This window comes from Clostridium sp. LS3, assembly GCF_055330225.1.
This window is the reverse complement of sequence record NZ_CM143921.1, coordinates 1,617,301-1,674,971: the sequence shown is the minus strand read 5'-3', so window position 1 is coordinate 1,674,971 and position 57,671 is coordinate 1,617,301. Positions and strand designations below refer to the sequence as shown.

The following is a 57,671-nucleotide window of genomic DNA, read 5'->3' as shown; positions in this document are numbered from 1 at the left end:
ATGCATATGGTATACATTTATCTGTTCTTGTGAAACAAAAGGAAAATCCCAGCCAATTATTTCAGGTTTCTCAATACCACAAAAAATAGCCCAATCGTATATATGTTTTTTTGCATCATCTTCTGGTTCACCACTAATTACTACATATTTGACATATTGGAATGAAGGCACCATTTTTACACGAATATTTGTATAAGCTTCGTTGTCCGAATTCATATTTCCCAGTACCATCTCATCTAAAGAACAAGAAAAAAGTTTGCAAAGTGTAATAGCCTTTTCCATTTCTGGAAAAGCAGAATCAATCTCCCATTTTGATATTGTTTGTCTAGATACATTCATTTTTTCAGCCAATTCATCTTGCGTCATTCTTTCATGCATTTTTCTAAGAAACTGTAAATTTTGTCCAAAACTCATTTTATTATCCTCCTATTTAATTGATATCTAAAGTGTAACTGATTAAAAATGAGAAGTACACCAACTTACATTTTATCTTTTTTAAGTATGTGCAACTTTAAGTTGCACGCTATAAACACTGCATATACAGATGAGTTTCTATAATCTATTATATAAATTCTATTTTCCAATCTACTCTACATATTGGAATTTATATAACTATATATTGTAGTTTATATTTGCCAATTTAGCTTGCTTACATAAATCTTTCACTTGCAACTTATACAGTTTTCCATCCTTTATAAAATTTGTGCCACACTGCCTAAATTCAAAGTTAACATTTGCCTTTACACATTGACTCCTTATGTCAAGTACCCAGTCATAATCTAATGTTCTTGCGTTCTTATCAGATTCACCACCAGCTACAACAAGCTCAATATCTTTTAAATAATTTTCAATATTTATTTTTTCTAATAATGGTTGAGCTGTTATACATTTATGCTTTATAGGTAAATCTTTAAAAATAGATAATTTATAATCAGCATTTTTTTGATTTTCTATAGTGCAACATATAATCACATTTTCGTAACCATCATTCCAATCTTCAGGTATACAATAGCTAAATCTATCTATTCTTTTAGTTAAAAATAAGAACTTTAAATCACTTCTTTTCTTTATCATTCTCCAACATTCAGCTCTCCAAGCATCTGCTTCTTCAATAAAGAAATCTGATGAAAAGCATAAATATACTGTACCTGATTTAAACTTATACGTACCATTAGTTAATTTTTCTATTGGTTTATAAAAATCATTTGTTTTAATTATATTATTAGTATCTATATTCTTTTTAAAATCACCTTTATGAATATAACAATATTTGCAACCATCACTACATTTTTTACACCCACGCCAAGGATTCCACATAGCCATACTTAATTACCTGTTAAAACCTTGACTTATCATAATTATACGGAATACTGGTACCAACCACTACATCATCTATTTTTTCAATAATTAGCCAATCATCCATATTGCTTTTATGGTCAAATTCTAAAGGAGTTATTTCTTCTACATTCTCAAACTCTACTAAACATAAACACTTTTTATGCCATCTTTGTTTTTGCTTTTCCGTTAATTGTAGTTTATTATTATTATCTTCAATATTTTTTTTTATTTCTTCATCATTTAGCTTAATGAAATTTTGAACATCACAAACCACGGCTTTAGCTGTTATTTTCTTTGAACCTTTTTCCATGAAATATAACACTTCATCCTTGAATACTCTACTATGTGGGATTTTTCTACCAGCCGCACCTCTGATAATCATAGTTTTACTTCCTTCTAAAATTTTTGATAATTCTTTTGTTTTATCATCACAATAAACCAAGTGTACCATTCTCTATACCTCTTTCTTTTAGTAATTTATCTTTTATACTTGAATAACAAATTCCTATTTTCCTGTATGTTATACAAATTATACCATATAATTGTTGGTATAATTAGTTTATTTCTCTAAATCAAATTTTAGTGAAATACAAAAAGCCAATGATTTAAATCACTGGCTTTTATTTATTTTTTATCTTACCATTTTTATTAACTTCATATATCCCTTTTATAATTCCTACTATTACAACAAAAGTCTGTGCAAAAGTTACATAATTATAATACTTGCTATTCAAAAAAACACCTATCACACCTAATAGAATAATAATTAAGCCCGTATATAGCATGTTTCCTCCCATTGTCCTTGATACTTTATCTTTGTCATGTTTTTTTTCATCAAATCCATTTAGCATATCTCCTGCATTTTGACTTTTAATTATCCAACCTAAGAAAGTAAAAAATCCTCCAAGAAGAAATGTAATTATAATTAATCCATAAATATCTACATCCCTCATCACTAACACTCCCATATCTCCCCTGGTTTATCTATTCTTCTTTTCTCATATGCTTACTTGCATAAATTGCAGCACCCAGCATTCCAGAAGCATCCCCTAAGGAGGCTATTACAATCTCACAAGTATTTTTTGAAATTTGCAACGCATGTGCATCTACAATTTCCCTTGCAGGTTTCAACAATCGTTCCCCAGCTGCAGCCATTCCGCCACCAATAATAATACATTCTGGATTATATAAATTGATTACATTAGCAAGCCCATAACCAAGCAGTTCTCCAGTTTCATAAAAAGTATTTATAGCAACCTCGTCACCTTTGTCAAAAGCTTCAGATACCATTTTTGCAGTAATTTTGTCATAATCGCCTTTTACCCATTCATGGATTATGCTATGCTCTCCCTCTTGCATTTTTTCTTTTAATGTTCTTAACATGCCGATAGCAGATACATATCTACCTAAACAGCCTGAACTTCCACAACGGCAGGGGCGACCTGAGCGATACATGTTCATATGGCCAATTTCGCCTACACTTCCAGTAGCACCGTATAATACATGATTATCTACTACAACACCAGACCCTAACCCAGTACCTAAAGTTAGCAGAACAACATTTCTTTTGCCTTTTCCTGCTCCAAAATACCATTCTCCATATAAATTCATCCGCACATCATTATCAATAAATGTGGGAATTTTCAATTTGGTTTCAAACCATTGTGATACAGGGACATTTTCCCACTTTGAGAAATTCGGTGAAAATTTTGATATTCCTGTTTTGGTATCCAATAATCCAGGAACTCCAATTCCCATACAAAGTATTTGACTTTCTTGAATGCCAGAACCTTTTAATAATTCTTGAATATTATTTAACATTCTTGATAGAACAACATCAGAACCTTTTTCAGCCTGCGTCTGTATTCGACATTCTGCCACTTTTTCAAAATTGGTTGTAAATATAGCAGATTTTATATTTGTACCACCTAAATCTATACCAATATAATAGTTATTCATATTGCTTATCTCCTTAAATGCCCATTTTCCTAAAAGTTAATGCATAATAAAATACAATTGCTCATAATATATAAAAAAATCCTCTTGCTAACAGTTTACTTCTAGCTTTAATAAATCTTCAAATTTTCTTTCTATAATTTACTTTTAGATTTTATATATAAATATCTAAATACAATACCTTTTGGTAATTATATCATATTTTTATATAAACTGTATGTTATTAACCTTTTTATTTGTTTGTATATACTATGTTTTTTGTTTTATATTATCATCATTTACGAGTATTTCTTTTTCTTGTATTAATTCAAGACATAAAAGAATACCTACAAATTCATAAGGTGTTTTCACTTTGTTATTTTCTTTATCCCATCATTTAAGCATTCTTTTTAACATTTAATTATTCATTTATGCGAACTAAATTATGCCTTGGTATATTTTTGTATGTCCTGGAACTAAAAACATATCTGGTTTTATATTTTCTCCTTTTAATTAAAACTTAAAGATTAAAAACATCTTCATATAATAAATATCCTTAAATTTTAATTATTGAGAAAAATTTTTAAAATTTTTTATTTCTATATATTTTAAAGGAATTCTATAAAAATTTCACTATGTTAGAGGAAAATGTTGATATGAAAATAACTATAAGTAAAAAACTATATAGTTTGATAAATTATGGTAATTATAGTAAGCTATATATAATGAATGAAAGAGTTAAGTATGATAAGACAGCTAAATCTAAAGATATTATCATAATGACAAAAGATAAGAAAATTAAAGAACTTGAAAAAGAAAATAAGAAATTAAAAGAAAAGTTAGAAATCTTAAGGGGCAAATCATATGAGATAATCTAGTTTTATTAGTTCACATTTGTAGATTATTGTAAGCATTTTTAAGAGAACCTAAATGATTCCCTTAAAAATGTCATAATTTTTCCAGCATTTTTAGCTGTTTATTTAAATTTATTCATGAATTAGTTTTTAAACCATTCACTAGCTATTGGCTGAACGTAATGAGGTGTAAACTCTGTAACATGATATTCCTGTACACCAGAAACCTTAAGTGGTTCAGCAGATAGATAAGCCTCAACTTTCTCTAAGGACTCAGCTTTCATAATAAGCATTCCACCACTCATATCAGCCTTAACTCCAGACACTAGTATCACCCCTGCATCTATTGCCTTCTGAGAATAAGCTATATGTTCATTCATAAGATTTTCGTCCATTGGAACTGAATTTTTTAATATACCTTCAATAACAAAATATTTCATTTTTTATTATCCTCCTTTATACGAAATATATTTATACTATATTATATTATACTAGTAGCTGGTGGACAATATAAAAATATGTTAATAGGAATATACACTATATATTTAAAGGAGTGATATAAGTGAACCTTACTAAGTTTATCGTACTATGTACATTAAGTATATTTTTAATTGGCTGTAATAAAGCTAAAGATGAAAATAAATCTATAGAAAATAAGACTTCTGTAAATGAAGCAACTAGCGAAGATAAGAATACTAATGGAAATAAAGATAATAGTGATATGAAAAATATTGTTGAAGACAAAGATAAAATTAAAATGTCTGATAATAGTAAAAACATTTCTAATCTTGAGCTAAGAAATAGTACTTTTGTAGATGAATATATAAAAGGAATAGATTTAGTTAAAGAATTTTGTAAAAATAATTCATTAAATTTAAAATATGCTCAACCAATAAAAGATAGAATTGTTGACTTTAATTTTCAAGTAGTTGATGAAAATTCTCTACTATTAAAAGAATTATATCTAGCTGGTGCAGAAACAGTAAATTATTTTACTGAAGAGGAAAGATTAAATGTTGATTTGAGCATTGGTACAATTCCAACAGAAAATCCTAAAATTAGCACCTATTCTGGTATAATATATAAAGCTTCAATAGAAAATATAGATGAAAACTTTAACTTTAGGGACTCTAAGCTAAATGAATTTAGAAATACTTTAGTTGAAGTTAATGATTTAGATTATGATAAAATAAATAATTATATAAAAGATATGGCTTCTAAGAAAATTAAAGCTTATATGGTATTTTTCAATAAGATAGATGACGATAGATATGAAATTATTAGAGTAGAAAATAATAACTGCTATTATAGACTTGTCTATGATCCTAAACTTTAAGTATCCATTTATAATAGTAAGACTTTAAATGGTTTATTAATTATTTAAAGTCTTATTATTATCCATCAAATATTCATATTTTAGAGTCTAATTTTCTTTTAAATATTCTACTTTTATTTCATTCTTTTTTTCAAATTCCCCTTGTTCTTCTCCCCAATCTTTTAAAGCTTTTAATACAGGTATAATCTTCTTTCCTTGCATTGTTAATCCGTATTCTACATGTGGCGGAACTTCAGAATATTGAATTCTAAAAATCATTCCATGGCTTTCTAATTCCTGCAAAGAACGAGTAAGCATAATATTTGTAATGCCTTGAACTTGCCTCTTTAATTCATTATATCTAACATTTCCATAGGATAATCTCCATAGGATAGGAAGTTTCCATTTTCCGCTAACAAAATTAAATGCGTTAATTACATCGCAGGAACCATCGTACCAATCCCCTTTATTCATTTTTATCCCTCCATTTGAAATTATGAATTTAAGGCACAAAAATGTGCGTACTTGTAAATATATACCTTATAAATATAATCATAGTAGCAAATAATTATAAAAAAGAAAAGGAGAACCCTATGATATTCTATTTTTCTGGTACTGGAAACAGTTTGTGGGTAGCAAAAACCCTATCAAAATACCAAAATGAACAAATATTATCTATTGCAGATTTAATGCAAAAAAAGAACACTCCATTTTCATTTTCCATAAAACCTGATGAAATGATTGGATTTGTGTTTCCAATTTATGCTTGGGCACCACCTAAAATAGTTATGGATTTTATAAGAAATCTTAAGATTACTAATTATAACAATCAATATACTTTTGCAGTATGTACCTGTGGCGATACTTCAGGACATGCTATAAATGCCTTACGTACAAATTTAAAACATCAAAATATTATACTTAACAGTGGATTTTCTATTTTCATGCCAAATAACTACATTATTCTTTATGATGTAGATTCAAAAGAATTAACATCGAAAAAACTAGTACAAGCAGAACAAAGAATTGAATATATAAATGATATGCTTTCACAAAAAAAGCATGATATATTTGATTGTTATGAAGGAAATATGCCTAGCCTTAGAACTAAACTAATCAATCCCCCGTTTAATACTTTTGCTATGGGCACTAAAGCTTTTTATGCTAAAAGTAGTTGTATTTCTTGTGGACTATGCTCCAATGTTTGTCCAACAAAAAATATTCAATTAGTAGATGGAACTCCTAAATGGGATAAAGAATGCACAAAGTGTCTTGCTTGCATTCATAGATGTCCAGTTAGAGCTATTCAATATAGAAAATCCACAGAAAGCAAGGGCAGGTATTATAATCCAAATTGCTGATAACCTTTTTACGTCATATTATCAGTCCGTTATCTCCTTAAATGTTTTGTTTTTCTTCCTACTCCTTTAACAAAAGAGGAAAGATTAGAATAAATAGCTAGTAAAGCTCAATATATCTTACTAGCTATTTTAGCATTCCTCGTTTAAAGATTTTATATAAAATTTAACTTAAATTATCAATTTTTATTTTCACAACATTGTATATCTGGATTATCTACTATTTCTAATTCAATTGAAGGCATTTCTATACCTATACTACTCATATTCATTATAAAATCTTTTAATATTATTTCTGGCGCTTCACAATTAATTCCATATTCTCTACTTATTAGATTATCTATAGTAATATTTTCATATCCAATGTTACTAAGTACCACTTTAAGATTTCTTTCTCTACTTAATGAACTTGCTACACATGCCATTTGAAAAAAACCATACATTGCTACTGACATTTCAAAATTACCCCAGTTTTCTCTAAAGTAATCAAGGAAATAAATATCTTCTCCAATTGGTCTAGGAATTCTTTTTAAAGCATTAGTTACTATATCCTTAACTTTTAATAAATTACTCTGTTTATCTACTTCCATCCAATATGCAACTGCAAAGTCATTAACAAACTGCTCTTCATCTGCATTTGAAAATGAAAGCCCTTTATGTGAAATTAAAATATGTCCAAGCTCGTGTATTATGTTATACCAATGAAAATATAAATCAAAATTTTCTTGTATATTTTTATCTCCAAATAGCATTCTATAATTATCCTTTTGTTCTTCTGTACAAGTTTCATATTTACCTGTTATAATTTTATATCTCATAAGCCCCTCCAACCACCATAATATTCCATATATTGAATATAATTATATAAAATGCATATGAATTTTTCAATCATTTATAAAAATTATGTAAATTTAAAACTATATTAGAATAAATTATTGATTCTGTAACTATACAACTACTTAGATTTATTGTAAATATCTTCCTTAGACTTAATCCTTTTCTTATAATTTATCTAGTTACAAAGTAATAAAATAAAAATAGCTATAAACGTAAATGAATTAAAATTCATTTATCGTTTATAGCTTCTTATTTATTATAAATAACCTCATAGCTTATTTGGAGATAATCTAGTGTTATTTATAAATGATATAATTTTACTAGTTTTATTTTTTATTGACTGCTTTCTTAGATTTATTTTCTAAAGCTAACTTTCCCACATATATCATAAATAAAGATATTATTATTAACAATAATGAGCTATTTACAGCACTACCGGTTTGGGGCAATTTCCCAGAATTATTATCTTCTGGTTTATTTGTATTATCACTATCTTCATTTCCCCCATTATTATTGTCATCTTCATTATCTTCTATAACTATAACATTTATCTTTTTAGAGGTACTAGCACCATTACTATCAGAAAGGCTATAGTTAACTATATATTCTCCAACCTTACTAGTATCTACAGTATTCTCTACAACTTTTATAGATGATGTTAAATCTCCATCTTCCTCATCATAAGCTGTTACATCTTTTAATGGATCAAAGTCTTCATTTAATTTTAATGTTTTATCATTTGCAGTCATAACAGGAACTCTATTAATAGTTGACGATGGTATATATATTCTATATTTCTCTATTTCAGATTTGAACTCAGAAGATTCTTTATCTACTATTTCAAATAATTCTTCTAATGTGTATTTTCCCTCTCTTACATAACTATTTCCTGTTAGCTTGTCTATGAAATTAGTACTTAAATATTTAAACTTATCTGGATACATATCTCTAACTGTATATAACATAGCATAGCCTGTCTTAACTGAGTTGAAACTATCTCTATCTGTTACATATACTTGTACGCCACCACAAACTTGATTTTTTCCTGTTGGATAATTTGCGGTATCTGATGCTGAATATTTTGAGAATTGTGGTGTGAATGAAGCTGCTCTAAATTTTACTCCTGGCAAATTTAAAGAATTTAATTCATTAGCTAAATCTATAGCATTAATCCATGGTGCTCCTATTAATTCAAATGGTCTTGTTGTTCCTCTTCCTTCTGATACATTTGTTCCTTCAAATACACAAGTTCCTGTATATACTATTGCTGTATCTAATGTTGGCATATTTGGTGAAGGCATTACCCATGTATCTAAACCAGTTTCATCATAATACATATCCTTTGACCATCCACTCATCTTCACTACTTTTAAATCACAATTAATATTAAACTTGTCATTAATATATTGTGCATATTCACCCACAGTCAATCCATATCTTTGAACTATAGGATACATTCCAACAAATGAACTAAAATCAGTGTTAAGCAAATTCCCTTGTACTTCACTGGATACAGGATTAGGTCTATCAAATACAACAAATGTTTTATTATTTTCTGCACATGCTTCCATTGCATAAGCTAGTGTATTTATATATGTGTAGAATCTAGCTCCTACATCTTGCATATCATAAGCTAGTATATCAACATTTTCAAGCATTTCTGGAGTTGGCTTCTTAGTTGATCCATATAAACTATGAACTGGAAGTCCAGTAATATTATCAACTTCGCTTCCTACATTATCTCCTGCTTGTGCATATCCTCTAATTCCATGTTCAGCTGCAAATAATGTTGTTAAATTAGTATTTTGATATAATACATCTATAGAGCTTTTAAAATTACTATCTATACCAGATGGATTAGTTATAAGGCCTACTCTCTTATCTTTAAATATATCTAAGTTTTCTTCTAGATTATCTATACCAAGTTTAATACTATTAATATTTTCTTCATTGTTATTTGATTCCTGATAAATATAATACTTTTCTGTTTTAGCCTTAAAATCATTAGACTCCTTATCTACTATTGCAAATAATTCTTCTAATGTATATTTTCCTTCTCTTACATAGCTATTACCTGTTAACTTATCTATGAAATTAGTACTTAAATATTTAAACTTATCTGGATACATATCCCTAATTGTATATAACATAGCATATCCAGTTTTAACAGCATTAAAGTCATTTCTATCAGTTACATATACTTGCACTCCACCACAAACTTGATTTTTTCCAGTTGGATAATTAGCAGTATCTGATGCTGAATACTTTGAAAATGTTGGAGTAAATGATGCAGCTCTAAATTTAACACCTGGTAATCCTAAAGAATTTAATTTATTACTAAGAGCCATTGGATCAATCCAAGGAGCGCCAATTAACTCAAAAGGTCTAGTAGTTCCTCTACCTTCAGAAACATTTGTTCCTTCAAAAACACAAGTACCAGTATAAACTATTGAAGTAGTTAGGGTAGGCATATTTGGAGATGGCATTACCCATGTATCTAATCCTGTTTCATCATAATACATGTCACGAGTCCAGCCTTCCATTTCAACAACTTCTAACTTACAATTTATATTAAATTCTTCATTTATAAATTTAGCATATTCTCCTACTGTCATTCCATATCTTTGCACTATAGGATACATTCCAACAAATGAACTAAAATCAGTGTTAAGTAAATTACCTTGTACTTCTCCACCAATTGGATTAGGTCTATCAAATACAACAAATGTTTTATCATTTTCAGCACATGCTTCCATTGCATAAGCTAGAGTATTTATATATGTGTAAAATCTAGCTCCTACATCTTGCATATCATAAGCTAGTATGTCAACGTTTTCAAGCATTTCTGGAGTTGGTTTTTTAGTTGATCCATATAAGCTATGAACTGGAACTCCAGTAACCTCGTCAACTTCATTTCCTACATTATCTCCTGCTTGTGCGTTACCTCTAATTCCATGTTCAGCGGCAAATAAGGTTGTTAAATTAGTCTTTTCATATAATACATCTATAGAACTTTTAAAATTACTATCCATACCAGATGGATTTGTTATTAGCCCTACCTTTTTCCCTTCAAAAATTGTTAAATTTTTTTCTAAATTGTCGATACCTAATTTTACTTGAGCATTACTACTTGCATTTACAGTTTTTATATCTTTAATCTGAAATAATACTGAAGAAATTAAAAATCCACATGTAATTATTCCAATTTTTCTTTTTAACTTTAAATTCATGAAATTATCCCCCTATTTTATAACTATTTCTTAATAGATTAATAAGAAATATATACTAATTTTTTCATTTAAAAGTTTAAATAGTCATACAGTATAATAGAAACTTTAGTGCATCATAGTATAAATGATCAGGATAAAACTACCTAATCAACTTATCTTACGTATAGTTATTTTTATATTTTAATTCATTACAAATCTTTATTTCACATTATTCCCTCCATTCTTTTTAAAAGGTACACCTTTGTTTTTTATTAAATTTAAATATAGTTTATATTTAGTAATATATTCATATTTATAACAAATTATTAATTTTTCCTTATTTCATTTACCTATTTCAGGAATTTTCTTCGATAATAGTTATAGATAAATTACTTTAACTTTTTATTATAAAAAAATCTCAAGTACATATAATACTTGAGATTTTCATGTCTATTGTAGCTCAAAAGCTCCTGTATAAAGTTGATAGTATTTTCCCTTTTTCTCAATTAAATCATCATGGCTTCCACGTTCTATAATTCTACCTTGCTCTAGAACCATAATTACGTCTGAATTTTTAACTGTAGATCAACATCATTTAAAAATAATTTTATTTATATCGTATAGATTATCATTAGTTCTAAATTCTGTAGGCGACACTCCAAGGCTCTTCTTAAAAACTTTACTAAAATAATTCCCACAGGAAAATCCTACATTTTGCGAAATTTCTTCTACGGTCATATCCTTGGCAAATAATAAAAGCTTAGCTGCTGCTTGTATCCTTACCTTTAATAAATAATTTCCTGGAGTTAACCCAACCTCTTTCGAAAACTCTCTACATAAATAATATTTTGATACTCCTACTTTTTCGCATATTTCTTCAAGTCCAATTAATTTATCATAGTTATTATCAATATATTCCTTACTTTTACTTACTTTTGGATTTAAACTTAACTTCTTCTGACTATGGTTATAATAATCTAATAACTCCATAATTAATCCGTAAGCATAATTAGAACATTTATATACACTATCTATTTCATCAAATAAAGCTGCTTCGTAAACCTTCCACATTTGTTTTAAGAATTTTGAGTCTTCTTCTATATGTATTACATTTCCCTTAATATAATTTATATTATGAAAAAATGCCATTGCTTCTTTTGAAAACTCTATATAAAGAATTTCTAAATAATTTGAGCTTTTAGGAAGACAATAACAATGCTCTCCTGGTACATTAACTAAAAAACAATCTCCCTTTTCTAAAGAATAGGTTTTATCCTTTATTTCAATTTCCCCTCTTCCTGAAATAGTGTATTGAAGTAAACAATAATCTCCACTTCGCTTTCTCCCATCCCATATATAATTATGGTCAGTTATCTTTTCCCAACCTATTCCTCTAACCATAATTAGTGGAACATTAGATATAAATTTAAATCCTATTGATTTTGGAACTATTTCTCTAAGCAATATTTTACCCTCCCATAGCCTTTTTTACTCTTGTTTATACCACTACTCTCTATATATTATTAAATCATAGATAATTTTTTATGAAAAGAGGTTATATGTCATGGCAATATTTTATAGCGATAGTAAAAAAATTTTCCACCTTCAAGGTAAAAATACAAGTTATGTACTTGGAGTAATTAATGATGGATATTTAGTGAATTTATATTGGGGTGCTAAGGTTAAAGAATATAATATAAGCAATCCTATAGTTTTTGTAGATAGAGGATTTTCACCAAACCCAACTCCTTTTGATAGAACATTTTCCTTAGATACCATTCCTCAGGAATATCCATCCTATGGTAATGGTGATTTTAGAACTCCTGCTTTTCAAGTACAATTAGAAAATGGCTCTACTGTAATGGACTTACGTTACAAATCACATAAAATTTATAAAGGAAAGTCAAGCCTTAATGGACTACCAAGTACTTATCCGCTAAGTGAAGATGAATGTGAAACTTTAGAAATAACCCTTGTTGATGAGTTAACTAACCTAAATGTAGTATTAATTTACTCAGTATTTAATGATTTTAATGTTATAACAAGATCTGTTAAGTTTATAAATAAAGGTAAAGAAAATTTAAAACTTTTAAAAGCATTAAGTGCAAGCATAGATTTCCGTGATGATGAATTTGAGCTTATTACTCTTTATGGCTCTCATGCTAATGAAAAAAATATTGCAAGAAGAAAAATTGTATCTGGTACACAAAAGGTTGAAAGCTTAAGAGGTTCAAGTAGTGCTCAGCAAGCTCCTTTTTTAGCTCTTGTCAGAAAAGATACTAACGAAGATAGAGGTGAAGTATTCTCATTTAACTTTGTTTATAGTGGAAACTTTACTGCTGAAGTTATGCTTGCTCCTTATTACACCACAAGAGTCGGAATGGGAATAAATCCTTATAACTTTAACTGGTTATTAAAAGAAAATGATGAATTTCAAACACCAGAAGTAGTTATGACTTATTCTTCTAATGGACTTTTAGAAATGTCTAAGACTTACCATGATTTCTATCCAACAAGACTTTGCAGAGGAAAATTTAAAGATAAAGAAAGACCTATTCTTATAAATAACTGGGAAGCTACTTACTTTGACTTTAACGAAGAAAAAATTAAAAATATTGCTTCAATTGGAAAAGAGCTTGGAATAGAATTATTTGTTTTAGATGATGGTTGGTTTAAGGGAAGAAATTCAGATCTTACTTCTCTTGGTGATTGGATTGTAGATAAAGAAAAACTTCCAAATGGACTTAACTCTTTAGCTAAGTATGTAAATGACTTAGGAATGGAATTTGGTTTATGGTTTGAACCTGAAATGATTTCTGAAGATAGTGATTTATATAGAAGTCATCCAGACTGGTATATTCATGTTCCTAATAGAACACCTACAATTAGTAGAAATCAATTAGTTTTAGATTTATCTAGAAAAGAAATTTGTGATTATTTAATTGAAACAGTAAGCGAAATTTTATCTAATGCAAATATTACTTATGTTAAATGGGATATGAATAGAAATATAACTGATATATGGTCACCTTCTCTTCCTTATGATAGACAAGGCGAAATTTCTCACAGATATATTCTAGGGCTTTATTATATTATGGAAAAAATAACTTCAACTTTTCCAAATATTCTTTTTGAAAGCTGCTCAGGTGGTGGTGGAAGGTTTGATGCAGGTATTCTTTATTACATGCCTCAAACTTGGACTAGTGATAATACAGATGCTATTTGCAGACTTAAAATTCAATATGGAACTAGCTTAGTTTATCCTCCAATAACTATGGGTTCTCACCTTTCAGCTTCACCTAACCATCAAGTTGGAAGAGTTACTCCTCTTGAAACTAGAGGCCATGTTGCAATGTCAGGTAACTTTGGATATGAATTAGATTTAACAAAGCTAACTGAAGAAGAAAAGAATATAATTAAAAGTCAAGTTTCACTTTACAAAGAAATTAGACAAGTAATTCAATTCGGAGATTTTTATAGAATACTTTCACCATTTGAATGCAATGAAGCTGCATGGAATTTTGTATCTAAAGATAAAAAAGAAATGGTTGGAATGTATTTTAAAATCCTTTCAGAACCAGGTGCAAAAATTAGAACTTTAAAATTTAAAGGATTAGATGAAAATGCTAAATATCAGAACCTAGAAACTAAAGATATTTTTGGTGGAGATGAGCTTATGAATGTTGGTTTAAGCATACCAATGGAAAAAGGAGACTTTGAAAGTATACTTTGGAGATTTAAAAGAGTTTAAGTTATATAAAAATACTGTTTAATATAAACTATCAATTTTAATATAAATTTAATTTAATAAAAAGCAGCCAATATAAATGAACTTCATAGTAAAACCTTAGTTCTTTTACTCTAACAATTAGATAGTTCAAAGTACTGGCTGCTTTTTAAATGTTTTACTTTATTCTTCTTCTCTTTAAATTTAAAGGTAACCTAATTTTATAGTAAATATTACTCAAAGTTATTTCCCAGAAAATACCATAACATTTTCTAGTGACCTTTCTTTTTTTCTTTCTTCTTTTGTTGTCTTTTTTGAAATTTTATTCTTTCTTCAATTTCTCTTTTTTCTTTTGACAAAAGCTTCTTTTCACTTTTTTTATTTTCATAATCAAGTTTAAGGGCTTGTTGACATTTTGTACCTAGTCCCTTTTCTTTAGTTGATTTTTTGATTTCTCTTTGCATTCTTTTAGGATTAATCTTTAATTGTGACTTTTCATCTAATATCATATCTTTACTAAATTTAAGCTTAAAGTAATTTTTTAAGATAAACCCATAAACTTCATAATCCTTAGGTTCCTGTCCAAAAACTACTCTACATACTTGAATTTTACCATTTTCTATCCTTTCAAAAACACCTATCCAAAAAGGATTATCAAAAAATACTGTTAACTTTATCATTTTTCTCCTCCTGTTTAAAGCCTAATTAGAGAAGGGACAACCCCAGGAGGGCAGGTTACTGACGAATTTATTCGCATCCGGACTACCAACCGAATAGTGTTTTTATCTCAAAGCTATTTATTTCAGCAATATTATATCACTAATAAAAATTGTTGAAAATATATTTCTCTATCTATTATTTTTATCTCTATACTAAACTAATAAATTAGAAACTAAATCTTCATTAATCTCTATATCGAATTAATATTATAAAAAACTATTTATTCTTTTTCATTCTTATATTATTAGAAATAACTGTTGTAACCCCTGCTACACAACCTCCTATTCCCCATGCTCGTCCTTTTAATACTCCTACTATACCAATAGCAACAAGTCCTACTCCAAGTGATTTTCCAATAGTTCCTTCTACCCTCGCTATTTTTTCTGATGGATTTGTAAGTTTCTGCATTGTAGCATTAGATTTCTGTAAAGTTTCTCTTGATAATGTTTTTCTTGCTTCTATTAGCTTTTCATTATATTTTTTCATAATATATCCTATCTTTAATTCAATTATTTCTAATCAACTTCCATATTATTTATTTTATTTGCTAACTCTAAGATCTCCAAAGCTATAGAGCTTAAAATAATTAAAACAAATATAATTTGTTATTTGTAAGTCCATTTATAAACCTTTATCTTCTTTCCTTTAGCCTAATTTTACTTATTGCTTCAATACTAATTCTTATGAACTTAATAACTAAAAATTATATATGGACTTGTGAAAAATGTGGTGAATTTTTTGAAATTAACTTAAAAGAAAATATTAAGCGATATAATTTTCAGACAATAATCTCCAAATTTATAGTAAATTCATTGTAAAAATGATACAATATAAATGGTATTTTTTGTTCTTTATAAATTAAATTTAAAATTATATTAACTTTAATTTATATTCTAAAATAACACTAATAATGGGGGTATATTATGAGGATTAAAGGTATTAAAATTAAAAGTATTAAAGTAAAGATGCTATTGCTATTACTTCCTGTAGTTATAGTTTCAATGCTTACATTAGGCTTTACCAGTTATTTAAGCTCAAAAAAGATAATAAGTAACGAGCTTGAAATAAATATGAATAGTGAGCTAGACAAAAAGTCACAGGAAATTGAGAAAAGTTTAGAAAGACATAAAAAAATATCTGAAGGCTTAGCTAAAGTAGTTCAATCTTCCTATTCATCTTTAACTAAGGACAATTCTGCAAACATATTAAAAGGTTTAATCGAAACTAATGATGAAACCTTTGGTGCAGGGATTTGGTTTGAACCATTTAAATACAATAAAGACATTGAGTTCTTTGGCCCTTATGCTTATAAAGATGAAGGTAAAGCCACTTATTCAGATCAATATAATAATACCAATTACACATCAGGCGATTGGTATCAATTAGGCAAAAATACAAATAAAAGTGTTGAATGGTCATCACCTTATTATGATGATTTTTTAAAAATTTCCATGGTAACGTGTACGACTCCATTTTATGATTCAAATAATAATTTTATTGGAGTTACTACAGCTGATATAAATTTATCTACTTTACAACATAATATTAAAAATATGAAAGTAGGTACTAATGGTAGAGCATTTTTAATAGATAAAAATGGATTATATATTGCAGATGAAGATTTATCTAAAGTAATGAAAAATAATATAAAGGATGATAAAAACTCTACACTTGCATCTTTAGGTGAAAAGATACTATCTGATAAAAATGGACAAGGAACATTTGAAGATGATTATGGAGTTGAAAAAGTATACTATAAAACTATAGCAGATACTGATTGGATCATTTCTATATGTATTCCTGAGAATGAGGTTTATTCACAAGTTAATTCACTTATGTATAAAATTGGATTTATAATATTAATTTCAATTTTAATAGTAGTAGCATGTATAGTATTATTTACAAATTACATAGGAAAGAATATAAAAAAAGTTAATAATTTTGCTATGAAGATGGCAAATGGAGATTTAACAGAACAGCTAGAAGTAAATAGTAGTGATGAATTTGGTGAAATGAGTAATCATTTAAATAAAATGACTAAAAATATTCATTCTATCATAGAAGGAATAATGGAAAATTCTGAGAACATAAGTGCATCTGCTGAAGAACTTTCAGCAACAGTTGAAGAACTGTCTGCTAAAACTATAACAATTAATGAAGCTGTAAATACTATTGCAAGTGGTATGCAAGAATCTAGTGCCGTTACTGAAGAAATAAGTGCATCTATTGAGGAAGTAGATTCAAGTATAAATGTTCTATCTTCAAAGGCTATGGATGGAAGCAATAATGCAAGTAAAGCTAAAGAAAGAGCAAGCAAGGCACAAGACAATAGCAAAGTTGTAAAGCAAATAGCTAAAGATTTATATATTCAAAAAGAAGCCAATATGAAAAATGTTATAGATGAAAGTTCAGTAATAGATACTATTAGAGTTATGGCAGATACTATATCATCAATAGCAGATCAAACAAATTTACTTGCACTTAATGCAGCTATTGAAGCTGCAAGAGCAGGAGAACAAGGACGTGGTTTTTCAGTAGTTGCAGATGAAGTAAGAAAACTTGCTGAACAATCTTCTTCAGCTGTAGTAGAAATACAAAACACTATAGAATCAGTAAAACAAGTATTTAATAAAAGTATAGATACTGGTAGTGATATACTAAAGTTTATTGATGTAGACATAATGAAAAATTATGATGAATTTGAAGAAACAGGTAAGAAATATCATTCTGATTCTGATTTTGTAAGTAATATGTCTGAAGAAATAGCTGCTATGTCTGAAGAAATTACTGCTACAGTAGGACAAGTAACTGAAGCAATTCAAAATATGGCTGAATCTTCACAAGAGTCTAGTGAACAAGCAGAATCCATAAAGGAGAATATGCACGAAACTACAAAAGCTATAGAGCAAGTGGCTCAAACAGCACAAAGTCAAGCTGAACTTGCACAAAAATTAACTGAAATGATACAACAATTTAAAATATAAACTATAAAGAGGAACAAAAATTTTGTTCCTCTTTTAATTTAATAAACTCTACTTAGTCTATAATTTTTAAATTCTTACCCATAATAATAAATCTATGCTCATAGCTTTCAATATAAGACTTAACTTTTAACTCTTCATACATTTTGCATAACTCATTAAATGCATTATCTACAGTAAATCCTGGGAACTCCCATTGAATAATTTTCGCAAAATACACAACTGCCCCTACGTCGTAAAAATGCAAATATGGAAAATATTCATTTTTATATAATACTTGAAATTTATTTATATTAAATTCATTTAAGGCATAATCTAAATTCCAGCATTTATATTGAGGTAAAAAGTCTTTTATAAGCCTTTTTGAAAGTATTTCATTATTACTTCCACCTACTTGTTGGGTAATAAATATTCCATTAGGCTTTAATATTCTTTTTACTTCTTTTATGCTATAGGACTCATGCCTATTTATAACTATATCAAAGGTATTATCTTCAAATGGTAAGTTATCATCATCAATAACCTCTTTCACTGTGATTCCTAATGGTTCTAATTTTTCCTTACATAAATCTATATTAGGTTTCCAAGATTCTGTTATTGATGTGTTTTTATATGGGTGCTTTAATGATAATAAGAATTCTCCTCCACCTGTCCCCATATCTAATAAGTTATAATGAGGTTTTAAATAACCTTGTAATATCTCTTTATAATCCCAAGGTAATTTCCCCTCTTCCCATCTATTATCTAAATAAGAAAAATCCCATCCCTTAAAGCTCTTTTCTTCATCTATCTTCCATTGCTCTTTTAATTTATCATAATTCATAACTAATCCTCTTTTCATATTATTAAAATTCTACTTTTTAAATTCTATATGAAAATCGATGCAGTTAACTGATAGTAAATTAAATATTCTCGATACAATCTACTATCAGATTATACTAACTGCATCGAGTAGTTACTTCGAATTATTTTCACTTTTAATACCCTCCTACTTTAATATTTCTTCTATTGAAATGTTTTTAGGTTCAAAATCAAACTTTCCAATTTCTATATTAGGCTTAATTTTTCCATGAAAATCACTTCCACAAGTTATTATCATATTATTATTTATAGCTTTATTATAAAAATACTCAACTTGATCTTTTGTATGATAACTACTATAAACTTCTATGCCGTCTATTCCTTCTTCTATTAATTCATCTATTAAATCTAAATTATCTTTTAGATTATTTCCTGGATGCGCTATTACTGCTTGACCACCACTTCTATGAATTAAATTAATTGCTTCTTTTAAGCTTATAAATTCCATTGGAATGTAAGCTGGTTTTCCTTGTGCAAAATAATCCCAATAAAAATTTACATAAGGCATATCACTTCTATATCCACCATCTTGATATGGCTTTAGTATAGGAGATTTTCTATTTTCATCGTCTTCTAAAAATATTTCTGCAATCAACTCTCCTGTAACTACTCCATTCTCTGATCTTTTAAGTACCTCATCCTCACTAAGGTTTAATCCTGTATATTCTTTTATCTTTTTTATTTTTTCCTTTGAAGCTGCTATTTCTTGATTAAATATACTTTCTTCAAGTTCATAAAAATCTTTTTCTTTGTAATCTATATTATATCCAAGTAAATGTAAATCTATATTATTAAAGGTACAATCTATTTCTATGCCTGGTATTACCTTTATATTTTTTCCCTTGCTATAATTTAAAGCTCTTTCTATTGCCTTAACAGAATTATGATCACTTATAGAAATAATTTCAACATTATTTCTAATTGCTCTATCAATAACTTCTTCAGGAATAAACTCTCCATCACTAAAGCATGTATGCATATGCAAATCTATTTTGCTCATTTCTACCTCCTAAAATTTAATAAATTAATCAGTATATTTATAATAATATATTACATCATTTAAATAATATATAATTTTCAAATATAGAAAATTTTCCTCTCTATTTTTAAATAATCTATAAATATGACTAACATAAAAGAATGCCTTTCCTCATGTTCCCATAAGAAATGAATAAAAATCAAAATTTTTAGATGGATACATTATTCTATGCGTATAGAAATTTCGAAAAGTAATTGACTTGATGAATCGGTACACAATTCGTCAATAAATGCAATCTCATAAAAAGGATCAATTAATTTAAGACTGTTTTTTATTGCATAATCATATATCTTCTTATAATAGTGGCTAGCACTTTCATATCCTCCTTTATGATACGTAATAAGGTATCGTCCAGCTTGTTTTTTAATTAATTTACTATTCACACTTTTATTAAAAGCTTTTACAAATAACTGAAAATATTGTTGTGTCAATTGTTTATCTATTTCACTTACACTTGTCATAGAACCAACTTCGTATGATGTTTGGATTCCATTGGATTTACAATAATCAAATAAATTTGTAATTTCCTTTGACAACTTAGCGGTATCAATAAATTGCATTTTAGAATTAACAACTAGGTATTCAGAATCAAACTCTTTTATAAAAATATCTGAATTGTTAATACTACTGCTTTTCTCTATCTTTTCAATTTTATAAGTAATAGCTTTTTTAATCCCATTCAAATATTTAATTTTGTTTTCAACTTCATTTAACTGAAGTTTCAATAAATCAATTAAATTATAAGGAGTTTTATTGTTAATGTAATTTTTTATATCTTTTAAAGAAACATCTAGTTCCTTTAATATGCTGATGACATAAAAACTTTCTATTTGATCAGTTGAATAATATCTATAACCATTATCTCCCTTTTTCAAAGGTGATAAAATTTTTAGTTTATCATAATGGAATAAAGTATCTTTAGAAACGTTGCATAGTTTTGCAAATTCTCCCGTAGTTAATAGAATTTTATTATTTAAAATCATATAAATCACCTCTTGACTATGGTGTAGCACTATACTTTAAAATTATAGCATAGGATAAAAAACAAATAAACAAGGCTAATTTAAAACTAAAATATTAATTATTTAGATGAGGTGCTAACATGATTAGAAAATTAAAAAAAAGTGATGATTTAGAAAAGGTTTGTGGATTAATATATGATACAGATGTAGGGATATTTAAAATGCTTTTTGGTGAAAGAGAAGAAGCTATTTCTATTATTATGAAGTTAATTGAGAGAGAAAATAATTCTTTTTCTTACAAGCATATATTCTGCTATATAGATGAAGAAATTAGAGGAATTCTAATTGGATATAATGCTAAGGATATTGATGAAAAAGAAGAAATGGCAGAACTTAAACAGATTTTACCAAGGTACGTACTGTTTAAACTCTTATTTAAGAGCTTAATTTTAAAACCAGTTATAGAAAAAGAAGAAATTATTGAATTATATATTCAAAATATATGTGTCGAAGAAAGTTATAGAGGAAAATCCATTGGAAATAAACTTATAGATTACTATTTTGAATATGCTAAAGAATTAAATCATCAAGCAGTTTTTCTAGATGTTTCCTGGGATAACTACAGAGCAAAAAAACTATATGAAGAAAAAGGATTTCTTAAAATGAGCTCAAAAAAAATCAAATTTATTAATGAAGGAATATACCGAATGAAGACATATTTATAGAATTAATATACTGCTGTTTTTCAAAATGTTCATTACTAATTTAGACAAATTAAGTAATAATTCACTTGATATCTAAATTCGATAAGATATGTATAAACAGAAATATAAAATTAAGTTAGGATATTTTACCTGGTTACGCCTGATTGGAAAAATTCCAATCAGGTCTTTTTGTACCTCTTTCATTAAAATCCTCTTATCTACTTAAATTACTCTTGTATTTTATAATCAGTAATTCCTATAAAGTTTCTTCCCTGTGCTCCTATAGTCCCATCAACATCAATATCCATTGGAATTACCTTTTGTGATCCATCAAAATATTCTACTAATGCAAAGCATACTATTGGTAAAGTAAAATCTCCATCTTCCTCACTACTATATTCAGCATAAATATCTCTTGAATTAGGTATTATTTGAATTATCTTATAATCTTCCATATGACCTTTGCCCTTTCTATAAAATTTCCTTATCTTTATATTTAAGTATTAATTGTACTATATGTAAATCAATTATATCATAAACATATTTTTATAGTTTATTTTAAATTTAGGCTCTATTAAACACTTTCCTCTAACATAGGCTAATTTATAAATTTTGTAAATTTTTAAACTCTTCAAATTTCTTAGCTAAATATGGTTGAATTAAAGGATATGTTAAATTTTCTGGTATTTTATCAAAAAGCTTTATTTCAACTATTTCATAATTAGGTAACTCACCAAATTCATATACTTCTGCATAATTTAAACTTCCAAAAGATTCGTCTTTATTGGTTTCAACAGAATATGTACAAATAGGAGTTATACTAAAACTTTTTGCACCAGTTTCCTCTACTAGTTCCCTTGAAGCTGCATTAGTAATACTTTCATTTTCTTCTCTATGTCCACCAGGCATTTCCCATGTTTGTCTATCTTTATGTCTTACATATACTAATTTCCCTTTATATTTTGTAACAATAACTGCAAACTTTAATTTACTATCATCTATTGTATTTAAATCATAAAAATTTACTTTTATCATAACTTCCTCCCATTATTCTAGTTATTACTTTCTAATATTATTCTTTTGTTTCAATTATATGTTCTACACAGCTTGGTAAATCCATAATTTTTTCTTTTATAAATAAAGGATATATATATAAATCCTTTATTTTTTCTAATGATACCCAAGTAAACATAAGGTCATGCTGTCCATTTTCATTAGTAATAAATTCATTACCTTTTTTAAATATACTTTCATCTTTAATATCAAGTAAATAATATAACCCTATTTCATGAAATCTATCTTCACTCTGCTCTTCAACAAATAAATTTTCAACTACCCACAGCAATCTATTTATTTTAGTTTCTATTTTTACCTCTTCTTTAATCTCCCTAATTATGGCGCTTTCACTAGTTTCATGCATTCTCACTCTACCACCAGGAATATAATAATAAGGTGAGTTATCATCCTTCATTATAAGCAGTTTATTATCATGAATTAATATACCTGCAACCCTATAGTTAAAGCGTCCAACTTCTGTTTTAAATGTAATATCCACTAATCTACCTCCTAACAAAGTTATTAATATACTATATAGCTTTAAAATATTTTCTTATTAAAAATTACTTTATAATTTAATCCAATAACGTTGTATTAATATATCGTTTTCTAATACTTCATTTTCAAGTACAGCACCATTTTTTATCATTGTTTTTGCTGAAGCCACATTGCTACTTTTACATGTAATTAAAACCTTGTCCATTCCCGTTTCTCTACATATATCAAGAGCTAATTTTAACATTTCTGTTGCATATCCCTTTTTTCTTTCTGTTGGACGAATTCCATATCCAATATTGCCTCCATAATTATATAAATAATCATTTAAACTATATCTAATATCTATAGCTCCTAAGATTCTTTTACTTTTATTATTGACAAGAAAAAATATATCTGATGGAACTCTATCATCTTGCAAATTAACTCCTAATGAGTTATTTTTAGCATTTTTAAGATATTCATTGTAATTAGTAGCTTCACCCTTAAGTGCAAATGGTGTTATTCTCTCCTTTACATTTTCTATTTCTGTAATAATATCTTGCCATTCTTCTCTAAACTCTTCTGATGGAAATACTAATTTTAAGTTATTCATTTTTACTCCTCCTTAAATCTATGTATTACAATAATTAATTTATGTATTATATAATAACTTTTAAAGTTTATCCTTAATATGCTTTTTTCATAATGTACATACATTCATATTTATCCATTGGATTATTAATTTTTACAATATGAATATCACATTTATTTATATACATTAATTATACCTAAATATCTATAATATAAAATTAAAAATACCAATTATTATATATTTTTACTGCTTCACTATGATAAATTTATCTATTACGGACCTTAATTAACAATTATAAATTTATAGCCTTTTATTTTATATATAGTATATAATTTTAATATACATTAATTAATATTTGTATTATATTATGTAGTAAAACAACTATTATTAATTGAAATAGGTAATAGGGAGGAAACCTTATTGATTAAGACAATAATAACTGCCTTTGTTTCATTTGCTAGTACAAATATTGATGATATATTTTTACTTATGCTGTTTTTCTCTGAAATAAATAATGGTATGAAAAAACAACATATTGTTATTGGACAGTATTTAGGCATTGGACTTTTAACTATAATAAGCATTATAGGTGCTTTAGGTATATCAATAATTCCAAGTGAATATATTGGATTACTTGGATTAGTTCCTATATATTTAGGAATAAAAGCTTATGTTGATCATAAAAGGGAAGGCAATAATAATGAAGATATAGTTCAGCAAAAGCTTCAAAATGGTGAGAATAAGAAAATTGGAGAAGCAACTGATGTACAAGAAAAACCTACACTGAAATTTTTAAAGAATTTTATTAATCCAAGTGTTATAAAAGTATTCAGTTTCACATTAGCTAATGGTGCTGATAATATCGGAATTTATATACCTCTTTTTACAAGTATGAATTTAGTTGATATTGTGATAACAGTGATAATGTTTATGCTTCTAATAGCACTCTGGTGTTTTTTGGGTATAAAATTATCAGAACACCCTTTTGTGCAAAAAAATATTGAGAAATATAAGAATATTTTTGTTCCAATAATATTTATAGGGTTAGGAATTTTCATCTTAATAGAAAATGAAACAATTGGTTTTATTTATACAAAAGTCTTTTAGATAGTTGATAATTTTCTTATTAACAATATTATCAATTAGATAGTAAAAGAAAGAACATACTATATATACATAGTATGTTCCTTTGCTTATTTTTTGACATTTCTTAAAAATTAGGTTTTGGTAATTTAAAAGCCTCTTTTAAGTAATTTTCTAATAAATCTATTTTAGAATTATTTATTAGGCATTAATTCTTTACCAAAAATTTGAATTTGACTTAATGCTGGGAAAGGTGATGGGTCATCAGCTTTTATTAAATCGCTAAATGTTAACCATTCTATTTCCTTCTCTGGGAAAGTTATAACATGAGCTTTATCACTTTTTTCTAAATCACATGTTAATTCTGAGTTATCTGAGAATCTAAAAGTAACCTTTACCCACCAATTATCGTGAGGAAAATCTGATCTTGTGTATAAAACAATTTTATCAGTTACTATAGTTCTACCAAAGTCTAGCTTAAAACAAGCATCATCTCGCATTCCTATTCCCCATGATTCATAAGGCCATTTTCCATGATCATGATTCTCGCAATTTCCATTTATCGCATTTCTAGCTGCAAAAACGGCTTCGCCTCTAGTTTCTATATTAGCTGATGCATGTGGGTATACACCAGTGATTCCTTGCTGATCCATTTTGTTAAGCGCTAAATTTTTATAACATTCAATTTCGTCTTTTCTAGCAACTCTTACTGATAATAAATGTTTCTCTCCATAGAATACTTTCGGTGAATAGCTTACTCTTTTTTCTTCAAATGGAATTTCATAAGTTATTTTATTTTCTGTTACATAAACAAATGACTCTCCCATTGCATCATCAATTTCTGCTACAAGATAAATCCCGGTTTCTGATGTTTCTATTTGGATTTTATCTCCATTCTTATATTCTTCTTTAAATACAAGCCTAACTTCATCATATTCTGATATTTCAGCTTTAACATTTCCTTCGTTATCTAATATTTTTAATGTTAATTTAACCATAATATCTCCTAAATTTAAAATATATTAACCTAAAAGATTTTCAATATATTCTTTTATTTCATCATTTTTGCAGTTAGCAAAGAAGTGTTCTTTAAACTTAGCTCCACTTACAGCACCTTTTAACAACTCTTGGTCTATGTTCTTTAAAATTGTTAACATATCTGTATGTGTAACTTTCTTAACTTCATCTAGTATTTTCTTATTTCTTTGTTCTGGAATAACTCTATCTCTTGGATATCCTTGTCCGCTTTCTCCTTGGAATAATTTCTCAAATATATATTCAAGGTTTAATTCTGCTCCCCATCCAAATCCTTTTGCAAAAGGTAATGCTATTGCATTTCCATCGTTAATTTGTGCAAACATATATGCATCTGATGGATCTACAACGTGTCCGCATAATACTCCTGGGAAAGAATTGCAAGCAAGCATTGCTCCTTCTCCAGTTCCACAACCTGTAATTACATAATCTGCTGCTCCAGAGTTTAGTAATATAGCTGTTAAAATACCATTTTGAACATATGTTAATTGTGCTTCGTCTTCTGCACTATACATCCCATAGTTAAAAACTTCATGACCTTTTGGTTCTACTACTTTTTTTAAAGCTGCATATATCATTGAATTTTTTGCCGCTTGGCTATTTTCATTTATTAAAGCAATTTTCATTGTTCTCTCTCCTTTTTCATTTATTATATCCCTCCGGGCATAATATTTTCCATTTAATGAAACTTTAACACACTAGGGGAGGCTATTTTACAATATTATTTTGGTTGTTTTCCGATGTATGCTAATATACCACCATCTACATATAAAATATGTCCATTAACAAAATCTGAAGCATCAGAAGCTAAGAATACAGCTGGACCGCTAAGATCTTCTGGTGTTCCCCAACGTGCTGCTGGAGTTTTAGCTATAATAAACTCATTAAATGGATGTCCGTCTGTTCTAAGTGGCTCAGTTTGTGGTGTAGCGATATATCCTGGTCCAATACCATTACATTGAATGTTATATTCACCATACTCAGATGCTATATTCTTTGTTAACATCTTAAGTCCACCCTTTGCTGATGCATAAGCTGCAACTGTTTCTCTACCAAGTTCACTCATCATGGAGCAGATGTTTATTATTTTTCCATGACCTTTTTTAATCATTCCTGGTATTACTGCCTTAGATACTATAAATGGTGCATTTAAATCTACATCTATTACCTTACGGAAGTCTTCTGCTTTCATTTCAAGCATTGGAATTCTTTTTATTATTCCTGCATTATTTACAAGTATATCAATTACTCCAACTTCCTCTTCTATTTGCTTAACCATTTCATTTACTCTTTGTTCATCTGTAACATCACATACATATCCATGTGCTTTTATTCCATGCTCTGCATAAGCTGCAATTCCTTTGTCAACAAATTCTTGACTAATATCATTAAATACAACTGTTGCTCCTGCTTCCCCATATGCTTTTGCTATTGAAAATCCTATTCCATAAGATGCTCCTGTTACTAAAGCAACTTTTCCTTCTAATGAAAAATTCTTCATAATATCCATAATAAATTCCTCCTAATTTTAACTTTTATATTTTAATAGTAATATTTATCTTAATTCAGTCATTTTAACAGCATCCATATCATCAAAGTCTTTGTTTTATCCAACCATACCCCTTTACAAGTATATCAATTACTCCAACTTCCTCTTCTATTTGCTTAACCATTTCATTTACTCTTTGTTCATCTGTAACATCACATACATATCCATGTGCTTTTATTCCATGCTCTGCATAAGCTGCAATTCCTTTGTCAACAAATTCTTGACTAATATCATTAAATACAACTGTTGCTCCTGCTTCCCCATATGATTTTGCTATTGGAAATCCTATTCCATAAGATGCTCCTGTTACTAAAGCTACCTTTCCTTCTAATGAAAAATTCTTCATACTATCCATGATAAATTCCTCCTAATTTTAACTTTTATATTTTAATAGTAGTATTTATCTTAATTCAGTCATTTTAACAGCATCCATATCATCAAAGTCTTGGTTTTCTCCAACCATACCCCAAATGAAAGTATAAGCTCTTGTTCCGGAACCTGAATGTATTGACCAACTTGGTGATATTACTGCTTCTTCATTTCTCATAACAATATGTCTTGTTTCTGTAGGTTCACCCATATAGTGCATTACAACGCTGTCATCTTTCATTTCAAAATATAAGTAAACTTCCATTCTTCTGTCATGTGTATGACATGGCATTGTATTCCAAACACTTCCTGGTTTTAATTGAGTCATTCCCATTACTAGTTGACAGCTTTCTACTTGTCCTGGAAGTATATATTTTCTTATTACACGATGATTAGATGATTCTAATGATCCTAGCTCTACAGTTACACAATCTTCTGGTTTAATAAGTACTGTTGGATATTTTGTATGAGCTGGTGCACTATTAAAATAGAATTTTGCTGGATTATTTTCATCTTCACTAGCAAATTCAATATTTTCAGTTCCCATTCCAATATACATTCCATCTTTATAATCTAATGTATACTTTTCTCCATCTAATGTAATAGTACCTTTTCCACCTATATTTATTACTCCAAGCTCTCTTCTTTCTAAGAAGTATTTAGCTCTAAGTTCATCACCTGCTTCTAATGTAAGAGGTTTAACTGGCACTGCTGCACCTATAATTATTCTATCGATGTGGCTATATACCATTTTTACTTCATTTGTAACAAATAAGTTTTGAATTAAAAATTCCTCTCTTAATTGATCAGTAGTATAATGCTTCACATCTTTTGGTGATGCTGCTGTTCTTAATTCCATCTCAAAATCTCCTCCTTCATATCTTATGATACTAGTTTAACATTTTAAATTTTCTATTTCTTGTGTTATTATGTCATAAATATTGCAAATATTGAACTTAAAGCTTATAATTAGGATAAACTGTGAAAGAGGGTGTTATTGTGAATGAATTTAACTCATGTGAAGCTGCAATAAAAAGTGCTTTAGAAAACAAATACTTTTCGATAGCTCACTTGTATAAAGAAGAAAAATCAATGGCTATGCATATACATGATTCCTATGAAATTTATTATTCAATAACAGGCGGAAAACAATTTCTTATTGGCAATAAATTTTATGATATTAAGCCTGGTGACTTATTTGTAATAAATCAATTTGAAAGTCATTACATATCTAAATTAGATAAGATAGTTCATGAAAGAATTGTTCTTTCAATTGATCCTGAATTTTTAAAATCTTCTTCTAGCAAAAAAACTGACTTAAACTATTGTTTTTCTAATCGTAATAAAGATTTTAGTCATAGAATTTCTTTAAATAAGGAACAACAAGGTCGTTTTATATATTTTATTAATAAAATAATTGCATCTGAAGGCTTTGGAAGTGATATAATTGAATATTCAACATTTTTAGAATTGATGATTTTTTTAAATAAGGTTTATATTAGTAATGAGCGTTCTATCTCTGAAGAATATTCTTATAAATATAATCAGCAAGTAGATGAAATAATAGAGTACATAAATACCAACATAACTGAACCTATTACAATTGAACATTTAGCAAGTAATTTTTATTTAAGTCCATCTTATATTTGTAGAATATTTAAAGCAGCTACAGGAACAACAATTAATAAATATATTTCTGGAAGAAGAATTTCCATTGCTAAAGCTATGCTTGCAAATGGAGAAACTGTTAATGATGTTTGTGAGAAATGTGGTTTTAATGATTATAGTAATTTTCTTAAAACCTTTAAAAAAGCAGTTGGTTTTTCTCCTAAGAAATATTCAACCTTCACTACAAGCTAACAATTACAAAATAATATAAATAAAAATAGATAAAACATAAATTATAAATAAAAGAAAAAACAGTTAAAAGATTATATAGAATTATCTTCTAGCTGTTTTTTCTTTTTAAAAATTTTATTCTTTATTGGAATATTACTCCACCTCTTTATTGTTCTCAATAATTTATAGCAAATTAAAATTATTTTATGTGTCGTTTCATTTCTATAAAAAATCCAAATCCCTGTAACATGATAAAAGGATTATATATTCTTTTATATTCTTTAAATCCAATTTTCTCATACAATCTTTTAGCGTTTTTATTTTTAGATAGTACTTCAATATAGCAATCCTCAAAATCAAGTTCATTGAATACAAAATTTATAAGTTTTGTTGCTATACCTCTTCCTCGATATTTTTTATCAGTTGTCAGATAATCAATATAAACATCCTTTTCACCTTTTACTGTTGGCTTCTCCATAATATAGTTCATTTGCTTATGCACTATATAACCCTTTCCTTTTCCTAAAAGCTTTTGGCAAATGGATTTATTGAAACAAGTATGACGTTTTATGTTATTTCCTATCCCTAAAAAACCAACAACATTATTTTCAAATAAAGCAACATAAATCATTGAGAAATCTAATGAATGCAAAAATAACTCTTGTAATATTTTTTTGTCCTTTGAAAAAGAAAGTATTTTATAAAAACCATCAACAAATAATTTAACAGCTTTAACCTTATATTCATCATCTAAATTTGATAATTTTACTATTTTAAAATTTTCTATTAATTTCACCTCACTTCAAAACAAATACTAGCAAACTCATAACATCTAAGAAATATATAATAATTGTCTCAGAATATGGCACTCTTACCAACCAAGATTACTGTAAGTGCTAGCGATTTGCTTTAATTAAATCCATATCTACATCAAATAATTCATTTATATCTATTCCATATAAAATATCACCTATATCTCCTTCTAGTTTAACCTTTTTGATACCAAAATTCTCATTTAAAATAAGTGTTGAACTTATTGAATTAATAATAGTTTTTGTAGCTGTGCTTGACCCATAAATGCCATGTTCAGCTAAAGGTACACTTTCATAGATATAGACATATGCTACTTCATCTTTAACTGATACATCTAAAATCTCTAGCTCTTTAGGTAGCGAACTTATTAATTCTTTACTTTTAGGTCCTTCTATTAATGCCTGTATAGCCTTTTGTGGAGTAGCATCTTCAATATATCTCTCTTCTCCAATAAGATATTCTGCATTAGAATCTGAAAAATATAGATTAACAACTTCTTCTTTTCCATTATTCTTAGATGAACATCCAGTAAACATTAAAAGTAAGACCATAATGGATGATAATTTCTTAAAACTAGTCACATCACTCTTCACCCTTCTAATAATTAAACTTTATTATAGCTAAGTTACATTACTTTACTTATATATTTCTTTTGTCTTTTAAATCCTATAAAGAAAATTAAGCTTTGTAAAATAAGAAAAAGCCATGGAGCTATATCGATACTCCATATAAATAAAGAATATATAATATATAAAATTCCTAAAAAATAAATCATTCCTCTGAATTCTTTTATATACGTCTCTTTATCACTAATTTTATATCCATATCTTACTCTACAAAAAATTCTTTCCGGAATAAATTTAGATAAAATTATAATCCCAATACCAAATAAACTAATTATTAGTGATATAGCTATTTCAAATAACTTCATAATACTCTCCTCTACTCTATAAACCATATATAAATCACATATAAATCACATATGATTATTATTAAAATAGTTGCTTTAATAATAATTAATAAATATAAAGAATCAAACATCCTCCCCATTTATATCCATTATATTTAATTAATGTTATAATTACCATAAAAATATACTATAATTCAATACACACTTATATAAGATTATTGAAAGAAGGGAAAGTTAAAATGAATTTTAAAAAAAGGATAATACTAACGGTTATTTTACTTATGATAATTAGTTTATTAATTGGATGCAGTAATGATATCACGAATTCTATTTATGATAACAATGCTAAAATAGCTAAATCATATGATTCTTTTGGATTAGATGATAGCAAGGAAACAATAGAATCAGGAGTATATACAGGAAAGCTTAAATTAAGTGGGTGTGGAACCATCTGGAGATATGAAAGTGATTCAGATTTTAATTTAGAAGCTCCGTGTAAATTATCAGTAAAAAGTGGAAAAGCAAAAATAGTTTTAATATCACCTGATGATACAGTTACTAATCTTGTAGAAATCTCAAATAAAGATACTACAGATGAAAACACTACCTTAACTTTACCAATAAAAAAAGGTATTAACCGTATAAAAATAGTAGGTTACGATAAAGCAGATATTAATATTGAATTAAATATAACTAAAGGTGATTTTCAATAAATATAAAGAATATTTTCAATAAATAAGTTTATAATAATACATTTAAATTTACAGTGTTAATTAATAATATTTACAAAAGCCACTAATTAAAAATATTAAAAAAACAGCAAATTAAGGGAAGTAAAAGTACTTCCCTTAATTTATATATGTATCTATAATATCATAAATCCATAAGATATTATTTTTATAGTACTAGTCATTATTTTCTAACTTCTAGACATATATTTTTGGAATACCCTGTCTGCTATTTCTGGATTAGATTGTTTTAAATCATTTAAATATACAAGAGCACTTCCCTTATATTCTTTTTCTTCTCCAAGTAAAATGACCTCATAGCAGCTTCTTAAAATATTTATTACACAATTTTCATAATGATTTTCTTTGCAACTTTTACAAGTCTTAAGTATATCTACTACCCCTTCCATTATATATTCTTTATCATATATTTTAGTATCTGTAATTGGAATTTTATTACATCCATCTATAACATATGTAACCTTATTAATCATACAATTCTTTATACATTCTGTCCCATATCCAACTAAACATTTTTCTCTTTCGCATACTCCACATTCACTTTCAGATAAACAGCATGGTCCTAACTTGTCCACCAATCTACTAAAGTTAATTTCTTTAAATGCAACTCCCATTTTTTATCCTCCATTTATTATAAACATATCTAATTTAGGCTATTTTTCTGCTTAACTATACATTCTTAAAGCATTTTTTTAATTCCTAAATTATAATTTAATAAATTCTTCACTCAAAATTTCTCTATAAAGAATTTATAAAATTTCTTCTATATTATACCATTCACGTTTCATTTTATCCAACTTTTTACCAGTAAGCCTTATAGATATCATTGCTTTTCTTTACTTTCTGCATCTATATTATTAAATACAAAACTATTATTACTAAATAGTTTTATTAATTTTAGCTAATCTAGTAGCAAATATAATAAAGTAAGTAAAAAATAAGTGATAAATAATTTCCTGTATTTAAATAATATTAAAAATAATTATTTAAATAATAAAAATCATATTCAGTATTAATACCATTTAGACATCTAAGTACTGCTATTTAAATATGTAAAGATGGGTATTTTCGTCTTTTAATACTCATATGACTAAATTTACTTATCACTTTTTTTATTTTTTATTTTATTATTTTGTTGTTGGTTATTTTGTTGTTGATTGTCTCCTTGCTGATTGTTTTGCTGCTGGTTATTTTGTTGCTGATTATTTTGTTGTAAAGATTCTAGACGTTGTTTCTGTGCCGCAATAGTTAACAATATACTCCCTATGTCTACAATAAGATTTCCAAGAACATTTATTTCATCAGTACTCTTACCTTGAGCTATTGTAATAGCAATAGCATTACCTAAAATTGCCAATTCTTCCGGACTTAAATTATCTGTACATATCATTTTAGACTTCTCCTACTATAGAATACATTTATCTTTTTAACTATTAAATAATATGATTATATTTCTAAGGATATGTGTATTTCCTTAATAGTATAAATGCTTAACGTTAAATTAAACTTTTTCTAAATTTAAAAATACTCAACATTTTTATTCAAAATGCTGAGTATATCTGTTATATTATTAACTTAATAAATCTTTTAAAATTACATATTAAATTATTTTTTTTATTAATATAATAATACTTTTAACTAAACTTCTTTTTTTATTGCTTAATTTTTGATAAGTTTCTTTTCTAATCTGAATTGAACTTAATCCTTCCTCTTTGCAATATTTTTCAAAGTCCATAGTGTTTTTTCCACTTTTAATTACACCATTTACAAATTCCTCAATCGTAGCCATCTATAATTCCTCCATTTCTATTTATTTCACCTATTTCCTTATGATTGTTTCTAACTTTTCTTAAATTGCTCATCTTACAAAATCCTCCTTTAAATTATTTTTATATAAAAATGACCCTAGTTTACCCAGGGTCATTAAAATATCACTTTATTTAATAAATAAATGCATAAAAAAACCATGAGCATAATAACTCATGGTGGTATACTTAATAAATTTAATTTTTCATAAAAAAATTATAAACTATCTCCACTGGTAGAGCTACTAATAAAAAACGAACTATATTTAATTTTATTCTTATTTTCCTTTAAATAAATAAACATATCTCTACCTCCTTTTTCAAAATTTATTAATTATTACTTTTTTATTATACAGTTCAATCCACATTTTGTAAATACTTAATATGTAAAAAAATAATAATTTTAGTAGTTTTTTATTCTGAGTTTTCCAATTAAGAGAATTCTTTCAATCTATTCTTTACAGCATACGTAATTTATATCGATACATTTGTATTGAATTTCTTTTAGTATATTCCATCTATTTATAATAGTTTTTCTCTCAAGTCTTAATTTCATGATATTTACTTATGGATTTACATTCTTATTAAATAAAAATAGAATTACAAAAGATAAAATTATTTCAACAATCATAGTTATAAAAGTGCTATAAGGATTGACAGTAAGATTCATTTATATAATATTCAATTTCTTTTAAATTTTCTCTACTTGTCCAATCTGCTGACTTGTCCATGGATTCTATAAATGCTTTTTCCCAAGGTTCAAATTGTAATGGATCTTTTTTGCTTAGCACTCCTTTTAACATTCCAATTAAAAATTTATCTCTAAAACTCATGCTTTTTAAATCAAACATTCCTCTTAGATAGAAAAGCTTAATGTTCTTTAGTTCATCTGAAAAATTATGTTCTTTAAGCTGAATATATGCCTTTTCATCATATGGTGAAGCTCCAACCATAAAAACCATTATGTTTTTATTTTTTAGATTATTATAATTCTTCTTTATTAAAGATAAACCTGATATTCCAGAACCATATATTCCTCCTCCGTAAATTACGGTGTCATAATTTGCAAACATTTCTATCTTGAATTTATCTTTTGAAAACAATTCAGCTCCAATATCCTCTGCTAACCACTCAGCATACTTTTTGGTTGCTCCATATTTACTTTTGTATATGACTACTACTTTTGCCATATAAATAATCCCCCTTTTACTTTCCCTACATAAGTATCTTCATAAAAATTTTTAATATTTCTTAATTATGTAATTTACCCTAATTAAACTATAAGCAAACTTTTCCTCTAATATGCTTTATTTTACGCTATTATAAAATTCTTTTAATTCCTTCTTTACTTCAGTTGAAAGATTATGCCATCTAATTCCTTGTATTGCTCCCTCTAGTGCATATAATCTATTAATACAGGCTGAACTGTCTATAGCTTTTATATTTAACCAAGCTTCCTTACTTCCAGATTCTTTTAATTGATCAATTGTTTCTATTCCAGTTTCATTAAGTTGTTCCTCTAGTTTCTCTCCTATATTAGGTAAATCTGACAACTTATCCATTAAATAATACTCCTATAAATTAGCTTTAAATTTGTACTTATTCTAATACTTTTATATACCTCTTATGATATTATAAAAATTATCTTTATCATATTTACTTTCAAATAAATTAAAATAATCACATATTTCTATTGCAAAATCAATAAAAGCTATACCTTGTGCAGTTATAATATTTTTATCTCTTACTACTCTATCTTCAATAAAATTTCCTCTCGGAAAAGGATCCTTTTCTCCAAATATCTCTTTATGCTTTTGAGTCCACTCTGAAGCAGGAGTTGTGTATTTAACATTATTAAGAATACCTGCCTTAGCTAAAAATACCGTACCAGCACCACATATCGCTGCAATTATCTTTTCCTTTGAGTTTAAGTTTTGAATTAAGTTAATTAATTCAATTCTAGTTTCTCCATACCACCCGCCAGGAATTATTAGACCTTCAACTTCATCATTTAACACATCACTAACTAATCTTGAAGGTTTATATAAAAATCCAGAACGCCCTTCAATAAATTTATCTTCATATGCAATTGTGATTATTTCTTTATTAGCACTTGTATTTAATAAGTGTGTAATAAATGTAATCTCATAATCTGTCATTCCATCAAAAATGAATACTAATAACTTCCCCATATTTTCTCCCTTTTTTTATTTTACTTCTACAAGTTTCTATTAGTATAAACTTTCAATGCCTTAATTACTGATACTAATAATAACTGTAATTAAATAATATTTAAAACTGATATAACCCCAAATAATCTCATTATCCTAAAAAGAATTCAGCGCACTTCCCCCCTTTATAATTATTTAAATTAAGTTTTGATAATCCCAATTTTTCATCCTAACTTTATAGACCTCATGCATATGTGATATTGATTCTTTATTTAAATCTATCCACTTATATTCATCATGCTCATCTGATAATTTAATGTCTATTTTATCAACTTTACATAAATATATAATTCCTGTAATTTGATAATCTTTACCTATATAATCCCATGTGTCAATAATCTTTCCTAGATACACTAAAAGACCTGTTTCTTCTAATACTTCTCTCTTTAACGTTTCTTCCGCACTTTCACCAAATTCCATTCTTCCCCCTGGTAATTCCCATATATTTTCCTTTATATTGCTTTTGTGCATAATTAAAAATTTATCTTTATTAACTATCAATGCTTTAGTTGCAAAATATATTATTTTATTATCCTCCATACCTAACCTCTTCTATCCATATGAGTAACTCACTTAAATGCTTGTACTATCTGTAAAAAAATACTTTTATAGATGCACTTGTGAAAATTATAATACCTAATAAAACCATGAATACTCCGACACTTTTATTTCTCTTTCTAACTACTTTAGAGTTTACTCTATTTGATAGCTCAATTTGACTTAATCCTCCGAATAATTGAGTTAATCCTAAAGATATCATAATATAGTCAATATTAATATACTTCATAAAATATAGTACGACTAAGCAAATAGTTGTAACTGAAAAAATAATGGCAAGTATTGACCATACTTTTTTATTAATTTGCATAAATATATTCCTTTCTATTTACAATACTTAATAATTATTAAATTTAATATCTTTATTATATACAATTCTAAATATTATTTAAACATTATTTACCATATATACATATTAATTCTTCTTAATTATTATTTTTATATAAATTGTATAAAAAAACTGTATTAAAGTTTCTTTACTTACTAACTTTAATACAGTTCTTAAATTTATTCATTTCTACTTATATAATATGTAAATATAAATCCTAAAATTCCAAGTATAACACCTATTACACTGCTTAATCCATCAACTCCTGGAAATACTGAAAATACTGATCCTAGTATAAATCCAAATATTAATATATAAGTTTGCTCTGGATATTTTAAAAGTAGCACTTCAATTATTCTAGCTGTAGCTAAGGTACCAACTATACCTCCTATTACTAATGGTATTAAAACTGGAATATTCATTTGCACAACTGCTGTTATAACTGTGTTGTATAGCCCTAAAACATAAAGCATAAATGAACCACTAATTCCAGGTAGTATAAGTGCCACTGCTACTACTACTCCACCAATAAGAAGCCATAAGAAATTACCTAAAGTTAATGAAGTTATTATAGCTGATGCATCATTATTTGGTGTTCCCATCATTAAAACAATTATTATTCCAGCAAGTAAGTATAAAATGCTACTTTTATTAAAGCCTTTAACAGTTGCTTTTCTAAACATTAGTGGTGCCCCACCTAAAATAACTCCTATAAATAAATATCCAACTGGTATAGGATAATTATCAAATAAAGTTTTAACTATATTACTAAATAGAAATATTCCTACTACTGCTCCTATACCCACTTGAAGCAATATTTTATATTGCTTTTTAAAATCCTTTAAAATATTATTAACTGCATGAAGTAATTTATCATATATTCCAAGAATCATAGCAATAGTTCCCCCACTAACCCCTGGAACAATTTGAGATATACTAATTACTACACCCTTTAGAAAATTCTTTAAGAATTCCATATCTGCACCTCTATTGTAAAATATTAATATATTTTTTCCATACTAGCATAATACTCCTGACAAAGTCAAAGCTATTAACATAGATTTAACATTAATATTATTCAAGTTTAATTTTCAGTAAATTATTCATCATTGTAAGTGGGGTGCTAAACTATTAATTTGTTATGTTTATCTTTATATTTATTTCAACATAAATCATTCTTAAAAACTACTTATATCAACGCTTTAAGTGTAGTTACTACATAAAATTATTAAATACCTACTATATACCCCATTCCTCTTTTAGCTTATTAACTATCTTCATCATTTCACCATCATCATTTGCTATATCTGGGTGGTATGTCTTTGCTAAAGTCTTATATAGTTTCTTATATTTACTTTTATCTTCCTGATTGTGGTTACTATGTTTATTACTTTGATAACTACCATACGAATGATAACTACCATATGAATTATAACTATTGTAGTTACTATTAAAATTTTCGTAATAACTACGCTCCTGTTCTTTTTTAGTTTCATACTGCTTTTTTATATTGTTTAACATTTCCTCATTTCTAAACACTCCAAATATATCATAACAATAATCATATGAATCTTTGCCATATACCTTTTCAAACTTTTCTTTTTCTTCTAACTTACTCTCTACTTCTTGTATTACACAATACATTATTTAATCACCTTTTTTGTAGTTACTTCAAAATTCCGTATAGTAGCTACATTTTTATTTTTAAATGCTTCGTCATAATTAAGAACCTTAAATATATTTGACTAATCTTATATTAATCCATATTCATGATGTATTAATGGATTTACTTCTTTTATTGCTTTTATTAGCCTTCTTCTATTAAATTCATCTACATTCTTAAATGATCAAAAAGTTACAACATTAACTTGACATTTATACTATCTCATAAGTAAATTTATTTAACATCTTTTCTTTTGTAGTGTCATTATATATTTACCACTACTTTTCACCTTTCCTATTTTCTTATCTCTATATATTCTAAATCTTTAATAAAAGATTTTAAAACATCAAATCGATATATATGGTAAATTTGTTTTAAATTTACTTTTATTTATGTATAATAAACATATTAATTAAATAGCAATTTTAAAAAATATAAAGTAATTAATAACAATAATATTTCTGAAGGGTGAAAAGGTGCATATGATGAATTATATACCTAAAAAGGCTAAAGAGATTATAGACTATCATATTAAAATCATTGAATCAAGCTTACCTAATTTTCTTGAATCATATTATATTTATGGCTCTATTTCATTAGGGGCATTTGATTCCACTTTTAGTGATATTGATTTTATTGCAGTGATTAAAAGAAAAGTAAATGAAGAAGATATAAATACTCTAAAAAAAATTCATGCCGATATGCAAAGAAAATATCATAAAACTATTTTAGATGGAATGTATGTATTTAATAATGATATAGAATCTTTAAACAAAATCAAAAGTTCATGTCTTAGATTTAACGATGGGAAATTTCAGGGTTTTAAAAGCTTTGATAGAAACTCCATAGATGCCTACCAATTAAAAAAATATGGTATAACTATAAAAGGACAAGCGATAAAGAATTTAAATTATGGGATAAACTTTGATATTTTGATTGATGAAATGAGGAATAATCTTAATACTTACTGGATTAATTGGATTAATGACTGTAGGAAGTTAACATCCATGAAATATATTGGTTTATTTGTAAGTTTAAATATTATTGAATGGGGAGTTTTGGGTGTTTCCCGCCTTTATTATACCTTCAAAGAAAGAGATATAACATCCAAAATTGGTGCTGGGGAATATGCACTACAAAATCTACCTGAAAGATGGCATAAAATAATTAATGAGTCCATGAGATTAAGAAAAGGTAATAAAAAATCTTATTATAATTCTATTTTTGAAAGAAGAAATGATGCCTTAACATATATTAATTACATAATTCAAGAAAGCAATGAACTTTTTAATGAGAAGAAGTAATTTTCATTATTAATATATAGCAATATAAAAGGATGCATACAGGATGTCCTCCTATATCAGCTAATTTCCAGAGTTTATCAATAATTTTATGTAAACTTTAGAAAAATAATTTATATTTTGTAGGTTGGATAGTATGATCACATATCCAACCTTTATCCTCACATTATTTTAAGACAGTACCTTCATTTAATATTAATTTAAATATAATATCATCATCTATAATCTCATAAGATAAAATCCAGCCATTTTCTTTAGCTAATTCACTACATAAATACAATCCAAGTCCTGAACTACTTACTTCTTTAGATATATCCTTGTAGTTATTATATTTTATAAATGGTTCTAATAGCTTATCTCTTATTTCTAAAGGAATTTTAGCACATTTATTTTTAATTTCTAAGGTTATTTCTTTTTTATCTTCATATAGCTTTATATTGATCTCGTTATTAACTGAATATTTAATGCTGTTATCCAAAAGGTTTAAAATAATTTGTTCAAAATCCTCTAAAACGCCATAGAACATAACTTCTTGTAATTCTTCTTTTATATAAAGACCATTACTTTTAATCCTTAATTCCAAATCTTCTAATATCTCTTTAATTATATTAGTTAGTGAAAATTCACTTTTACATTTGCTCTTATTTATTTTCCCTCTTGAGCTTTCTAAAATCTTCTCAACTAGCTTTTTCATTTTCTCACATTCAAGAACTATCCTACTGCTCGCTCTATTTAAAAATTCATCATCCATTTCTTTTATATTTTCATCTCTTAGTATTTGAGAATACAAAGAAATAGCTGTAACTGGAGTTTTTAGTTCATGAGTTGCATTATTAAAAAATTCTCTTAAGGCTTTTTCTTGATTATTTAACTGATTTTTCATAGAGTTATAGGTTTTAGTTAAATCAGCTATTTCATCTTCTGTATTTATTTCTATATCTTTAATATCTTTTCCTAAAGTAAATTCCTCCATAGAAATACTTAAGTTTCTAAGTGGCTTTGTAACCTTCTTAATAATCATAGATATAACTAATATAATTGTTATAACAATAAATACTTGTCCTAAAATTATAATTCCTATTGTTTTTATCATTTCATTATATTTACTTAAGTAGTCCTTTTGTATTATTAAATTACCACTAAAGTTATCTTTAATATATAAAGGATAATTATAAGTTGTAAAGTAAGAATTATTTGAATGCTTAAACTTAATTATAGATTTAATATTATTACTTTCTTTTATTATACTTGTTATTTCTTCATTATTTATAATTTTTCCTACAGATTGATTTATATTGCCATTATCATCAGCTATACTAACATAACCTTGTGTTATTTCATTAATTGGAGATAATGCTTTCCAAATAGGCTCTCCCATTATTTCATTTTGCCTTATTATATTTAAAGATGTTAATTTGATTCTATTCATTTCTTCTATGATATCATTCTTAAAAGACTTATCTAAAAATAATGAAATAAATATAGTAAATATTATATTTATAGTTACAACTGAAATTATTGTCCCAATTAAAAGCTTTCCTCTCAAGGTTTTATTCAAAATATCACCTCATTATATATCCTATTCCAAATACTGTTTCTATAATAGAATTGTCTTTATCTTCATTAAGCTTTTCTCTTAATCTTCTTATATGGACATCAACAGTTCTAGTATCTCCTTGATAATCATATCCCCATACCTTATCTAATAAATCATCTCTTGAAAATACAACTCCCTTATTTTCATATAAAAAATTTATTAAATCAAACTCTTTTCTTCTTAAAGGAACCTCTTTACCTTCCTTTATTACACTTCTATCTCTTTTATTAATTTCTATAATCTCTTGGTCTTTATCTTTATTTGAAGTAATATTTTCTTCTATACCTTTTTCATTTCTTCTAAAGATTACTTTTATTCTAACTAAAACCTCCTTAATTTCAAAAGGCTTTACAATATAATCATCAGCTCCAAGCTCTAAACCTAATATTTTATCTATTATTTCACCTCTTGCAGTTAACATTATTACATAAGTACTCTTAGATATTTCCTTACATATATCAAAGCCATCAATATCAGGTAACATTAAATCTAATAAAACTAAATCTGGTTTAAATTCTTTAACTTTTTCTAAAGCATCCTTTCCATTAAATACACTTCTTACATCATATCCTTCTTTTCTAAGTGCAAAGGTTATTGCATCATTTATTGAGTATTCATCCTCAACTACTAATATATTTTTCTTTCCCATAGTTCCCCCATAAATTTATTTTTCTTCTATTTCTAAGAATGAATATTTTACGTCTTTAACATAAGATGATTTACCAGCAGTATTCTCTTCAAATTTTATCAATTCAAAAAATATACTATTTCCCTCCTTATTTGCTTTTGCTATAATATTCTGATAATATGAATCATCAGCAAGCTTAAAAATCAAATCAAATTCACCTTTATCTCCTATTTCTGCAAGATATAGTTTATTTCCATGACTAACCACAAAAAATTCAGTATTTTCAATTTCATTAATAATAAATACTTCTTCATCCATTATTTTTATTTCATTTGTACTTATATTATATAAAACATCTTTATAGCCTTTATCATCAATAAATGATATTATTAAATAATCTCCACACTTATTAAAATAACCCATTCTAGTTACAGTATCACCATTTATTGTTTCAATTCCAACTTTTGAAAAATCAAATTTTTTATAATCTTCAAAATAAATTTTCCCATCCTTTAAAATTACTTTTCTAATTTGTCCAATGGTATCTAATGCCATAATGGATTTTTCTTTTTCATCGTAGTAAAATCTATTTAATTCCATTTTTACTATACCAGTTGTATAATAAGTTTCATTTTTTATATCTACAATTAATATTGATTTTTCTTCTTTCACCTCTGAATCTCTTCTCTTAGAAGTTTCTTCTATATAATAATTATCATCTACCTGAAACGTAGTACTACTAATATCTCCAAAATCATAATACATTTCAAAATAAGCTTTATCATAATATTCTAATTCAAATTTAATATTCTTTTCTAAATCTATATAGTAAAATTTTTTATCTCTTGTATAAATACCTTCACTATAAACTCCTCTATAAGAAGTTGTTTTTCCTGTTGATTTTATATAGTAGTCTATATAGTTTATACCCTCTTTTGCAAACCATTTATTTTCTTCTTTTATTAATTCTCCAGATTCATTTATTATATATGGACCTCTTGTTTCGTCTTCACTAACTGGCTCAGTTCTAGATGTACTTAGAATACCATTTACTCCGTCTTCATCATAAAAAAGTGGCTTAAATAATATATCTTTATCATTAATATTTATAGTTCTTTCCGTAATCTTATATTTATTTAAAACTTCATTTTCCTTAGTATTTTCCTCTAACACTTTTGTATTATTGCAACTAACCATAGCTATGGAAAATAACGCTATTATCAGTGAAATTATTTTTTTCATAAGAAAAACCTCCCTGTACTTTTAATTATATATTACCTGGAAGTTTTTACATACTTTAATTAACTTATTACAAAGTTATTAAATTTATAAATTATTTATAACTTTCTTATATTAAATTTTCTTAATCAAATATCCTTGACTATATATTTAATTTTCATTCTTTGTTATTTCTATAATAGAGTATTTCATATCTTCTTTTATTACTGGAGCATTATAATCTTTAATATTTTCTTCATTATATTTAATTTTAGTAACAAATATACTATTTCCTTCTTTATTAGCTACACCATAAAAATACCTATATCCTTCGGAATCATCTAATTTATATATTAAATTTATTTCTCCATCATCACTTATTTCTGCTAAATACCTATTTTCATTATATAGACAAATAAAAAAATTAGTATTATTAACTTTTCCTATTACGATTTTTTCTTTATCCATAGATATAAACTCATCTGATTTAACTTTATAAAAAAGATTACTATAATCGTAAAACTCCTTAGATTCATTATTATGGATATTAAGAATTAAATTATCTTCAAAATAAAAACTTCCTAAATATCCGTATTTATCATATATTTCTAAATTCTCTACTCCAATATCTTTATACAACTCAAAAACTATCTCTTTTTCTTGTAATATTGACTTATAAATTTTACCTGAATTATCTATAGCCATTATAGCTTCTTCATTATTATCAAAATAAAATTTAATATACCTATTATTATTGTTTCTAACAACATAATAACTCTCATTTTTTAAATCAATAATAATTATTTCCTCATTATTTATAGATTTCCCTTTATCTTCTACATTAAAATATCCCTGAATATAATAATTTTCATTTCCTTCTAGCTTAGCCCCCCTATTTTCAAAGTTTTTAAGCTTTAACTCTATGGAATTATATATTTTTTCATATCCTTCTAGTTCAAATTTATTTTTATTTACTATATCTATATAATAAAATTTTCTTTCACTTAATCTATTATAGTTAAGCATATATACCCCTGAACCTATACATCCATAAGTATCCTTTATAAATCCTATCTCATCTTTATCAAACTTACCTTCTTCTACCCTTTTAAAAGCTCCACTACTATCAATATAGTAAGGTATTTGGAACTCTTCAGGAGCTCCACTATTTTTAGGAGACATCGTTCCATAAATTATGTCTGAATCATAAAACAAAGGCATAAAAGATTTATCTCTTTCTGTATTTTCAATATTTTTCTCAGTTATTTTATACTTATCAGATGTCTTATTATCCTTAGTATTTTCTTCTAATACTTTAGTATTATTGCAACTAACCATAGCTATAGAAAATATAGCTATCATCAGTAAAATTATTTTTTTCATAAGAAAAAACCTCCCTATACTTTTAATTATATATTACCTGGAAGTTTTTACATAGTTTGATTAAGTTGTTACAAAGTTATTAACTATTTTAAATAATATGAACATTACAATCTCATTTTCTAAATTTGAAATAAAGTTGCTAATAAATTTTTATAGTGCTATTATTTATAATGTTTTTAAAATAGTTAAGTAACTAATTGTAATATTAAAGTCTATAATATACTTTATTTTACTATATTACAGATTTCTAAATAAAGGGGGGCTATTTTTGACAAAAGATATGACAACAGGAAATCCTGTGAAACTTATTTTAACTTTTTCTATTCCTTTACTTATTGGTAATGTATTTCAACAGTTTTATAGTATGGTTGATACTATAATAGTTGGTAGATTTCTTGGAGTTAATGCATTAGCAGCGGTAGGATCTACTGGAGCCATGGTGTTTTTAGTTAATGGTTTTGTTATTGGACTAACTAGTGGTTTTGCTGTTCTAGTTGCTCAAAAATTTGGAGCTAATAATGAAGAAGGAGTAAGGAAAGCTTTTGCTAGTTCTTTAGTTTTATCTGCCTTAATGACTATAGTTGTTACTTTTATAAGTGTTGTTTCTGCAAGACCTTTACTTGAGCTTATGAACACTCCTTCTGATATTATTCAAGATTCATTATCTTATATAATCATAATATATGCTGGTAATATTGCTATAATATTTTATAACATTCTTGCAAGCATATTAAGATCTCTTGGAGATAGCAAAACACCTTTATATTTTTTAATTATTTCTTCAATATTAAATGTTGTATTAGATATTGTATTTATTGTTAACTTCTCAATGGGAGTAGCTGGAGCTGCTTATGCAACTGTTATTTCACAAGCTGTTTCTGCAATTTTATGTGCAATATATATAATAAAGAAATTTCCTATTTTAAAGCTTAAAAAGAAGCATTGGAAAATTAGAAAAAGCTATGTTCAAAAGCAATTAAGAATTGGTGTTCCAATGGCTCTCCAATTTTCAATAACAGCTGCTGGAGCAATGATACTTCAAAGCGCTCTTAATTCCTTTGGTTCTAAAGTAATTGCTTCATATACTGCTGCCTCTAAAGTTCAACAACTTGTAATGCAACCTGCTGTTACATTTGGAGTTGCTATGGCAACATACAGTGGACAAAACCTTGGTGCTGGAAGAATTGATCGTATAAAAGAGGGAGTTAAAAAATGTACTATGATAAGTATAGTTGTAAGTATTATATCTACTATAGTTGTTGTATTATTTGGTGGTGCTTTTACTAAATTATTTATGAGTGGTAATGATTTAGAAGTTATAGGATATGCAAGACAATATTTAAATACAGTTTCTATATTCTATATACCGCTAGGACTTATATTTATATATAGAAATACCCTTCAAGGAATTGGAGATAGCTTTGTTCCTATGATGGCTGGTGTCGCTGAAATGGTAGCTAGAACAGTTGTTGCATTTACATTACCAATTCTACTAGATTTTACAGGAATTGCTTTAGCTGATCCTGCTGCATGGATAGCTGCTGCCGTACCTCTTGCCATTACTTATTTTAAAAGAATTAATGTCCTTATGAAAGAAAAAGAACTCGCTAATTAATAAATGAAGTAAGCTGTATCTAAATTAATTTAGATACAGCTTGTTTTATTTATGCAGTTCATAAAATATTTCTTCAGCGCCTTGAAAGTCAAAATCACTTTTATTAAAATTCGTATATTTATTTACTATTTTCAATCTACACTTCTCAACAATTTCATCAAGCTCATTAGGTTTGTATAGTCTTAAATAAAAGTCTTCATGTTCTGAACGAATATATTCACTATTGATATAAAGCTCATATACTCCCGGCAAATACATAATTTGCTGATAGGGATTATATGCAGATTTTTCTTTTAATAAAATTTCAAACGAGCCCTTTTCTACTCTTTTTCTTTCTTTAAAATCATCAGTTTCAAACTTATATTCATCAGCATAAGATTTATTATTGCGATAGTTAATGTCAGTTTCCACACCCAAAACGATTTTCCCTGATGATTTCAAGCTATTTTTCATCATCTCCAGGGCGTTGTTAATATCTCTTCTGTTAGTTAGTAATGAAAAAGAAATTGATGCAATAAAAATAAGGTCATACTTTTCTTTGCTATGATTAAATGTGGTAAAATCACATAAATCAATTCCTGTTGAAAGATTATTTGACAATAGTTTTTCTTTGCATCTCTTTATCATATCCTTAGATAAATCAAAACCATCAATATCAAAACCCTTCTTTAAAAAAGGAATTAAAAATCTTCCTGAACCACACATAGGTTCTAAAATTTTCATATTTTCATTTGCAAATGAAAGTAAAAAATCCAATTCATCTTTTGGCGCTTCGGGCTTATCAATATCATAAAATAAAGAGCACAGGTCACCATAGTAATATTTATCCATAATTCATCTTCCTCCTAATTAATTTTTTTCGAGACATAATTTGATAGCCTCCATAGCAAAATTTAAAATATAAGTATGACAATTTCATTATAGCAATCTATAATATATTCTACTGTTCCATTCTTGCTAAATGATGTTGTGTTAATCCATAACTAGGAATATAATGTAGATGTTTACTAATATTTCAAAAGTAATAAATATAATATTATTCGAGAACTTTATATAGACTAAATTGATAACTGTGCCTTAAAATAGATTTATGTAAGCAACTTAACTAATAAAACTCTGGCTAATTTCGAAGTTATCTATAATGGTGAAATTAAGACTATTGCTCCTATGACAAACTTATTTCTAAACCTTTAAAATTAATAACGTATGAAAATAATAATGTTAACCTTATTGTAAGTAGAGGTATTGGTAATAGCCTATTTCCTTTTAGAATAAATAATAGACCTCATATTCCTATAGTGATTTTAAAGAAATAAGGAGAGTTTCCCTCATTGGAAACTCTCCTTATTTCTAGTCATTACTCTCAATATCTCTTGCACTTCTATATGAGGAATATCATCTTCTCCAAGTTCTTAAAAATTTATATTATCTGGATCCATTCCTGATCCACCACAATTAATTAAATTATCTATAAACTTTATATCCTCTTCTTTAAGTTCAAAATCAAACACTTCAGCATTTTCAGCAATTCTACTTGCTGTTACTGATTTTGGAAGTGGTAAGTTTCCTTTTTGAAGTGACCACCTTATACATATTTGTGCTATAGTTTTTCCATACTTATCTGCTACATTTTTTATTTCTTTTACTTCAAATATTTTTCCTGTTGATAAAGGACTCCAAGCCTCAACTAATATGTTATGTTTCTTACAGAATTCAACTGTTTCATCTTGATTTAATCCTGGATGTATCTCTATTTGATTTACCATAGGAGCTATTTCACAATTTTCTAATATATTTTGAAGATGATTAGGTTTAAAATTGCTTACTCCTATTGCCCTTATTTTTCCTTGTTTATAAAGCTCTTCGAAAGCTCTCCAAGTTTCTATATTTACTTCTTTCCAATCTTCCTTAAATATCTTAGGAATTGGCCAGTGAATTAAGTATAAATCCACATATTCTAGTTGTAAATCCTCTATTGTTTTTTCAAAAGCCTTTAGAGTACTTTCATATCCTTGCTCTGTATTCCAAAGCTTGCTTGTAACAAATATCTCATCTCTAGGTACACCACTGTTTTTAATAGCTATACCAACGCTTTTTTCATTACCATATACTGCTGCTGTATCTATATGTCTATATCCGACTTTTAATGCTTCTTCTACAGATGAAATAGCAATTTCACCATTAGGTGTTTGCCATGTTCCAAATCCTACACATGGAATTTGTATTCCATTGCTTAATATATAAGTGTCTTTTAAATTTTTCATAAAATTTCCTCTCCTTCTATTTTTAATATTATATTATCTAAATTCATAGGCTTTCTACTTAAAATATTATTTAAGTTAATTATAGTGCAATAAGGTTAATCATTAAAGAATAAGCTATACTTATTGATAATTCTGCTATATTTATTTTTATTAATTAAGTGTGAGACGTTATAGGAAAAAGTATGCTTTCATCTTTAAAGTCTCCTTTGCATTTTTTTATAAATAGAGCATTGTCATCATCTATTTTAGGTTTAATACTTACTTTAAATTTTTCACTTTCTGCAACAAAATTAAATATTATAACTTTATCATCTTTCTCTAGTATTTTTAATATTATATTATCTAAATTTATAGGCTTTTTACTTAAAATATCATTTAATATAAGTTCTTTATCATTTCTTTCCATTATAGCTACAGCGTCCTCATCTTGAATATAATAAAGATTATCTTTGTACATATATTTGCAATAAATCTTAAGTGGCCATTCATCTTTTATAACTCCAAGCTTATTTGAAACTTGAACTCTATTTTTACACATTTTATCTATTATCTTCTTATCTTCTTTTAAATCTAAATTTAACTTTTTAATATTAGTTGTTTTCTTATTCTTTATATCTTCAATATAAATTATATTCTCAGTGTTTATCTCATATGAAGTTTCATTTACTCTATTAAATCCAAACTTAGGATAAAAGTTTAAAACAGAATTATTTGCAAATAAATATATAAAATCTACCTTCTTTTCATATTCTTTAAATATTTCCTTCATAAGCCTTCTTATTAGACCTTTATTTCTATAATTTTTATCTGTCATTACTGTTCCTAATTGAATTGCTTTATTAATCTTTCTATTCTGGACTATAGTAAATTTATTTATAGAAACATTTGCAATTACCTCATCATTATGAATATAGGAATATGAAATATAATTATCATTGCAATATCCCTCTTCAAACCACTGTTCAAAGTCTAATCCAAATGTATCTGCTGCTAACTTACTAAAACTTTTTCTATACTTTTTATTTTTCTTTAAATCTTTTACCAAAATAAATTCATACATTATTTTCCCCTTAACCTTTTAATTTATCTAAATTACAAAATTATTAACTAATTTTATTTAAGTTCAGAGACTTTCTTTAATACCTTAACTTGCCTAAAAATTTTTCTTTACTTATTTCCCATATATATTCTATATTTAAATATTAATATTAAATATATACTTACTACAAATATAATTATTACATTATAATCTAAATAGTCTAATTACTAATAACATATTATTTTTGTTTGCATATAATATTTAAAAGCAATTAATTAAGTGTGGTATTATGAACTACTTATTAGAAATTCAAGATTTTAAGCTATTAGGTTCTGGAGCTGAAGGTTCTGTTTATTTAACACCAGAAGGTTATGCACTTAAAACCTTTAAGAATATAAAAGCTGCTAAAAGTGAAGAAGAAATATTTAAAAAAACTTTAGACAGTCCCTTTTTCCCAAATCCAATTTTAAGGATAAGTAATATTTTAATAAGAGAATATGTAGGTGGAGAAAATCTTTTTGAATACATTACTAAACATGGATTGCCTTATAATTTATCAAAGGAAATTATAGATTTAATTGAAGATTTAAAAAGGCTTAAGTTTAAGAGAATTAATATTAGAAATGCACATATATTTGTAGACTCTAAGGGTAAAATAATGGTTATTGATCCAAGAAAACCTTTTACTAAAATTACTCCTTATCCTAAAGATATAATAAAAACACTAGTTAAACTTCACTTATTTGATAAGTTTTTAAAAGATGTTTTACAATACAAGCCAGATTTACTTTCTTATTGGACTGACGCTTATAATTATCTCGCTTGTCCTAGAAGAAAAAGAATTTATAGATATGGCTAATTAAGTGAGAACTAGAGATAAATCTTAGTGGATTTATCTCTAGTTCTCACTTATAAAAGACATTACTTTATATATTCTGATTTTAATATTGAATATAACTCTAAATTAACTATTCCTTTTCCTGTCCATATATTCCCTTCTCTTATAGTACCATCTTTTATAAAATTATTTCTTTTTAATACATTTTGAGATTTAATATTTTCAACCATTACATATGCTTGTATTCTGTTTAATTCTACTTCATTAAATAAATATTTTATTAAGGTCTTAACAATATTACTAGCTATCCCCTTACCAAAGTAATCTTCATTTAAAGTATATCCTATAGTAACTACACTCACTTTTTCATCTATATCAAAAATTTCCGCTACACCTACAAGCTTTTTAGGATTAGATTTAAGAAAAACACCTAAAAAAACTATCTTTTTCTTTTGAAAATCTCTTTGAAAATGAGCAATCATATTTTTTACTGTATCAATAGATTTCTTTGCATTTCCAGGTTTATATTTATATAAATTTTCATTTGCACAAATTTCATATAAATCCTCTAAATTAACTTCTTCTATTTTACTTAATATAATTTCTTCACTTTCAATATAAGGAAATTGACTAAATAATAAATCTTTTTTCATAATATTACATCCCCTTTATAAGTGTTTATCAAATTATAGGTATATTAATTTTAAATTTTTTTTCCTTTTATTTATAAAGTTTAAATTTGTTCCATATTTTTCATATATCATAAAATAATTATAAATAATTTTTACTTAGCCTACAACTTATTAATAAAAAAAGCTATACACTAATAAATTTATTAATGTATAACTTTTCTTTTAAATAATATATTAATTATTTGTTAATAGCTATAAAGTTCACCATAACTTAAGGCAAGAGCTATTTTAGGGTTCGAACCTGGATTTATCCATTGTAAAATTTCTTTCATCTTGCTTTGTTCAACAGCTACACATCCCCAAGTTGGAACCCCAACATCTACATGTAAAAATATTGCAGAGCTTTTCCCTGGAACAACTGGCCATCTATTATAATCAATTACTAAAGAGTATTTATATGAATTGCTATGATCTATTAAATGCTCTGCTGAATTCCATCTACCATTTGGTGCTCCAAACTGCATTGTATTGTAATAAGGTGAATTAACATCATCTACCCAATATTCTGAACCATCTAATACTCTATATGGAACTCCACTTCCTGGATTTTGTGCTGCTCCAAAAGCTTCTGTTAAACTATATACACCTGTAGGAGTACATAAATCCATTTCATAAACTTCACTTGCATTTTTCATTCCATTTTCACCTAATCTTGCAAACATACTATCATATTCATACCATTTTCCATTGCTATCTTTTTGCCATAGAACTAACTCAGCTGTACTACCGCCTGTACTCACAACTGAAATTATTTGATTAGAATTCTTAGCAACTGATGTATTGGCAATCTTAGGCTCATTATTAGACGGAGCTATAGATTGAGTATTTGAATTCGAAGTATTATTCTCAACCTTTGAAGCCTCTTCTTTTTTCTTAGCTTCTTCAGGTAATGCTATTTCATTTTCTTTTTCCTGTTTTTCTTCTTCCTTCTTTTTCTCTTCTTCTATTTTTGCTTCATCTTGAATTCTCTTCTCAACCGAAGATTTTAAGTCCTTTAACTTATCTAAAACTTCATTTGCTTCATTTAGTTTTTTACTGCTTATAGCTTTGTTAAAGTCTTCTTTTAATTTACTATAAAGCTCTTCTTCATCATTATTCATATTTAAAATTTTAATATTATCTGCTTCTTCATATACTTCTTCTATTTTTGCATCTAATACTCTATCTTTTTTTACCTTGTTCACATAAAAAGCACTAAATCCTATAACAATAAAAATTAGTACTAACGATGCTATAATTAAATTTATCTTTTTGTTTTTTATCATTTTTCCCCCCCGTATATCAAAAAGTCTTTTGTAAATTAGTATTAAAATTATGTTCAGCATTGTAAATAAATTATTGGTAACTCTAATTATTATCATACATTTTTTTATAAACCAAATAAATAGTAAATTATTCCAATCAATTTCAAACTGATACCTTCTTATTTCTCTATATAAAATACTATATTAAAAATTATTGACTTTTATTTCATTCTTATGTAAACTTTACTTGTAAATTAAATAAAAGAAGTGCTAGGGGTGCCTTTAGGCTGAGAGATGATTTTTCATTAACCCTCTTTACCTGATCTGGATAATACCAGCGTAGGAAAGTCACAATGTATTTTTATGGAATTAAATTATTATAAAGCTATAAACGTACCTCCTAGCATATTTTTAGGAGGTATTTTAAATGGAAAATTTTATTAACACATTAAGAGAAAGCTTTAGTCAAATATTAAAAAGCCCGCTTTCTTTAGCTACTCTTTTAGGAGTTATTATTTTAATACTTACTTTTATTAGATTTAAAAAAATAAAGCTTGATTCAAAGATTATGGCTAGAATTGGCATTGCTTTAGCCTTAGCTACGATCCTTCACCTTGTAAAGATAGTAGATTTACCTAATGGTGCTGGTAGTATAAATTTAGGTAGTATGGTCCCAATACTACTTATTGCTTTTATTTACGGTCCTGAAATAGGTATGCTTACTGGATTTTTATTTGGGATAATATATTTAATTATCAGCCCTTATATACTTCATCCAATTCAAGTTTTATTTGACTATCCTCTTCCTTTTATGGCAGTTGGACTAGCTGGGTATTTTAAAGATAAAAAACTTTTAGGAACATTTCTCGGTATGTTTATTAAATTTATATTTCACTTTATATCAGGGTTTATATTCTTTGGACAATTTGCACCTGAAGGATGGTCTCCAGCTTTATATTCTCTTGTAGTTAATGGTGCTGTTGTTGGAGGAAATCTTATTGTAGTTTTAGTTATTATAGGATTATTACCTATAAATAGAATTATAGAAGGAAGTAAAAGCTTATCTCATTAATTTTGCAAATTTACATTTTTTTACTTAAAGTTATTATTTCTTAAATTTTATAGTATAATATTTAAGAAATAATAACTTTAAGTTTTAGGGGAGTGAAAATAATGGATAATAATTTAACTAACAACACAAATAATGATATTAACTACGACAAGTATTCTCAACCAATGACATTGAAAGATTGGATAATAACATTTCTTTTAATGTTAATTCCTATTGCAAACATAGTTTTAATGTTTGTTTGGGCTTTTGGATCAAATGTGAATAAAAGTAAGAAAACTTACTTCCAAGCAACTCTTATTATGATTGCTATTGGAATAGTTCTTTGGCTTATATTTGGATCAATAATTATTGCAGCTATTTTAAGCTCTGGATATTAAAAGTTTTATTATATATATGATTCTAATTTACTATTAAACTTGCTTTTTGAATTTTAACTATTGATTTCAATTTAAATATAGATAATGTAGAATATTAATTAGAACATATATACTACAAAAATTAAGAGGCTATGTTAAAGTTAAAATGTCCTTCATATAGGATTCATTTTAGGTTTAACTAGCCTCTTATTTTAATAATTCTTATGAATATATAATCATAATTGAATAAGACTTTAACTTAGGAATAAAATAAGATTTAACAATTTTTATAGTTTCTATCCCTGCATAACTATGGTCTGCTATAATATTCCACTCACCAGATTTTGATTCAGGAATATGTTGATTTATATCATAATCATCTATAGATGTTCCATTATAAATTACAATTAAATCATTTAAGTTTTTTTCAATATTGTATAGGTTTCTAAAATGACACTTTATTACTCCAGCCTTTTCATCTCCATTTAAAAAACTAATCTCAATGTTGTTATTTATGTCATCTCTACTATCTAGTCTAAATTCCCTATAGTTTTTTCTGATATTTATTAATCCCTTTACATAATTAAATACATCTATATATTTTGCTTTATCCCTCCAAAAAATTGCATTTATATTATCTGGACTTTTATAACTATTGTGGTCTCCATTTTTTGTTCTTAATATTTCTGCTCCACCTTGAATAAATGGTATTCCTTGTGATGTTAATATTATTGAAAGGGATAAAATATTTCTTCTTACTAAATGATTATCTAAAACATTATTTTCTAATATTTTTCTATATTCATCTTCTTTAATATTAGGTTTTAAGCTTTTCTCTATTTGATCCCAGAGAGTGTAGTTATCATGAGCATCTACATAATTTATAGTTTCCTTAGGATTAAATGTTAATGTATTTATAGATCCTTTTAAACCCTCTATTATATTCCATGCAGTAGGTCCATTATGTTGATTTCCATTTGAAAATCCATTTGATGGACTATTATTTCCCCTTATAAAATCTCTAAAAGTGTCATTAAATACGGAAAAATCTTCACCTTTTTGCCTTCCTCTGTAGGTTCCATTTAGTAGTGATGATTCTCCTCCTTTCCAAGGCTCTCCATAAATTAATATATTGTCATCAATTTTCTTTATTAAGCTAGTTATTTCTCTCATAGTATCTATGTCTATTAATTCCATAAGGTCAAATCTTAAACCATCAATATTATAATCCTTTATCCAATGAGTTATAGAACCTATAATAAACTTTCTAACCATAGGCCTTTCTGTTGCTATTTCATTACCACAGCCTGAACCATTAGTAAATCTTCCTCTATAATCTGTTCTAAAGTAATATGATGGAACAAGACTATCTAAATTTCTAGTTTCTTGCATATGATTATAAACTACATCCATAACTACTCTTATTCCATTTTTATGAAGAATCTTTATCATTTCTCTTAGTTCTATTATTCTAGCTATTGGATTATATGGATCACTTGAATAACTGCCTTCAGGAGCATTATAGTTTTTAGGATCATATCCCCAGTTTCTATTTCCTTTTTTGTTTGATTTTCTTTCATCAACTGAACCAAAGTCAAATATAGGTAATAAATGCACATGTGTTATTCCAAGTTCTTTTAGATGATCAATACCTGTTTTAACTTCAATTTTTCTTTTTGTATCTTTATATCTAGCTCCTTCTTTTGCTAGTCCTAAATATTTTCCTCTAATATTTTTATCTATTCCACTATCATCGCTTATAGTAAAATCTCTTACATGAATTTCATAAATTATAGAATCCTCTTTTCTTAAAAGCTCTGGTTTTTTATCAAATAACCATCCTAGTGGCATGGTTTTTATATTATTTATATCTATTAAAAAGCCTTTTTCACCATTTATACCTACAGATACTGTATAAGGGTCTACTGCATAGTTTATTTTTATATATTCTAATCCATTCCTATCTATATCTTTAAAGTAAAGCTTATATAGATAAAATTTTCCTTCATTTTCTTTTCTATTTATTTTGTTATAATAAGTTCCACTTATATTATTTCTTTTCATTTGATGTAAGCTTTTTTCATTTTCGTTTATATCATACCAATTATCATATAAACATAACTCTACCTTAAAAGAAGTTGGAGCCCAAACTCTTAAATATATATATTCTTTATCATAGACAATGCCCATATCATTTTCTTTATAATAATAACTGTCTAAAAACCTTCTCATCGTAACTTTACAAGGAAGAAATGTCTTACTTGATCTTACTTCAACTAGATCCATTGGTGATATATTTAAATTTAAATTTATAAACTCTACTTTTTTTAAATCCTTATAAATCACATATTCACAGTTTTCTTCTTTTACTTCATTTATATAAATATAAAACTCAGTTACATCTAATGGTTTTTTAGATAAAAAGGCTGTTATTTTATCCTTATCATCCATTATTGCCGTCTCTATTCTTGGTCCTATATATTCTATAACCTCTTTTAAATCTAGTATAAGCTTATCTTCACCATAAATTATATAACAATTTTTCACTCCCTTTGGTATTTCAAAGGTAGCTGTTTGTTCTGACCAATCATTACCCCAATTATCTCCCCAAGCTTTTCTTCTTGCAATTATATTTTCTTCCTTTACAAAAGCACATCTTCCAAAGTCACTTTCTTGTAATAATTCTATGGGGTAAGAATCTCCCTCATTAGAAAAACCCCATAAACCCCATTTATATCCATCACCAAAATAATCACCATCATTTTTTATAAAATGTATTAATGTATCTTCTACTTCTTCTAACACAATAGGAAATTCCCTAGAAGCTTTTTCTCCAGTTTCTTTATCAATACAACTTATTTGAATCGAGCTTTTATCTTTTAGTGATTTACTTATTTTAATGATGTCTTTTTCTATGTTTATATCTGTTCCTTTATAATCAATTGTCCAATAAACCTCTCTTAGTTCTTTTATTCCAAATATAGATTCTCTTAATGCTACAAGCTGAATTTCTTCACCTAAGTGAAATTCATTACAGGAAGTCTTAATTTCTAGTAAATTACCATCAAAGCTTTCACTATTCTTTAATAATTTATTACTTATTTTAAAAGAGTTGTTATTACTTATGTCATTATACTTTATATCATCGCTGTATCTTACCATTATTTCAACTCCTAAAATTTTAATATTATATTTTATGTCTATCCTTAATTATTGCCTCTATCTATTTTTCTTTAATCATTTAAAAATTCAACTTCTTCTATAATATAAGGTATTCTTTATATAACTATATATTTCACCATAAATATTCCATCATCATATAATTTTCTAGAATTATGTCTTCAATTTTATTTTAAATTTTCATTGATTTCTTAATTTTTATATGGTAATATTTATAATGATTTAAGGGAATGAAGTTCTCCCTTGACTTATGTCAAAACCGCTTACTAAGCTAATGACTTCTGCAATGTTTTTTTTGCAGAAATCATTAGCTTTTTTTAATTATTAAACAAAGGAGGATTTTTATA

General features: G+C 26.6%; 60 protein-coding genes, 2 pseudogenes and 2 riboswitches (2 of these 64 only partly in view). Of the genes and pseudogenes, 15 read left to right on the top strand and 47 right to left on the bottom strand.

Going from position 1 to position 57,671, the window contains the following annotated elements:
* The 5 genes from ACZJV1_RS07755 to ACZJV1_RS07735 all read right to left on the bottom strand — a co-directional run.
* On the bottom strand, nucleotides 1-414 hold the 5' portion of the coding sequence (locus ACZJV1_RS07755) for a helix-turn-helix transcriptional regulator (RefSeq protein WP_463651914.1). The gene continues 273 nt to the left of window position 1, outside the view; only the first 414 of its 687 coding nucleotides appear in the window; it begins with the start codon at nucleotides 412-414; its stop codon lies off the left edge, out of view.
* Nucleotides 415-612: 198 nt separating this feature from the next.
* Nucleotides 613-1,323 carry a DUF5131 family protein gene (locus ACZJV1_RS07750; protein WP_460288815.1) on the bottom strand — a complete coding sequence of 237 codons (711 nt, stop codon included), beginning with the start codon at nucleotides 1,321-1,323 and terminating at the stop codon, nucleotides 613-615.
* A gap of 13 nt (nucleotides 1,324-1,336) precedes the next feature.
* Nucleotides 1,337-1,789 (bottom strand): hypothetical protein, encoded by a 453-nt coding sequence (locus ACZJV1_RS07745; RefSeq protein WP_460288814.1) that lies wholly within the window; start codon nucleotides 1,787-1,789, stop codon nucleotides 1,337-1,339.
* A 169-nt stretch (nucleotides 1,790-1,958) separates the two neighbouring features.
* Nucleotides 1,959-2,291 carry a DUF3784 domain-containing protein gene (locus ACZJV1_RS07740; protein WP_463652144.1) on the bottom strand — a complete coding sequence of 111 codons (333 nt, stop codon included), beginning with the start codon at nucleotides 2,289-2,291 and terminating at the stop codon, nucleotides 1,959-1,961.
* Between the two features lie 31 nt (nucleotides 2,292-2,322).
* Entirely contained in the window at nucleotides 2,323-3,297 is a 975-nt protein-coding gene (locus ACZJV1_RS07735; RefSeq protein ID WP_463651913.1) for an ROK family protein, read from the bottom strand.
* A gap of 701 nt (nucleotides 3,298-3,998) precedes the next feature.
* Here ACZJV1_RS07735 and ACZJV1_RS07730 point away from each other — a divergent pair.
* Nucleotides 3,999-4,151: pseudogene (locus ACZJV1_RS07730) on the top strand (DUF6262 family protein); the annotation flags it as partial.
* Nucleotides 4,152-4,270: 119 nt separating this feature from the next.
* Here ACZJV1_RS07730 and ACZJV1_RS07725 read toward each other — a convergent pair.
* Nucleotides 4,271-4,567 carry a YciI family protein gene (locus tag ACZJV1_RS07725; RefSeq protein WP_463651912.1) on the bottom strand — a complete coding sequence of 99 codons (297 nt, stop codon included), beginning with the start codon at nucleotides 4,565-4,567 and terminating at the stop codon, nucleotides 4,271-4,273.
* Nucleotides 4,568-4,689: 122 nt separating this feature from the next.
* Between ACZJV1_RS07725 and ACZJV1_RS07720 the strand changes: the two genes are divergently transcribed.
* Nucleotides 4,690-5,463, top strand: a complete 774-nt coding sequence (locus ACZJV1_RS07720; RefSeq protein WP_463651911.1) for a hypothetical protein — start codon at nucleotides 4,690-4,692, stop codon at nucleotides 5,461-5,463.
* 87 nt (nucleotides 5,464-5,550) lie between these two features.
* On the opposite strand, the gene ACZJV1_RS07715 is transcribed toward ACZJV1_RS07720, so the two are convergent.
* The gene (locus tag ACZJV1_RS07715; protein ID WP_463651910.1) at nucleotides 5,551-5,916 is read right to left on the bottom strand and encodes a winged helix-turn-helix transcriptional regulator; all 366 of its coding nucleotides are present in this window, start codon (nucleotides 5,914-5,916) and stop codon (nucleotides 5,551-5,553) included.
* 119 nt (nucleotides 5,917-6,035) lie between these two features.
* On the opposite strand from ACZJV1_RS07715, the gene ACZJV1_RS07710 reads away from it, so the two are divergent.
* Nucleotides 6,036-6,803, top strand: coding sequence for an EFR1 family ferrodoxin (locus tag ACZJV1_RS07710; protein ID WP_463651909.1), 768 nt, complete (start codon nucleotides 6,036-6,038; stop codon nucleotides 6,801-6,803).
* Between the two features lie 176 nt (nucleotides 6,804-6,979).
* Here ACZJV1_RS07710 and ACZJV1_RS07705 read toward each other — a convergent pair whose 3' ends face one another.
* The 3 genes from ACZJV1_RS07705 to ACZJV1_RS07695 form a co-directional block, all read right to left on the bottom strand.
* Entirely contained in the window at nucleotides 6,980-7,618 is a 639-nt protein-coding gene (locus ACZJV1_RS07705; protein ID WP_463651908.1) for an ImmA/IrrE family metallo-endopeptidase, read from the bottom strand.
* A gap of 345 nt (nucleotides 7,619-7,963) precedes the next feature.
* On the bottom strand, nucleotides 7,964-10,867 hold the full coding sequence (locus ACZJV1_RS07700; RefSeq protein WP_463651907.1) for an exo-beta-N-acetylmuramidase NamZ domain-containing protein: 2,904 nt from the start codon (nucleotides 10,865-10,867) through the stop codon (nucleotides 7,964-7,966).
* A gap of 570 nt (nucleotides 10,868-11,437) precedes the next feature.
* Complete coding sequence (locus tag ACZJV1_RS07695; RefSeq protein ID WP_460288805.1) at nucleotides 11,438-12,310, bottom strand: AraC family transcriptional regulator; 873 nt, start codon at nucleotides 12,308-12,310, stop codon at nucleotides 11,438-11,440.
* 100 nt (nucleotides 12,311-12,410) lie between these two features.
* On the opposite strand from ACZJV1_RS07695, the gene ACZJV1_RS07690 reads away from it, so the two are divergent.
* Entirely contained in the window at nucleotides 12,411-14,597 is a 2,187-nt protein-coding gene (locus ACZJV1_RS07690) for an alpha-galactosidase (protein ID WP_463651906.1), read from the top strand.
* Between the two features lie 248 nt (nucleotides 14,598-14,845).
* On the opposite strand, the gene ACZJV1_RS07685 is transcribed toward ACZJV1_RS07690, so the two are convergent.
* Nucleotides 14,846-15,253 carry a YjdF family protein gene (locus ACZJV1_RS07685; RefSeq protein WP_460288803.1) on the bottom strand — a complete coding sequence of 136 codons (408 nt, stop codon included), beginning with the start codon at nucleotides 15,251-15,253 and terminating at the stop codon, nucleotides 14,846-14,848.
* A 256-nt stretch (nucleotides 15,254-15,509) separates the two neighbouring features.
* On the bottom strand, nucleotides 15,510-15,779 hold the full coding sequence (locus ACZJV1_RS07680) for a hypothetical protein (RefSeq protein ID WP_460288802.1): 270 nt from the start codon (nucleotides 15,777-15,779) through the stop codon (nucleotides 15,510-15,512).
* A gap of 437 nt (nucleotides 15,780-16,216) precedes the next feature.
* On the opposite strand from ACZJV1_RS07680, the gene ACZJV1_RS07675 reads away from it, so the two are divergent.
* A complete protein-coding gene (locus ACZJV1_RS07675) occupies nucleotides 16,217-18,277 on the top strand; it encodes a methyl-accepting chemotaxis protein (RefSeq protein ID WP_463651905.1) in 2,061 nt (686 codons plus the stop codon).
* A 52-nt stretch (nucleotides 18,278-18,329) separates the two neighbouring features.
* On the opposite strand, the gene ACZJV1_RS07670 is transcribed toward ACZJV1_RS07675, so the two are convergent.
* From ACZJV1_RS07670 to ACZJV1_RS07660, 3 genes are all read right to left on the bottom strand, one after another.
* Nucleotides 18,330-19,097 carry a class I SAM-dependent methyltransferase gene (locus tag ACZJV1_RS07670; protein ID WP_463651904.1) on the bottom strand — a complete coding sequence of 256 codons (768 nt, stop codon included), beginning with the start codon at nucleotides 19,095-19,097 and terminating at the stop codon, nucleotides 18,330-18,332.
* A 165-nt stretch (nucleotides 19,098-19,262) separates the two neighbouring features.
* Entirely contained in the window at nucleotides 19,263-20,135 is an 873-nt protein-coding gene (locus ACZJV1_RS07665) for a PHP domain-containing protein (RefSeq protein ID WP_463651903.1), read from the bottom strand.
* 200 nt (nucleotides 20,136-20,335) lie between these two features.
* The gene (locus ACZJV1_RS07660; protein WP_460288798.1) at nucleotides 20,336-21,157 is read right to left on the bottom strand and encodes a MerR family transcriptional regulator; all 822 of its coding nucleotides are present in this window, start codon (nucleotides 21,155-21,157) and stop codon (nucleotides 20,336-20,338) included.
* A gap of 119 nt (nucleotides 21,158-21,276) precedes the next feature.
* Here ACZJV1_RS07660 and ACZJV1_RS07655 point away from each other — a divergent pair, with 119 nt between their 5' ends.
* On the top strand, nucleotides 21,277-21,861 hold the full coding sequence (locus ACZJV1_RS07655; RefSeq protein WP_460288797.1) for a GNAT family N-acetyltransferase: 585 nt from the start codon (nucleotides 21,277-21,279) through the stop codon (nucleotides 21,859-21,861).
* Between the two features lie 206 nt (nucleotides 21,862-22,067).
* Here the strand turns inward: ACZJV1_RS07655 and ACZJV1_RS07650 are convergent, their stop codons facing one another.
* The 4 genes from ACZJV1_RS07650 to ACZJV1_RS07635 all read right to left on the bottom strand — a co-directional run bounded on the left by ACZJV1_RS07650 (nucleotide 22,068) and on the right by ACZJV1_RS07635 (nucleotide 23,986).
* Nucleotides 22,068-22,295 (bottom strand): hypothetical protein, encoded by a 228-nt coding sequence (locus ACZJV1_RS07650; RefSeq protein ID WP_460288796.1) that lies wholly within the window; start codon nucleotides 22,293-22,295, stop codon nucleotides 22,068-22,070.
* 148 nt (nucleotides 22,296-22,443) lie between these two features.
* Nucleotides 22,444-22,875: an NUDIX hydrolase gene (locus ACZJV1_RS07645; protein WP_460288795.1), complete on the bottom strand. Its 432-nt coding sequence runs from the start codon at nucleotides 22,873-22,875 to the stop codon at nucleotides 22,444-22,446.
* A gap of 37 nt (nucleotides 22,876-22,912) precedes the next feature.
* Entirely contained in the window at nucleotides 22,913-23,395 is a 483-nt protein-coding gene (locus ACZJV1_RS07640) for an NUDIX hydrolase (protein WP_460288794.1), read from the bottom strand.
* A 69-nt stretch (nucleotides 23,396-23,464) separates the two neighbouring features.
* Complete coding sequence (locus ACZJV1_RS07635) at nucleotides 23,465-23,986, bottom strand: GNAT family N-acetyltransferase (protein WP_460288793.1); 522 nt, start codon at nucleotides 23,984-23,986, stop codon at nucleotides 23,465-23,467.
* 399 nt (nucleotides 23,987-24,385) lie between these two features.
* Between ACZJV1_RS07635 and ACZJV1_RS07630 the strand changes: the two genes are divergently transcribed.
* Nucleotides 24,386-25,072, top strand: a complete 687-nt coding sequence (locus ACZJV1_RS07630; RefSeq protein WP_460288792.1) for a cadmium resistance transporter — start codon at nucleotides 24,386-24,388, stop codon at nucleotides 25,070-25,072.
* Between the two features lie 170 nt (nucleotides 25,073-25,242).
* Here the strand turns inward: ACZJV1_RS07630 and ACZJV1_RS07625 are convergent, their stop codons facing one another.
* The 5 genes and pseudogenes from ACZJV1_RS07625 to kduI all read right to left on the bottom strand — a co-directional run bounded on the left by ACZJV1_RS07625 (nucleotide 25,243) and on the right by kduI (nucleotide 28,860).
* Nucleotides 25,243-26,046: a carbohydrate-binding protein gene (locus ACZJV1_RS07625; RefSeq protein ID WP_460288791.1), complete on the bottom strand. Its 804-nt coding sequence runs from the start codon at nucleotides 26,044-26,046 to the stop codon at nucleotides 25,243-25,245.
* A gap of 24 nt (nucleotides 26,047-26,070) precedes the next feature.
* Complete coding sequence (locus tag ACZJV1_RS07620) at nucleotides 26,071-26,709, bottom strand: RpiB/LacA/LacB family sugar-phosphate isomerase (protein WP_460288790.1); 639 nt, start codon at nucleotides 26,707-26,709, stop codon at nucleotides 26,071-26,073.
* Between the two features lie 95 nt (nucleotides 26,710-26,804).
* Nucleotides 26,805-27,593, bottom strand: coding sequence for a gluconate 5-dehydrogenase (locus ACZJV1_RS07615; protein WP_463651902.1), 789 nt, complete (start codon nucleotides 27,591-27,593; stop codon nucleotides 26,805-26,807).
* A gap of 91 nt (nucleotides 27,594-27,684) precedes the next feature.
* Nucleotides 27,685-27,987 (bottom strand): annotated as a pseudogene (locus ACZJV1_RS07610) (SDR family NAD(P)-dependent oxidoreductase); the annotation flags it as partial.
* 45 nt (nucleotides 27,988-28,032) lie between these two features.
* Entirely contained in the window at nucleotides 28,033-28,860 is an 828-nt protein-coding gene (kduI, locus tag ACZJV1_RS07605; protein WP_411170622.1) for a 5-dehydro-4-deoxy-D-glucuronate isomerase, read from the bottom strand.
* A 140-nt stretch (nucleotides 28,861-29,000) separates the two neighbouring features.
* Between kduI and ACZJV1_RS07600 the strand changes: the two genes are divergently transcribed.
* Entirely contained in the window at nucleotides 29,001-29,861 is an 861-nt protein-coding gene (locus tag ACZJV1_RS07600; RefSeq protein WP_463651901.1) for an AraC family transcriptional regulator, read from the top strand.
* 178 nt (nucleotides 29,862-30,039) lie between these two features.
* Here the strand turns inward: ACZJV1_RS07600 and ACZJV1_RS07595 are convergent, their stop codons facing one another.
* The 3 genes from ACZJV1_RS07595 to ACZJV1_RS07585 form a co-directional block, all read right to left on the bottom strand.
* Nucleotides 30,040-30,636 (bottom strand): GNAT family N-acetyltransferase, encoded by a 597-nt coding sequence (locus ACZJV1_RS07595; protein WP_463651900.1) that lies wholly within the window; start codon nucleotides 30,634-30,636, stop codon nucleotides 30,040-30,042.
* A 100-nt stretch (nucleotides 30,637-30,736) separates the two neighbouring features.
* Entirely contained in the window at nucleotides 30,737-31,234 is a 498-nt protein-coding gene (locus tag ACZJV1_RS07590; protein WP_460287699.1) for a GerMN domain-containing protein, read from the bottom strand.
* A gap of 44 nt (nucleotides 31,235-31,278) precedes the next feature.
* Complete coding sequence (locus tag ACZJV1_RS07585; RefSeq protein ID WP_411170618.1) at nucleotides 31,279-31,584, bottom strand: hypothetical protein; 306 nt, start codon at nucleotides 31,582-31,584, stop codon at nucleotides 31,279-31,281.
* A gap of 218 nt (nucleotides 31,585-31,802) precedes the next feature.
* Between ACZJV1_RS07585 and ACZJV1_RS07580 the strand changes: the two genes are divergently transcribed.
* Nucleotides 31,803-32,276 carry a 50S ribosomal protein L7ae gene (locus tag ACZJV1_RS07580; RefSeq protein WP_460287700.1) on the top strand — a complete coding sequence of 158 codons (474 nt, stop codon included), beginning with the start codon at nucleotides 31,803-31,805 and terminating at the stop codon, nucleotides 32,274-32,276.
* A 206-nt stretch (nucleotides 32,277-32,482) separates the two neighbouring features.
* On the opposite strand, the gene ACZJV1_RS07575 is transcribed toward ACZJV1_RS07580, so the two are convergent.
* The 10 genes from ACZJV1_RS07575 to ACZJV1_RS07530 form a co-directional block, all read right to left on the bottom strand.
* A complete protein-coding gene (locus ACZJV1_RS07575; protein WP_460287701.1) occupies nucleotides 32,483-32,926 on the bottom strand; it encodes a hypothetical protein in 444 nt (147 codons plus the stop codon).
* Between the two features lie 482 nt (nucleotides 32,927-33,408).
* A complete protein-coding gene (locus ACZJV1_RS07570; RefSeq protein ID WP_463651899.1) occupies nucleotides 33,409-33,702 on the bottom strand; it encodes a hypothetical protein in 294 nt (97 codons plus the stop codon).
* 210 nt (nucleotides 33,703-33,912) lie between these two features.
* Complete coding sequence (locus ACZJV1_RS07565) at nucleotides 33,913-34,101, bottom strand: hypothetical protein (RefSeq protein ID WP_460287702.1); 189 nt, start codon at nucleotides 34,099-34,101, stop codon at nucleotides 33,913-33,915.
* Nucleotides 34,102-34,761: 660 nt separating this feature from the next.
* A complete protein-coding gene (locus ACZJV1_RS07560) occupies nucleotides 34,762-35,307 on the bottom strand; it encodes a flavodoxin domain-containing protein (RefSeq protein WP_460287703.1) in 546 nt (181 codons plus the stop codon).
* Nucleotides 35,308-35,424: 117 nt separating this feature from the next.
* The gene (locus ACZJV1_RS07555; RefSeq protein ID WP_460287705.1) at nucleotides 35,425-35,679 is read right to left on the bottom strand and encodes a TfoX/Sxy family protein; all 255 of its coding nucleotides are present in this window, start codon (nucleotides 35,677-35,679) and stop codon (nucleotides 35,425-35,427) included.
* A gap of 51 nt (nucleotides 35,680-35,730) precedes the next feature.
* The gene (locus ACZJV1_RS07550; RefSeq protein ID WP_460287706.1) at nucleotides 35,731-36,309 is read right to left on the bottom strand and encodes a DJ-1/PfpI family protein; all 579 of its coding nucleotides are present in this window, start codon (nucleotides 36,307-36,309) and stop codon (nucleotides 35,731-35,733) included.
* Between the two features lie 174 nt (nucleotides 36,310-36,483).
* A complete protein-coding gene (locus ACZJV1_RS07545) occupies nucleotides 36,484-36,888 on the bottom strand; it encodes an NUDIX hydrolase (RefSeq protein WP_463651898.1) in 405 nt (134 codons plus the stop codon).
* 46 nt (nucleotides 36,889-36,934) lie between these two features.
* Nucleotides 36,935-37,216 carry a hypothetical protein gene (locus ACZJV1_RS07540; RefSeq protein ID WP_411170611.1) on the bottom strand — a complete coding sequence of 94 codons (282 nt, stop codon included), beginning with the start codon at nucleotides 37,214-37,216 and terminating at the stop codon, nucleotides 36,935-36,937.
* Between the two features lie 197 nt (nucleotides 37,217-37,413).
* Nucleotides 37,414-38,211 carry a DUF368 domain-containing protein gene (locus ACZJV1_RS07535; RefSeq protein ID WP_460287708.1) on the bottom strand — a complete coding sequence of 266 codons (798 nt, stop codon included), beginning with the start codon at nucleotides 38,209-38,211 and terminating at the stop codon, nucleotides 37,414-37,416.
* Between the two features lie 262 nt (nucleotides 38,212-38,473).
* Entirely contained in the window at nucleotides 38,474-38,878 is a 405-nt protein-coding gene (locus ACZJV1_RS07530; RefSeq protein ID WP_460287710.1) for a hypothetical protein, read from the bottom strand.
* A gap of 501 nt (nucleotides 38,879-39,379) precedes the next feature.
* Between ACZJV1_RS07530 and ACZJV1_RS07525 the strand changes: the two genes are divergently transcribed.
* Nucleotides 39,380-40,201: an aminoglycoside adenylyltransferase domain-containing protein gene (locus tag ACZJV1_RS07525; RefSeq protein ID WP_463651897.1), complete on the top strand. Its 822-nt coding sequence runs from the start codon at nucleotides 39,380-39,382 to the stop codon at nucleotides 40,199-40,201.
* Nucleotides 40,202-40,364: 163 nt separating this feature from the next.
* Here ACZJV1_RS07525 and ACZJV1_RS07520 read toward each other — a convergent pair whose 3' ends face one another.
* The 4 genes from ACZJV1_RS07520 to ACZJV1_RS07505 form a co-directional block, all read right to left on the bottom strand.
* Nucleotides 40,365-41,756 (bottom strand): HAMP domain-containing sensor histidine kinase, encoded by a 1,392-nt coding sequence (locus tag ACZJV1_RS07520; RefSeq protein ID WP_460287712.1) that lies wholly within the window; start codon nucleotides 41,754-41,756, stop codon nucleotides 40,365-40,367.
* Between the two features lie 4 nt (nucleotides 41,757-41,760).
* A complete protein-coding gene (locus ACZJV1_RS07515; protein ID WP_460287713.1) occupies nucleotides 41,761-42,444 on the bottom strand; it encodes a response regulator transcription factor in 684 nt (227 codons plus the stop codon).
* Nucleotides 42,445-42,459: 15 nt separating this feature from the next.
* Nucleotides 42,460-43,665, bottom strand: coding sequence for a hypothetical protein (locus ACZJV1_RS07510; protein WP_460287714.1), 1,206 nt, complete (start codon nucleotides 43,663-43,665; stop codon nucleotides 42,460-42,462).
* A gap of 147 nt (nucleotides 43,666-43,812) precedes the next feature.
* Complete coding sequence (locus ACZJV1_RS07505; protein ID WP_460287715.1) at nucleotides 43,813-45,024, bottom strand: hypothetical protein; 1,212 nt, start codon at nucleotides 45,022-45,024, stop codon at nucleotides 43,813-43,815.
* A gap of 268 nt (nucleotides 45,025-45,292) precedes the next feature.
* Between ACZJV1_RS07505 and ACZJV1_RS07500 the strand changes: the two genes are divergently transcribed.
* A complete protein-coding gene (locus ACZJV1_RS07500; RefSeq protein WP_463651896.1) occupies nucleotides 45,293-46,639 on the top strand; it encodes an MATE family efflux transporter in 1,347 nt (448 codons plus the stop codon).
* A 45-nt stretch (nucleotides 46,640-46,684) separates the two neighbouring features.
* Here ACZJV1_RS07500 and ACZJV1_RS07495 read toward each other — a convergent pair whose 3' ends face one another.
* The 3 genes from ACZJV1_RS07495 to ACZJV1_RS07485 all read right to left on the bottom strand — a co-directional run bounded on the left by ACZJV1_RS07495 (nucleotide 46,685) and on the right by ACZJV1_RS07485 (nucleotide 49,963).
* Entirely contained in the window at nucleotides 46,685-47,470 is a 786-nt protein-coding gene (locus tag ACZJV1_RS07495) for a class I SAM-dependent methyltransferase (protein ID WP_460287717.1), read from the bottom strand.
* Nucleotides 47,471-48,051: 581 nt separating this feature from the next.
* On the bottom strand, nucleotides 48,052-48,903 hold the full coding sequence (locus tag ACZJV1_RS07490; RefSeq protein ID WP_463651895.1) for an aldo/keto reductase: 852 nt from the start codon (nucleotides 48,901-48,903) through the stop codon (nucleotides 48,052-48,054).
* A gap of 154 nt (nucleotides 48,904-49,057) precedes the next feature.
* Entirely contained in the window at nucleotides 49,058-49,963 is a 906-nt protein-coding gene (locus tag ACZJV1_RS07485; protein ID WP_463651894.1) for a GNAT family N-acetyltransferase, read from the bottom strand.
* 268 nt (nucleotides 49,964-50,231) lie between these two features.
* On the opposite strand from ACZJV1_RS07485, the gene ACZJV1_RS07480 reads away from it, so the two are divergent.
* Complete coding sequence (locus ACZJV1_RS07480; protein ID WP_463651893.1) at nucleotides 50,232-50,801, top strand: protein kinase family protein; 570 nt, start codon at nucleotides 50,232-50,234, stop codon at nucleotides 50,799-50,801.
* A gap of 62 nt (nucleotides 50,802-50,863) precedes the next feature.
* On the opposite strand, the gene ACZJV1_RS07475 is transcribed toward ACZJV1_RS07480, so the two are convergent.
* Both ACZJV1_RS07475 and ACZJV1_RS07470 read right to left on the bottom strand, forming a co-directional pair.
* Nucleotides 50,864-51,433: a GNAT family N-acetyltransferase gene (locus tag ACZJV1_RS07475; protein ID WP_460287721.1), complete on the bottom strand. Its 570-nt coding sequence runs from the start codon at nucleotides 51,431-51,433 to the stop codon at nucleotides 50,864-50,866.
* 224 nt (nucleotides 51,434-51,657) lie between these two features.
* Complete coding sequence (locus ACZJV1_RS07470; protein WP_463651892.1) at nucleotides 51,658-52,737, bottom strand: L,D-transpeptidase family protein; 1,080 nt, start codon at nucleotides 52,735-52,737, stop codon at nucleotides 51,658-51,660.
* 241 nt (nucleotides 52,738-52,978) lie between these two features.
* A riboswitch (TPP riboswitch) is annotated at nucleotides 52,979-53,079 on the top strand.
* A gap of 64 nt (nucleotides 53,080-53,143) precedes the next feature.
* Between ACZJV1_RS07470 and thiT the strand changes: the two genes are divergently transcribed.
* Nucleotides 53,144-53,788, top strand: coding sequence for an energy-coupled thiamine transporter ThiT (gene thiT / locus ACZJV1_RS07465; RefSeq protein ID WP_463651891.1), 645 nt, complete (start codon nucleotides 53,144-53,146; stop codon nucleotides 53,786-53,788).
* A gap of 101 nt (nucleotides 53,789-53,889) precedes the next feature.
* On the top strand, nucleotides 53,890-54,165 hold the full coding sequence (locus ACZJV1_RS07460) for a hypothetical protein (RefSeq protein ID WP_463651890.1): 276 nt from the start codon (nucleotides 53,890-53,892) through the stop codon (nucleotides 54,163-54,165).
* Between the two features lie 201 nt (nucleotides 54,166-54,366).
* On the opposite strand, the gene pulA is transcribed toward ACZJV1_RS07460, so the two are convergent.
* Nucleotides 54,367-57,306 (bottom strand): type I pullulanase, encoded by a 2,940-nt coding sequence (pulA, locus tag ACZJV1_RS07455; protein ID WP_463651889.1) that lies wholly within the window; start codon nucleotides 57,304-57,306, stop codon nucleotides 54,367-54,369.
* Between the two features lie 235 nt (nucleotides 57,307-57,541).
* Nucleotides 57,542-57,615: riboswitch (Fluoride riboswitch) on the top strand.
* Nucleotides 57,616-57,670: 55 nt separating this feature from the next.
* Here pulA and ACZJV1_RS07450 point away from each other — a divergent pair.
* Nucleotide 57,671, top strand: a 1-nt sliver of a protein-coding gene (locus tag ACZJV1_RS07450; protein WP_463651888.1) for a cation:proton antiporter. The gene runs 1,187 nt beyond the window's last position; a 1-nt sliver of its 1,188-nt coding sequence is all that appears in the window; its start codon straddles the right edge of the window (only 1 of its three bases is visible, at nucleotide 57,671); its stop codon lies beyond the right edge, outside the window.

What these genes read in the sequence shown, in the direction of transcription:
- ACZJV1_RS07750 (WP_460288815.1), bottom strand. Translation starts at nt 1,323, where the DNA reads ATGGCTATGTGGAATCCTTGGCGTGGGTGTAAAAAATGTAGTGATGGT.
- ACZJV1_RS07745 (WP_460288814.1), bottom strand. Translation starts at nt 1,789, where the DNA reads ATGGTACACTTGGTTTATTGTGATGATAAAACAAAAGAATTATCAAAA.
- ACZJV1_RS07740 (WP_463652144.1), bottom strand. Translation starts at nt 2,291, where the DNA reads ATGAGGGATGTAGATATTTATGGATTAATTATAATTACATTTCTTCTT.
- ACZJV1_RS07735 (WP_463651913.1), bottom strand. Translation starts at nt 3,297, where the DNA reads ATGAATAACTATTATATTGGTATAGATTTAGGTGGTACAAATATAAAA.
- ACZJV1_RS07725 (WP_463651912.1), bottom strand. Translation starts at nt 4,567, where the DNA reads ATGAAATATTTTGTTATTGAAGGTATATTAAAAAATTCAGTTCCAATG.
- ACZJV1_RS07715 (WP_463651910.1), bottom strand. Translation starts at nt 5,916, where the DNA reads ATGAATAAAGGGGATTGGTACGATGGTTCCTGCGATGTAATTAACGCA.
- ACZJV1_RS07710 (WP_463651909.1), top strand. Translation starts at nt 6,036, where the DNA reads ATGATATTCTATTTTTCTGGTACTGGAAACAGTTTGTGGGTAGCAAAA.
- ACZJV1_RS07705 (WP_463651908.1), bottom strand. Translation starts at nt 7,618, where the DNA reads ATGAGATATAAAATTATAACAGGTAAATATGAAACTTGTACAGAAGAA.
- ACZJV1_RS07700 (WP_463651907.1), bottom strand. Translation starts at nt 10,867, where the DNA reads ATGAATTTAAAGTTAAAAAGAAAAATTGGAATAATTACATGTGGATTT.
- ACZJV1_RS07690 (WP_463651906.1), top strand. Translation starts at nt 12,411, where the DNA reads ATGGCAATATTTTATAGCGATAGTAAAAAAATTTTCCACCTTCAAGGT.
- ACZJV1_RS07685 (WP_460288803.1), bottom strand. Translation starts at nt 15,253, where the DNA reads ATGATAAAGTTAACAGTATTTTTTGATAATCCTTTTTGGATAGGTGTT.
- ACZJV1_RS07680 (WP_460288802.1), bottom strand. Translation starts at nt 15,779, where the DNA reads ATGAAAAAATATAATGAAAAGCTAATAGAAGCAAGAAAAACATTATCA.
- ACZJV1_RS07675 (WP_463651905.1), top strand. Translation starts at nt 16,217, where the DNA reads ATGAGGATTAAAGGTATTAAAATTAAAAGTATTAAAGTAAAGATGCTA.
- ACZJV1_RS07670 (WP_463651904.1), bottom strand. Translation starts at nt 19,097, where the DNA reads ATGAATTATGATAAATTAAAAGAGCAATGGAAGATAGATGAAGAAAAG.
- ACZJV1_RS07665 (WP_463651903.1), bottom strand. Translation starts at nt 20,135, where the DNA reads ATGAGCAAAATAGATTTGCATATGCATACATGCTTTAGTGATGGAGAG.
- ACZJV1_RS07660 (WP_460288798.1), bottom strand. Translation starts at nt 21,157, where the DNA reads ATGATTTTAAATAATAAAATTCTATTAACTACGGGAGAATTTGCAAAA.
- ACZJV1_RS07655 (WP_460288797.1), top strand. Translation starts at nt 21,277, where the DNA reads ATGATTAGAAAATTAAAAAAAAGTGATGATTTAGAAAAGGTTTGTGGA.
- ACZJV1_RS07650 (WP_460288796.1), bottom strand. Translation starts at nt 22,295, where the DNA reads ATGGAAGATTATAAGATAATTCAAATAATACCTAATTCAAGAGATATT.
- ACZJV1_RS07645 (WP_460288795.1), bottom strand. Translation starts at nt 22,875, where the DNA reads ATGATAAAAGTAAATTTTTATGATTTAAATACAATAGATGATAGTAAA.
- ACZJV1_RS07635 (WP_460288793.1), bottom strand. Translation starts at nt 23,986, where the DNA reads ATGAATAACTTAAAATTAGTATTTCCATCAGAAGAGTTTAGAGAAGAA.
- ACZJV1_RS07625 (WP_460288791.1), bottom strand. Translation starts at nt 26,046, where the DNA reads ATGGTTAAATTAACATTAAAAATATTAGATAACGAAGGAAATGTTAAA.
- ACZJV1_RS07620 (WP_460288790.1), bottom strand. Translation starts at nt 26,709, where the DNA reads ATGAAAATTGCTTTAATAAATGAAAATAGCCAAGCGGCAAAAAATTCA.
- ACZJV1_RS07615 (WP_463651902.1), bottom strand. Translation starts at nt 27,593, where the DNA reads ATGGATATTATGAAGAATTTTTCATTAGAAGGAAAAGTTGCTTTAGTA.
- kduI (WP_411170622.1), bottom strand. Translation starts at nt 28,860, where the DNA reads ATGGAATTAAGAACAGCAGCATCACCAAAAGATGTGAAGCATTATACT.
- ACZJV1_RS07585 (WP_411170618.1), bottom strand. Translation starts at nt 31,584, where the DNA reads ATGAAGTTATTTGAAATAGCTATATCACTAATAATTAGTTTATTTGGT.
- ACZJV1_RS07580 (WP_460287700.1), top strand. Translation starts at nt 31,803, where the DNA reads ATGAATTTTAAAAAAAGGATAATACTAACGGTTATTTTACTTATGATA.
- ACZJV1_RS07575 (WP_460287701.1), bottom strand. Translation starts at nt 32,926, where the DNA reads ATGGGAGTTGCATTTAAAGAAATTAACTTTAGTAGATTGGTGGACAAG.
- ACZJV1_RS07570 (WP_463651899.1), bottom strand. Translation starts at nt 33,702, where the DNA reads ATGATATGTACAGATAATTTAAGTCCGGAAGAATTGGCAATTTTAGGT.
- ACZJV1_RS07565 (WP_460287702.1), bottom strand. Translation starts at nt 34,101, where the DNA reads ATGGCTACGATTGAGGAATTTGTAAATGGTGTAATTAAAAGTGGAAAA.
- ACZJV1_RS07560 (WP_460287703.1), bottom strand. Translation starts at nt 35,307, where the DNA reads ATGGCAAAAGTAGTAGTCATATACAAAAGTAAATATGGAGCAACCAAA.
- ACZJV1_RS07555 (WP_460287705.1), bottom strand. Translation starts at nt 35,679, where the DNA reads ATGGATAAGTTGTCAGATTTACCTAATATAGGAGAGAAACTAGAGGAA.
- ACZJV1_RS07550 (WP_460287706.1), bottom strand. Translation starts at nt 36,309, where the DNA reads ATGGGGAAGTTATTAGTATTCATTTTTGATGGAATGACAGATTATGAG.
- ACZJV1_RS07545 (WP_463651898.1), bottom strand. Translation starts at nt 36,888, where the DNA reads ATGGAGGATAATAAAATAATATATTTTGCAACTAAAGCATTGATAGTT.
- ACZJV1_RS07540 (WP_411170611.1), bottom strand. Translation starts at nt 37,216, where the DNA reads ATGCAAATTAATAAAAAAGTATGGTCAATACTTGCCATTATTTTTTCA.
- ACZJV1_RS07535 (WP_460287708.1), bottom strand. Translation starts at nt 38,211, where the DNA reads ATGGAATTCTTAAAGAATTTTCTAAAGGGTGTAGTAATTAGTATATCT.
- ACZJV1_RS07530 (WP_460287710.1), bottom strand. Translation starts at nt 38,878, where the DNA reads ATGTATTGTGTAATACAAGAAGTAGAGAGTAAGTTAGAAGAAAAAGAA.
- ACZJV1_RS07525 (WP_463651897.1), top strand. Translation starts at nt 39,380, where the DNA reads ATGATGAATTATATACCTAAAAAGGCTAAAGAGATTATAGACTATCAT.
- ACZJV1_RS07515 (WP_460287713.1), bottom strand. Translation starts at nt 42,444, where the DNA reads ATGGGAAAGAAAAATATATTAGTAGTTGAGGATGAATACTCAATAAAT.
- ACZJV1_RS07510 (WP_460287714.1), bottom strand. Translation starts at nt 43,665, where the DNA reads ATGAAAAAAATAATTTCACTGATAATAGCGTTATTTTCCATAGCTATG.
- ACZJV1_RS07505 (WP_460287715.1), bottom strand. Translation starts at nt 45,024, where the DNA reads ATGAAAAAAATAATTTTACTGATGATAGCTATATTTTCTATAGCTATG.
- ACZJV1_RS07495 (WP_460287717.1), bottom strand. Translation starts at nt 47,470, where the DNA reads ATGGATAAATATTACTATGGTGACCTGTGCTCTTTATTTTATGATATT.
- ACZJV1_RS07490 (WP_463651895.1), bottom strand. Translation starts at nt 48,903, where the DNA reads ATGAAAAATTTAAAAGACACTTATATATTAAGCAATGGAATACAAATT.
- ACZJV1_RS07485 (WP_463651894.1), bottom strand. Translation starts at nt 49,963, where the DNA reads ATGTATGAATTTATTTTGGTAAAAGATTTAAAGAAAAATAAAAAGTAT.
- ACZJV1_RS07480 (WP_463651893.1), top strand. Translation starts at nt 50,232, where the DNA reads ATGAACTACTTATTAGAAATTCAAGATTTTAAGCTATTAGGTTCTGGA.
- ACZJV1_RS07475 (WP_460287721.1), bottom strand. Translation starts at nt 51,433, where the DNA reads ATGAAAAAAGATTTATTATTTAGTCAATTTCCTTATATTGAAAGTGAA.
- ACZJV1_RS07470 (WP_463651892.1), bottom strand. Translation starts at nt 52,737, where the DNA reads ATGATAAAAAACAAAAAGATAAATTTAATTATAGCATCGTTAGTACTA.
- thiT (WP_463651891.1), top strand. Translation starts at nt 53,144, where the DNA reads ATGGAAAATTTTATTAACACATTAAGAGAAAGCTTTAGTCAAATATTA.
- ACZJV1_RS07460 (WP_463651890.1), top strand. Translation starts at nt 53,890, where the DNA reads ATGGATAATAATTTAACTAACAACACAAATAATGATATTAACTACGAC.
- pulA (WP_463651889.1), bottom strand. Translation starts at nt 57,306, where the DNA reads ATGGTAAGATACAGCGATGATATAAAGTATAATGACATAAGTAATAAC.